Genomic DNA, 55,042 nt, shown 5'->3' with positions numbered 1-55,042 from the left:
GGCGGCGTCCTCACCGACTACGCCGGCTGGCGCTGGTGCATGTACATCAACATCCCCATCGCCCTGGCGGCGGCACTGGCCGCCCGGCACTTCGTCCGCGAGAGCCGCGCCGCCGGAGACCGCCACTACGACATCCCCGGCGCCGTCCTCGTGACCGGCGGCCTGGTCGCCCTCGTCTACGGCTTCGCCCGGGCCGCCGACGGCGACGGCTGGACGGCCCCCGCGACCCTGCTGCTCCTGGCCGCGGCCGTACTCCTTCTCGCCGCCTTCGCCGTTGTCGAAAGCCGGACGGCGCACCCCCTGCTGCCCCTGCGGGTGATCCTCGAACGCAACCGCGCCGGGGTGTTCCTGGGCAACCTCCTCCTCGGCGCCGGCATGTTCGGCATGAACCTCTTCATGACCTACTTCCTCCAGGTCAACCTCGGTTACTCGCCGCTGGCGGCCGGCTGCGCGTTCCTGCCGTTCAGCGTCGGCATCATCGCCACCACCACGCTGGCCGCGCCCCTCGTCACCCGCCTCGGCCCCAAGCCCCTGATGGTCGGCGGCACGGCGCTGGCCACGGCGGGCATGTTCTGGCTCACCCGCCTGGACACCGGCTCCGGCTACCTGGGCGAGATCCTGCCGACCCAGATCCTGGTCAGCGTGGGCGTGGGGCTGTTCTTCCTCGCCGGCCCCAACGTGGCCCTGTCCGCCGTCGACCCGCGCGACGCCGGAGTCGCCGGCGCCGCGCTGAGCACCAGTCAGCAGATCGGCGCGGCGCTGGGCCCGGCCCTCCTCAACACCCTCTACATCTCCGCCGTCAGCGGCTACCTCGCCGCCCGCACGACGGATACGGGCGCGGCCTCGCATGCCTTGCGGATGGCGGCGTTCCTGCACGGCTACCGCGTCGCGTTCATCGTCGCGGGCGCGCTCCTGGCCGCCGCGTTCCTCGTCCTCGTCGCCCTGGTGAAGACCTCCCGGGCGCCCGCCGCCGACGCGCGGCCCGCCGCCTGAATCCCAGCCACCACTCTTCGGCCGCGTTCGCCAACGCAGCCGCCATCCCACCAGAAGGAGCACCCCCATGTCGGATCTCTTCGAGCCGGTGACCGTCGGCAAGTGGACGCTGAACAACCGCGTCGCCATGGCCCCCATGACCCGCAACCGGGCCACCCCCGACGGCCTGCCCACCGACCTCATGGCCGCGTACTACGGGCAGCGCGCCACCGCCGGGCTGATCATCACCGAGGGCGTGCAGCCCAGCGCGGCGGGCCAGGGCTATATGAACTCGCCCGGCCTGCACACCCCCGCGCAGATCGAGGGCTGGCGCGCCGTCGCCGACGCCGTGCACCGCGGCGGGGGCCGCATCGTCGCGCAGCTCATGCACGCGGGGCGCATCTCGCACCCCGACAACAAGCACCAGGCCGAGACCGTCGCCCCCAGCGCGATCGCCGCACCGGGCGAGATGTTCACCGCCGCGGGCCGCCGGCCCCACCCCACCCCGCGCGCACTGCGCACCGAGGAGATCCCCTCCGTCGTCGAGGAGTACGCTCGGGCCGCGCGCGCCGCGATCGACGCCGGCCTCGACGGCGTCGAACTGCACGGGGCCAACGGCTACCTCCTCCACCAGTTCCTCGCCCCCTCCACCAACCACCGCACCGACGCCTACGGCGGCACCCCGCGGGCCCGCGCGCGGTTCGTCATCGAGGTCGCCCAGGGCGTGGCCGACGCCATCGGCAGCGAACGCGTCGGCATCCGCATCTCGCCCGCCATCAACCTCCATGGGGCCCTGGAAGACGACCCGGAGGACACCGCCGTCACCTACCGGACGCTCGTCGACGCGCTGTCCGCCATGGGCCTGGCCTATCTGCACACCATCGGCGCCCCCGAGACCCCGCTGCTGAAGGACCTCGCCGACCGCTTCGGGGGCTCCCGCATCGTCAGCAACGGCTGGGACCCCGTCACCGACGTGACCGCCGCGCGCGCCCTCGTCGAGAGCGGCCGGGCCGACCTCGTCGCCGTGGGCCGGGCCTTCATCGCCAACCCCGACCTCATGCACCGCTGGCGGACCGGGGCGGCGCTGAACGAGCCCGACGGCACCACCTTCTACGGCGGCGACCACCGCGGCTACACCGACTACCCGTCCCTGCCGGTGACCGCGGGCTGAGGCCCGTACCCCGCGCGTACGCCTTCGGGGCGCGGCGTACGCGCGGGGGCGGCGGGTCAGCGCATGAGGGCGCCGCCGTTGATGTCGTACGTCGCGCCGGTGATGAAGGAGTCCTCGGCGGAGAGGAACACGGCGAGGCGGGCGACGTCCTCCGGGGTGGCGATGCGGCCGAGCGGCACCTGGGCGGTCATCTCGGCGAGGGTCTCCGGGGAGACGGAGCGGACCATGGGCGTGTCGATCATCGCGGGCGCGACGGCGTTGACGGTGATGCCGTGGGAGGCCAGTTCGGCGGCGAAGACGCGGGTCAGCGAGATCAGGCCCGCCTTGGTCGTGCCGTAGGCGGCGCCGGTGGGCCGGGGCGCCTGGCCCGCGATGGAGGACATGTTGACGATGCGCCCGAACCCCCGCTCCCGCATGTCGGCGGCGACCATGCGCGTGAGGAAGAACGCGGCCCGCAGATTGACCGCGAACACGTCGTCCCACTCCTCGGGCGTGATGTCCCAGAGCGACTTGACCAGCGGCCGGGCCGCGTTGTTGACGAGTACGTCCACCGGGCCCCACGCGCTCGCGGCGCGGTAGCCGGCGGCCAGGGCGTCGAGGTCGCGCAGATCGGTGCGGATGGCGAGGACGCGGTCGCCGCTGGGGTCCAGTTCGGCGGCGAGGGCGCGGTTGCGCTCGTCGTCGACGTCGAGCGCCGCGACCCGCGCGCCCTCGTCGTAGTACGCGCGCACCAGGGCGGCCCCGAGCCCTTGGGCGGAACCGGTGATCAGGACGGTGCGTCCGGCGAGGCCGGTGGAGAGCATGGTGCGGGTCCTTTCGGGAGCTGCGGGAAGAAGGAGAGAGGGGAAGGGGAGCGGCCCTGCACGACCGGACCGCGCGGCGTCGGCCGCACGTGCGGTGCGGGTGACGGGCTCGTACCGGCAGCGGGTGAAGGACAGCGGCTTACGGGCGCGGGGCCCGACAACAGCGGCTCAGGGCCGCGGGGCCCGTCACCGCGTGCCGAAGAACAGCGGGCGGCCGAGCCTCGCCTCGACGCGCAGGTAGCGCCAGAGCCGGCTCTCGCCGACCGGCGTCTCGCGGACGATGCCGCAGACCTCGGAGGCGGTGGCCACGTCGGGCACGTCGGCGAGGATGTAGGAGGTCCAGGGCCAGCCGGGCGTCGCGCCGACCATCAGCTGGTCGTCGTCGAGGGTGCCGAGCACCGTGATGCCGAAGCGCTCGGCGAGCCGGTCGAAGGCGGGCGTGATCGCGGCGGCCACCGCGGCGCGTTCGTCGTCGCCGGCGTTGAAGAACTCCTGGGTGACGGCGATGCAGAAGAGCGTCCGCAGCGGCGTGCCGTCGCCGTCCTGCTCCGGTCCGCCGGTCGCGGGCGCTGGGGTGGGGGAGGCGTCGGTGGTGTCGTGCACGGCGGTCTTCCGTCTCTGTGGGGAGCGTTCCGCGGGAACGCTCTGGGGGAGTGGCTGCGTGCCGGCGGGGTGGCTGCGGGCAGGGGTGTGCCGCAGGGCACAGCGTTGCACCGCCGGAACATTTACAGGATCATCGAAATGACAATCCGTACGCTAACACCCAGTTTGAGAGATCTCTAAATGTCTCCCTCCGTGCGCACCCTGCCCGCGCCGCCCGCCGACTCGCCGCCGGCCGACGCCGACCAGCCGGACACCGCCGACCTGTGCCTCGGCGGGCTGCTCCAGGCGTTCAGCGAGCCCCTGCGGCAGCTGATCGTCCGGCGGCTGGCCGTGGAAGCGGAGGTGGGCTGCGGCGACATCGAGCTGCCGGTGACGCGGGCCACCGGCTCGTACCACTTCCGCATCCTGCGCCAGGCGGGCTGGACCCACACCCGGCGGATCGGGCGCGAGCGCTACATCTCCCTGCGGAGCGCGGACATCGAGGACCGCTTCCCCGGCCTGCTGCCGGCGCTGCTCCGGGCGGCGGAGGCGGATGAGGTGCGGAGGGACGGCAAGGCTCGCGGGTGAGGCGGGGCGGCCCCCGCGCGCGGTGCGCGTCCCGATCGGCCCGGGAGGGCGATGGCGGCGTGTTCGTCGCCTTGCCGCTCCATAGTGTCGCGATATAGCGTGAGTGCGCCGCTGGGTCCGTATCGCTGAGGAGACCGCCCATGCCCGATCACGACGCCGCCCCGGAGCCGCTCCGCAAGCCCGCCCGGCCCGCTGCCCCGGCCCCGGCTGCCCAGGCCCCCGCGGTCCGCGCCTCCGACCAGGAGCGCGACGCCGCCGCGGCGCTCCTCTCCGACGCGCTCGCCCTCGGCCGCATCTCCGCCGACGAGCACTCCGACCGGCTGGAGGCCGTCTACCAGGCCCGCACCCGAGCCGAACTCGTCCCGCTCACCGCGGACCTGCCCGCGCCCGAGCCTGGCCGGGCCCTCGCCGACCCCGTCGACGCCGAGCCCGTGACCGCCCTCTTCAGCAAGATCCGGCGCGGCGGCCAACTGCCCGTGCCTCCGCACTCCGTCGTACACGCCCGGTTCGGCGCGGTCGTCCTCGACCTGCGGCACGCCGTCTTCACCCGGCGCGAAGTCGTGATCGAGGCCAACTCCTTCTGCGGCAAGATCGAGATCCTGCTGCCCGACGAGGCGCAGGTCTACGACACCGGCACCGCGCTCTTCGGCAAGCGCTCCCTGCCCGGCAAGACCCCTAAGGGCGGCGCGGACGGCCCGGTGGTGCGGATCACCGGACGGTCCGTCTTCGGCCATGTGCGGCTCATGCGGAACTTCAAGTGGCCTTGGCGCGAGTGGCGTTGAGCCAGGCGTCCTCGGCCGCGTAGTCGAAGATCCCGCCGTCGGAGCCGGTCCCGGCCATCAGCGGGAACGCCTCCCGCCAGTCCCGGCCCGCCAGCTCCCCGGCCAGCCACTCCACCGTACGGGGCAGCGACTCGGCGTACCCCGTCACCGACCGGTAGCCGAGTTCGCGTTCGGCCGCGGACATGTCGAGCACCACGGGCCGCGCCACGCTCCACGGCGTCTCCCCGATGCCCGGCTCCGGGGGTGCCCCGTCGACCAGCACCACGTCGCTCTTCACGCCCGTCACCGCGTCGACCGCCGCCGAGATCTCCGCCACCGACAGCGCCTCGGGGTCGCCGGCGTTCAGCACCCGCGACCCGGGCCGGGCCGCCGCGAGCCGCACCAGCTCCGCGAGATTGTCGACATGAATGGTGTGGAAGCGGCTCTCGCCGCGCCAGGACAGCACCCGCACCGGACGCCCGTCCAGCGCCCGCTTCAGGAAATACAGCTCCCGCGGCAGTCGGCTGTGCGGGCCGTGGACGGCGCCCGCCCGCAGCAACGTCGTCGGCAACCGGTCGCCGGCCGCCAGCAACTCCCGCTCCAGCGCTACCTTCCGCGTCCCGTACGTCAGATCGCTCGGCGCGACCGTACGGTACGACTCGGGGATCGGCACCGGATAGGCGGGAAAGCCGTCCGGCTCGCCCTGTGTGTCGAAGCTCCGGCCCGTGTCGTCCTCGTACACCGCTCCGCTGGAGATCACCACGGCCGACCCGACGCGGTCCGCCAGCCCCAGCAGTTGCTTCGCGTGCCCCTGCCCGTATGCGACGCAGTCCAGCAGCACATCGCAGCCGTCCCCGAGGGCCGCCGCGAGTGCCGCGTCGTCCTCCCGGTCCACCGCCACCGCCCGTACGTCCTCGGGCCAGTTCGTGTCCCGGCCGGCGCTCCTCGACGCCGCCCGTACGTGCCACCCGTCCGCCGCGAGCGCGCCCACCGCGGCCCGTCCGATCTGCCCGGTCGCCCCGAGCACGAATACGCTTCCGTTCGCCATGGCCGGGACGGTACGGCCCCCGCGAGCGGCGCGCCCATCCCTTTACGCCGTGCGCTGATTCGCCGTCAGCGCAATGGGGTCAGCGCAAGGGGCGCCCGGAGCGCCGTGCCTGGTCGGCCTTCTTCGCCTCGGTCGCGTACTGGTCCACGTACTCCTGCCCGGAGAGTCGCAGGATCGCGTACATGATCTCGTCGGTCACGGCCCGCAGCGCCAGCCGCTCATCGCTCAGCCCCACGAACCGCGAGAAGTCCAGCGGCTCCCCGAACCGGATCGTCACCGGCCTGATCCGCGGCATCGACCGGCCCGGCGGCTGGATCTCGAACGTGCCGACCATCGCGCACGGCACCACCGGCACCCGCGCCCGCAGGGCCATCGCCGCGACGCCCGTACGCCCCTTGTACAGCCGCCCGTCGTGCGACCGCGTGCCCTCCGGATAGACCCCCAGCAGCCGGCCCTTGCGCAGCACCGCCAGCCCCGAGCGCAGCGCGCCCTGCGACGCCTTGCCGCCGGAGCGGTCCACCGGGATCTGTCCGGCCCCGCGGAAGAAGGCCGCCGTCAGCCGGCCCCGCAGCCCCCGGCCCGTGAAGTACTCCGACTTCGCGAGGAACGTGATTCTGCGCGGCAGGATCACCGGCATCAGGAAATGATCGGAGAACGACAGATGATTTCCCGCGACGATCGCCGCGCCGTCATCCGGAATATGGTCGATGCCCTCGATTCTCGGCCGGAACAACAGCCTGAGCGGTGGCCCCAGGAACACGTATTTGAGCAACTGATAGAACACGGCGGCCGCCTTCCCCCTCGTCCCGGTGCCGACGCACAGTAGTCCCGCGGCGGCCCGCGGGGGAGAGGCCGGACCGCACCGGTCGAGGACGGCGCGAGCACCGCGGACCGGCCCCGCCTCAGTTCCCCCGCGCCACCACCACCCCCACCGTCAGCAGCCCCAGCACCACCCAGGTGAACCACAGCCAGCCGTTGCTCCCCAGCGCCACGCTGTAGCCGGTCACCACGACCAGGCCGCCCACCGTCATTCCGGCCATCGTCCGTGCAGATCCGGGCATGTCCCGCACCTCCCTATGGCGGCCCGGCCGAAAACGCGAGGACCGCGGTCAGGGGACCATCGTCACCCCGCCGCGGTCCTCACCGCCAGACGGCTACTGTCCGCCGCGCGCCCGGAGCGTCGCGAGATACGCGTTGTACGCCGCGAGCTCCTGGTCGCCGTTGCGCGCCTCCATCCGGTCCGAGCGCCGCGCCTGCCGCTGCTCGGACTTGTACCACTGGAAGACCAGCGCGATCAGCACGACCACCGAGGGGATCTCGCTGAACGCCCACGCGATGCCGCCCGCCGCCATCTGGTCCGAGAGCGGATCGACGCCCAGCGAGGCCGCCGGATGCATATACGTGGAGATCATCGGCTCCGACGCCATCATCAGCGCGATACCGAAGAACGCGTGGAACGGCATCCCCGCGAACAGCTCCAGCATCCGCATCACATAACCCGGCCGGTGCGGCCCCGGGTCCACGCCCATGATCGGCCAGAAGAACACCAGGCCCACCGCGAGGAAGTGCACCATCATCGCGATGTGCCCCGCCCTGCTGCCCATCAGGAAGTCGAAGATCGGCGTGAAATACAGCGCGTAAAGGCTCGCGATGAACAGCGGAATCGTGAACACCGGGTGGGTGATGATCCGCATGTACCGGCTGTGCAACAGCGCCACCAGCAGTTCGCGCGGCCCCTTTCGGCCGCGCGCCGCCGTGGGCAGCGCCCGCAGCGCCAGCGTCACCGGCGCCCCCAGCAGGATCAGAATGGGGGAGAGCATGCTGATGACCATGTGCTGCACCATGTGCACGCTAAACATGACCATGCCGTAGTCGTTGAGCTTGGTGCACATCACCAGTGCCACCGTCAGCACGCCGATGACAAACGCGACCGTACGCCCCACCGGCCACGCGTCCCCGCGCCGCCGCAGCCGCACCACGGCCCAGCCGTAGAGCGCGAGCCCCAGCAAGCAGCCGACCATGAAGAAAGCGTCGCCGCTGAACTCCAGGCTCCGCCCCAGCGTGAACGGCGGCAGATCCATCATCATCATGCCGTGACCGCCGTGGTCCATCCGCTCTCTCCTACTTCGTACCAATGCGCCCGCACCAGACTAGAACCGCCCCCGGCCGGAGTTCCGGCCGGGGGCGGCTTTCGGCGCCGATCGCGTCCTAGGGGCAGGGGGAGCGGAAACGGCCGAAAAAGATCAGCTCAGAGCACGCACTCCGCCTCGCCGTACCGCTCGGCGGGCACCGTCTTGAGCGTCTCCACGGCCTCGGCCAGCGGCACCAGCGTGATGTCCGTGCCGCGCAGCGCCGTCATCATCCCGAACTCGCCCCGGTGCGCCGCCTCCACCGCGTGCCAGCCGAACCGGGTCGCGAGCACCCGGTCGTACGCGGTCGGCGTGCCGCCCCGCTGCACATGGCCCAGGATCACCGGGCGCGCCTCCTTCTCCAGGCGCTGCTCCAGCTCGATCGCCAGCTGCCGGGCGACGCCCGCGAAGCGCTCATGCCCGTACACGTCGGTGGAGCCGATGTCGAAGTCCATCGACCCCTCGCGCGGCTTCGCGCCCTCCGCGACCACCACGATCGCGAACTTCTTGCCCGCTTCGAAGCGCTTGCCGACCAGCGTGGTCAATTCGCCGATGTCGAACGGCCGCTCCGGCACCACGATGGCGTGCGCGCCCGCCGCCATGCCCGAATGCAGGGCGATCCAGCCGGTGTGCCGCCCCATCACCTCGACGATCAGCACCCGCTGATGCGACTCCGCCGTCGTCTTGAGCCGGTCGAGGGCCTCGGTCGCGACGCCGACCGCGGTGTCGAAGCCGAAGGTCACATCCGTCGACGCGATGTCGTTGTCGATGGTCTTGGGCACCCCGACGATGGGCAGCCCCGCGTCCGACAGCAGCCGCGCCGCCTTGAGCGTGCCCTCGCCGCCGATCGGGATGATCGCGTCCAGCCCCAGGTCCCGGACATGGCCGCGGGCCCGCTCGACCCCGTCGCGCAAGTGCGCGGGCTGCACCCGGGAAGAGCCGAGAATCGTTCCGCCACGGGCCAGGATGCCGCCCACCGCGTCCAGATCCAGCTTGCGGTAGTCGCATTCCAGCAGCCCCTTCCACCCGTCGTGGAAGCCGATGACCTCGTCACCGTGGTCGGCCACCGCGCGGTGCACGACGGACCGGATGACGGCGTTCAGGCCGGGGCAGTCGCCACCGGAAGTGAGCACACCAATTCGCATGGCACGAAAACCTTTGCAACAGGGCCGGATGACCGGACCCCGTCGTCCGGCTGGATCATCCCCGCCACCCTACAAGCGCGGGTGGCGGGGGAACCGATCCGTCCGTCATACGGGCCACTTGGCCACGCGGGGGCCATGCCGCGTTCATCACGCGGGGCGCGCCGCGCTGCTCACGCGGGCTGCGACGCCGCCGAGATCCGCTCGGCGCGCAGCGCCTCGTACCACTGCTCGTCCACCGGCGGCAGCGCGTTCACATCGAGCGCCAGCTTCAGCATCAGGTCCGCGATCAGCGGATTGCGGGCCAGCACCGGGCCGTGCATGTACGTGCCGAAGACGGTGTCGTTGAACGCGCCCTCGGTGCCGTCGCCCGAGCCGTTGCCGTTGCCGAACCGCACCCGCGCCAGCGGCCGCGCGGTGGGGCCCAGGTGCGTGACGCCCTGGTGGTTCTCGAAACCGGTCAGCGGCGGCAGCCCCAGCCGCTCGTCGATGTCGCCCAGCACATCGCCGACGCACCGGTCGCCCTCGCCGCGGGTGCTGACCACGTCCAGCAGCCCCAGGCCCTGCTCGCGCTGGCCGAGGTCGTTGATGAACTCATGGCCCAGGATCTGGTATCCGGCGCACACCGAGAAGACGATCGCGCCGTTGGCCACCGCCCGGTTCAGCCCGCCGTCCCGGCGCAGCCGCTCGGCCGCCAGCCGCTGCGGCCGGTCCTCGCCGCCGCCGATCAGATAGATGTCCCCGGAGGTCGGGATCTGCTGGTCGGAACGGACGTCCAGGCGCTGGACGTCCAGCCGGCGCTGGCGCGCACGCCGCTCCACCACCAGGGCGTTGCCCTGGTCCCCGTACGTGCTCAGCAGGTCGGGGTAGATCCACACCAGGCGCAGACTGCTCTGGCTCATGGGTTAAGGCTCCTTACGCGGGTGTCAGTTGCCGACGCGGCGGCGTACGTCCTGGAACGCGGTGTAGTTCGCGATGACCTCGATCCGGCCGGGCGGCGACATCCGCACTGCCTCGTCCACGTCCTCGCACACCCGGAAGTCCAGCCCCGCGACCTCCAGGCGCACCGCCAGGTCCAGCTTGCGGTCGCCGATGACGAGGATCGGGTGGCCCGCGAGGCGGGTGTAGTCCACGTCCCACAGCCAGGAGGTGTCCGTGCCGTCGGCGCCGCGCGCGTTGACGGCGAGGATCACCGGCGTGGGCGGCGGGTCGATCAGCGAGAACGTCTCCAGCCAGCCGGCCGGGTTCTTCGCCAGCAGCAGCCGCAGCTCCCGCTCCATGAAGGTGACCACGTCGTACCGCCCGGCGACCGCCTGGACCGAGTACATCCGCTCCAGCGCCACCTGCGGCGGCACCCCGAAGGCGGCGGCCACGGCCGCGGAGGTGGTGGCGTTCGCCTTGTTCGCCCGGCCCGGCAGCTGGAGGTGGATCGGCCACGCGCTGCCGTGCGGGTCCAGGACGTAGTCGCCGGAGAGCGCCCAGCTCGGAGTGGGACGCCGGAAGCCGCACTCGGCGCAGAACCAGTCGTCGCCGGGGCGCTGCATCACGCCGCCGCACGACGGGCACGACCAGGCGTCGTCCTTCCACTCCTGGCCGGCCGCCACCCACACCACGTTCGGCGAGGAGGAGGCCGCCCACACGATGAGCGGGTCGTCGGCGTTCGCGATCACCACGGCCTTGGTGCCGGCCAGGCCCTCGCGCCACTTCTCGGCGAGCATGCGGGTCTCCGCGGCCCGGTCGAGCTGGTCGCGGGAGAGGTTCAGCAGCGCGATGGCCTTGGGCCCCACATCGCGCGCGACCCCCGCCAGATACTTCTCGTCCACCTCGATCACGCCGTACCGCGCGTCGGACCCGCCGGCCAGCGCGGAGGTGATGCCCGCGGGCATGTTGGCGCCCAGCGCGTTCGAGACCACCACTCCGCTGGCCCGCAGCGCCTCGGCGATCAGCCGGGTCGTGGTCGTCTTGCCGTTGGTGGCCGACACCAGGACCACGTCCAAGTGCGTCGCCAGCCGGGCCAGCAGGTCGGGGTCGAGCCTGAGCGCCACCTTGCCGCCGATCACCGATCCGCTGCCGCGGCCCGCGGCCCGCGATACCGCCGCCGCGGCCTTGCCCGCCGTCACGGCCAGCTTGGCCCGCGGGGACAGCGGCTCCGTGTTCCCTGCCATCGTCCTAGCTCCTCCTTGCATCCGGCGCCGCGCCTGCCTCGTGGTCCGCCGGCGGAACGCCCCCTCCGCGCCGAATCGCCAGCCGGGAGGCATCGGTCAGGGATCAGCCTATCGAGATCCGACCGCAGGCCCGAACCTGCCGCCCGCGGACCGTACGCTTTGACGCATGCGAAACGGCACGATCCCCGGCGGTCGCGGACTCGTACGCCCGATGCGGCTGCTCGGGGACCCGGTCCTGCGGGCGCCCTGCGCCGCGGTCGAGGAGTACGGTCCGGACCTCGACACGCTCATCGAGGACATGTACGCGACCATGTACGCGGCCCGGGGCGTCGGGCTCGCGGCCAATCAGGTCGGCGTGCCGCTGCGGGTCTTCGTCTACGACTGCCCCGACGACGAGGACCGCCGCCACCTCGGCCACATCGTCAACCCCCGGCTCGTCGAGGCCGACGGCGTGCGGGTGCGCGGCCCGGAGGGCTGTCTCTCGCTCCCCGGCGTCGAGGCCGGCACGCCCCGCTTCGACCGCGCCGTCGTCGAGGGCACGACGAAGGACGGCGCGCCGGTCCGGGTGGTGGGCACGGGTTTCTTCGCCCGCTGCCTCCAGCATGAGAGCGACCACCTCGACGGGGGGCTGTTCACCGACCGGCTGACGGGGCTGCGCCTGCGCCGGGCGCTGCGGGCGGCCCGGCGGGCGCCGTGGTCGACGCCCGCCGTACCCGCCGCTTCCTGAGACCCGCGGCCGCCGTCAGAAGCCGGGGCCGTCCAGCCGGTCGCCGGCCGCGGCCAGCCGCCCCCACAGGAGGTCGGCGAGGTGCCGTACCAATTCGGCGCGGGGGAACGGCCGCTCGCGCAGCCACCAGTCGCCCGCCGCGTGCATCATGCCGACGATGCCGTGGCCCCAGGCCCGCGCCAGCTGGTCGCCGCCGGGGCCGAGGTCGACCCGCTCGGCGATCACCTGGGCCAGCTCCTCGCCGAGCCGCCGCAGCAGCGGCGCGGAGTGCCGGCCGACGTCGAACCCCTGCTCCGAGGGCTGCTCCTCGTCGGCGGGGTGCATCAGGAACCGGTACACCTGCGGCCGGGTCTCGATGGCCACCAGGTACGTGTCCAGGGTCGCCTCGACGCGGTCGCGGCGGGGGACGGGGGAGTCGAGGGCCGCGCGCAATCCGTCGAGCAGGGCGTCGGTGTGGCGCACGGCCAGCGCGCGGTAGAGCCCGCCCTTGTCGCCGAAGTGCCGGTACAGGATCGGTTTGGTGATCCCCGCCTCGGCCGCGATGGCGTTCATGGACGCCCCCGGCCCGTCCCGCATCACCACCCGGTCCGCGGCCTCCAGCAGCTCTTTGCGCCGCGCCTGCGCGGCTCGCTGCTGATCTTCGCGCTGACTGGTCTCCACCATGTGTGCCTCCCCGCCCCCGTGACTCTTGACGCATGCGCAACGTAACACCCGGTCCACTCAGCGGATCGGGGTGCCGTACCAGGTTGACAGCGCTTACTGGCGAGTAACACACTCATGTTACCGCTAGTAACAAATAGTTGGAGGGGTCATGGCCGAGTTCACCATGGAGCTGAATGAGGACCAGAGGGAGGTGCGCGACTGGATCCACGGCTTCGCCGCCGACGTGATGCGCCCGGCGGCGGCCGAATGGGACGAGCGCGAAGAGACCCCCTGGCCTGTCATCCAGGAAGCGGCCAAGATCGGCATCTACTCGCTCGACTTCTACGCCCAGCAGTTCTTCGACCCCACCGGCCTCGGCATCCCCATGGCCATGGAGGAGCTCTTCTGGGGCGACGCGGGCATCGGCCTGTCCATCGTCGGCACCGGCCTCGCCGCCGTCGGCGTCCTCGCCAACGGCACCGAGGAGCAGATCGGCACCTGGATCCCCCAGATGTACGGCGACGCCGACGACGTCAAGGTCGCCGCCTTCTGCTCCTCCGAGCCCGACGCCGGCTCCGACGTCGCCGCGATGCGCACCCGCGCCGTCTACGACGGGGCCAAGGACGAATGGGTGCTGAACGGCACCAAGACGTGGGCGACCAACGGCGGCATCGCGGGCGTCCACGTCGTCGTCGCCGTGGTCGACCCCGAGCTCGGCTCCAAGGGCCACGCCTCCTTCATCGTCCCGCCGGGCACCCCCGGACTCTCCCAGGGCCAGAAGTTCAAGAAGCACGGCATCCGGGCCTCGCACACCGCCGAGGTCGTCCTGGAGGACGTCCGCGTCCCGGGCCACTGCCTGCTCGGCGGCAAGGAAAAGCTCGACGAGCGCCTCGCCCGCGCCCGCGAACGCGCCAAGAACGGCGGCGAGCGCGTCAAGAACGCCGCCATGGCCACCTTCGAGGCGTCCCGCCCGGCCGTCGGCGCCATGGCGGTGGGCACCGCGCGCGCCGCCTACGAGGAAGCCCTCGAATACGCCAGGACCCGCTCCCAGTTCGGCCGCCCCATCATCGACAACCAGGGCGTGGCCTTCCAACTCGCCGACATGCGGACCCAGATCGACGCGGCCCGGCTGCTGGTCTGGCGCGCCTCCTGGATGGCCACCGCCGGCAAGCCCTTCACCTCCGCCGAGGGCTCCATGTCGAAGCTCTTCGCCAGCGAGACCGCCAAGAAGGTCACCGCCCAGGCCGTCCAGATCCTCGGCGGCAACGGCTTCACCCGCGAGTACCCGGTCGAGCGCATGCACCGGGACGCGGCCATCTACACCATCTTCGAGGGCACCAGCGAGATCCAGCGCCTGGTCATCGCCCGCACCGTGTCGGGCATGCCGATCCGCTGAGCACGCACCGCGGAACAGGCGCGCCCCGGCCGGTTCGGCCGGGGCGCGCCGCCGTCACCGGCGCAGCAGCTCCAGGACGGCCGCCGCCGACCACGAGAAGTTCGAGGAGTTGCGCCCCGCGCCCGTGAGCGGATGGTAGTTCTCGTGAATCGGCCCGTTGCCCAGCAGACCGCGGGCGTGGTGCAGGAGATGTTCCGTGGTGGCCCCCGCGTCCCGGTGGTAGCCGTACTCGCGCAGGCCGAGGATCGCGAAGTACGCCTGGTCCAGCCAGACCAGCCCGCGCCAGTAGCCGGTCGGGTCGAACTTCGGGTTGTTCCGCGCCACTGTCGGGAGCGGCATATGGGTGGCGAACTGCGCCGGGTCGACGAGCGCGGCCCGGACCGACGCCGCCTGCCGGCCCGTCGCGACGCCGGCCCACAGCGGGATGGCGCCCTCGATGCCCTTGCCCGCCGAGGTGAGCGGCCCGCGGCCGTCCGTGCCGTAGTCATGGAAGAAGCCGTCGGCCGGGTCGTACATGCGCTCCTGGATCCGGTGCTTCAGCCGGTCCGCCTGCCGGTGCCGGTCCGCCGACTCCGCGTGCCGTCCGAGGACGTTCGCCGCGCGGGCCAGGTAGCGCTTCTCCGCGTACAGATAGGCGTTGAGGTCCACGGACTCCTGCGCCAGCGAGTAGCCGACCGTACGCCCCCGGCGGTCGGTGTTGGTGTCCACGCCCGCGCCGTCGAAGCGGGGCGCGTTGTCCATCCCGCTCTCCCAGGCCGCGGCCAGCCTGCGCTCCTTGGTGCTGTCGTTGGCCGGGTCGACGGTGGCCCCGTACTCCGCCAGGCCGTTGTGGTCGTGGTCCCGGTTCCGGTACCACCACGCGTGATAGGCCGTCAGTTTCGGGTACATCCGGCGCAGGAACTCCCGGTCCCGGCCCCGCTCGTACACCTGCCAGACCGCCCAGGCGGCCAGCGGAGGCTTGGAGTTGCGCTCGTTCCAGTTCTGACCGCCGGTGCTGGCCTTGTTGTAGAACACCGCGTCCGGCACCATCCCGGCGTCCTGCGGGCGGTCCTCGGAGGCCGCGGTGATCTGGTAGTCGAACATCGACTCAATGGCGGAGGCGGCGAGCCGGGGCGCGAACAGCGCCGTCGAGGCAGCCTCCTTCCACGAGTCCCACGCCCAGAAGCCGCCCGCGAAGTCCTTGTTGGTGAGCGACGGCGTGATGCCGTCCGAGCGCAGCGCGCCGGCCGGGCTGCGCCAGTTGGTCACCAGGGTCTGCACCGCCTTGGCCGCCGTGCGGCGGCGGCCCGCGTCCACTCCGTGCAGGGCGCGCGACAGGTACTCCCGCCAGCGCTCGTCCCCGCGGAACGCGACCCGGTCCGGGTGCGCGAGCGCCTCCCGTACGGCCGGTTGGTCCTTGCGGCGCTCGGCCTCGGTGAATGTGTACGACTCGCTCCAGACGAACGACGCCGTCCTGCCCGGCCGTACGGTCACGGGCTCGCGCGCGACGGTGCGGTAGCCGTCGCCGTGGACCGAGGTGTGCACCGCTCCCGCGTGCGCGACCTCGAACCGGGCGGCGGTGGTGGTGAGGTAGTCCGTGTAGGAGCGGACCCGGGAGAAGCCGACCGCCACGCCCGTACGGGTCGCCCGGAGCCGGGGCGCGCTGCGGATCGGCTCTTCGGTGTGCCGCAGCAGCGTCCCCGACCAGGAGGCCCGCAGCGTGCGGGCCCGTCTGCCGGTGTTGTGGACCTTCGCTTCGACGAGCGCGGTGCGGTTGCTGGCGTAACGCAGCGTCAGGGTGATTTGGAGTCCGTCGACGCGGAACGACTGGAGGAGGAGCCCCGGCGCGGACTCCACGGTGGGGGAGCGGTCCTCGGAGAACGCGAGGGTGCGGTGCGACCGCGTGTCGAGGAGGTCGAACCGGGAGAACGAGCGGCTGAGGTACCAGGGGTACTCCTCCGCCATGTACAGCGGTCCGCTGAAGCCGCCGAGGGCGTCGTGGTCCGAGGGGGAGGGGAGGCCGTACGCGTGCCAGGCGCCCAGGTCCGCGAAGACGTTGAGCGGGTTGTCGCCCGGCGGCTCGGCGGCCGCCGGCAGTCCGCGCAGGTCCAGCAGGTCATGGAGGCCGTGCCGGAATTCTGCGGTCCGCGGCGTCCCGGCCGCTGCGGAGGGGGACTGCGTCGTCTGCTCGTTCTCCGCCGCGAGCGCCGGCGCGGCCGGCAGCAGTGCGGCCCCCAACGGTACGAGCGACGACGCGGCGAACCGCCTGCGGGATAGGTCCGACATGGGAATCCTCACGTGACGAGGGGGTCTGGCAGGGGAGACCCTAACTCCGGCGCGGCGTCACTTTAAGCCCTTGACTCTCATCGGTCTCTTGGTTCACTCCAGTGACATAAATGAGCATTCCGGACCTGCCCGTGTCGGCCGTCGTCGGCCTCCTCGTCGCATCGGTCCCATTGGCTCGATCGCCGCGACGCGTTTACCCAAATTCCATCTCGCGTCAGATGTGCGTATGCGGGCCGTTTCCGGTTCAACATTCCGCGGGGCTCTTTCGCACGGTTACGTGGGGAGGCCACACGTCGGCCGTTCGCCGTCAAGAGGATCTTTTGCGAACAAGACTCGAACAAGCCCCGGTTGCCGCGCGCCGCTGAACTGGGCGTACTGGCAGGGTGTCGCCTTTGTCCGCCGGGAGGCCGGTGGAGATCTTTTCGCTCCACGCCCAAGATCGGCGCAAAGACGTCTCTCATCAGGCGACTTTACTATAGTCATGTTGTCGCATGACCATTCCTTGGTTTAACTGTGGGTGAGGGGACGTCAGCGGCCCGTGCGGGCCCCGTGCGTGACGCCTCGTGACCGGCCGCCTGTGCTCGGCGGGCCGCAGCCGGTGGAACACATCGACGCGACCAACCGCTGGAGGGTTTCCATGGATTATCCGAATCAGCTTCGTGACGCCATCTCCCAAGAGGAGACCACGCCCCTGATCGGCGTTTTCGACATGTTCTCCGCCTCCGTGGCGGCCCAGCACTACGACGGCATGTTCGTCTCCGGATTCGGTTTCGCCGCGTCCCATTACGGGCTGCCGGACATCGGATTCATCGCGTGGCCCGACATCGTCGCGTTCGTCCAGCGGCTGCGGCTCGCCTTCCCCCGGCAGCACCTGCTCGTCGACATCGACGACGGCTACGTGGACCCGGAGACGGCCTGCCATGTCGTCCAGCACCTGGAGGCGATCGGCGCCTCCGGGGTGATCCTTGAGGACCAGCAGCGGCCCCGGCGCTGCGGCCATGTCGACGGCAAGCAGGTACTCCCGCTGGAGGCGTACCTGGAGAAGCTGGACATGGTCCTGGCCGCGCGCCGCGACCTGGTCGTCGTCGCCCGCACGGATGCCACGGAAGAGGGCGAGATCCTGCGCCGGGCCGAGGCGCTGGCCGCCACGGACGCGGACGTGATCCTCGTCGACGGGGTGCGCAGCGTCGACTGGATCCGCAAGGTCCGCGAGGTCATCGGGGACAAGCCGCTGCTGTTCAACCAGATCGCCGGCGGCAAGTCGCCGCGGCTCTCGCTGCCCGAGCTGAGCGAGCTCGGCGTCGATGTGGCGATCTACAGCACGCCGTGCCTGTTCGCGGCGCAGACCGCGATCGACCAGGCGCTCTCGGAGCTGAAGAAGGCCGAGGGGCGGCTGCCGCAGTTCACCGCGGAGAGCGTGGGGGTCGCCGAGTCGCTGGCTCTGCTGGAGCGGAACATCAGCAGGAACCACACCCCGGCCGGCGCCGCGCTCTGACCCGGCGCGGGCTCGTACAGCCCGCGGCCGACACGGAACGGGAGGCCCCGGTCAGCGCGACCGGGGCCTCCCCTCGCCCGTACGCGGTTCACCTGGTGAGCCGTCAGCCGTACGCGCCGAACCGCGCGCTCACGGCCGTACCGCTGCGAGCTCCGCAATTCCAGACCGTCCCCCTGTGGCCATCAGGAAGGAAGAGGGAACCCTCAGATGCTGCCGCTCTCATCCCGCAGGCTGCGCGCCCTGGCGCGCGGCCGTGTCGACTGGTACATCGTGGCCCTGCTCGCCACGGTCGGCCTGGCCGCGCTGCTGCCCGCCGACGGCGCGCCCGCCGAGGCCCTGGGCGTCGCCACCAAGGTCGCCGTGGGCCTGCTGTTCTTCCTCTACGGCGTCCGGCTCTCGCCGCGGGCGGCGCTGGGCGGGCTGAGCCACTGGCGGCTGCACCTGCCCATCCTGCTGTGCACCTTCGCGCTCTTCCCGCTGCTCGGGCTCGCACTGCGGCAGCTCCCCGAATCCGTGCTCAACGCGGAACAGGCCACCGGCATCCTCTTCCTGTGCCTGCTGCCCTCGACGGTGCAGTCCTCCGTCGCCCTCACCTCGATGGCGCGCGGCAACGTGGCCGCCGCGATCTGCTCGGCCTCCTTCTCCACCCTCCTCGGCGTCGTCCTCACCCCGCTGCTCGCCGCGCTGCTGCTGCGCGGCGGCTCCAGCGGCACCGTCCCCTTCTCCCTGGGGCAGGTCACCGACATCGTGGTGCAGTTGCTGCTGCCCTTCCTGGCCGGGCAGTTGGCGCGCCCGCTGCTCGTGGACCTCGTCACCCGGCACCGCATGCTGACGCTGGTGTGCGACCGCGGATCGATCCTGCTCGTCGTGTACGCCGCGTTCAGCAAGGGGATGACGGCCGGCATCTGGCAGCGGACCTCCGTGGGACGGCTGCTCGTCCTCCTCGCCCTGTGCGGGGCGCTGCTCGCGCTGATACTGACGGTCGCCGCGAAGGGGGCGCGCCTGCTGGGCTTCGACCGGGAGGACCAGGTGACCGCGGTCTTCTGCGCCTCGACCAAGAGCCTCGCCAGCGGCCTGCCGATCGCCACCGTGCTCTTCGCGGGCAGCGAAGTCGGCCTGGTGATACTGCCGTTGATGCTCTACCACACGATGCAGCTGATGGTCTGCACGGCCCTCGCCCGCCGGCTCGCACGCCGCGCCGCCGATCCGGCGGAACCGCGGGCGGTCCCGAGGAACACCGCCGCCCGTACGGATGTGGCGCCGGGCGCCTGACGCCCGTAAGGACGGGGCTCCAGGGGGCCCTGGAGCCGCCGCGGGCGGCTGGCAGCATATGGGTATGTCGACAGAACACGTGGTCACGTACCTGGAGATGACCGAGCGCGCCCAACTGCGCCCCGCACGGCCCGCCGAGGGGGTCGCCCTGGAGGAGACGCCGGCCGGCTCCGAGACGCTGGCCGCCACGCGGGAAGCGGTGGGCGCGCCGCACCACTGGTCCGGCAGCTGGCTGGACCGGCGCCGCGACGAGCGGATGCGGCACTGGCTGATACGGGTGGACGGCGAGGCCGCGGGCGTGCTGAGCGTGCGCGGGGAAACCGGCGGGAGCGTGGAGATAGACACGTTCGGCCTGGTGCCGCGGTATGTCGGGCAGGGGTACGGCGGGCACGCCCTGACGCTCGCCGTCCGGCAGGCCTGGGACCAGCGGCCGCTGGACGCGCCGGAGGTGCGCCGGGTCTGGCTGCACACCTCGACCCGCGACCATCCGCACGCGCTGCGCAACTACGAGCGCCGCGGCTTCCGGCGCTACGCCCGCGAACCGGAGACGCGCAAGCCGGACTGAACCGCGCCGCCGCCCCGGTTCGTAGCGCGGCGGGGCGGCCCGCACCCGGTACGGGCCGCCCCGCCATAGGCGGCTACTCGCGGGGCCCGACGACCTCCGTCCCGTCCGTGACGGTGATCGCCAGGGCCGGGCAGGAGTCGGCCACGTCCAGCGCGGTCTCCTGCGGCTCGATCTCCTCCTGGACGGCGCGGGCGCGCTCGCCCTCCAGCCGGAACAGCTCAGGCGCCGTCCCCGCGCAGATCCCCGAACCGATGCACACGCTCCGGTCCACGTCGACGTGCCAGGTCATCGCTCACCACCCCACCGGCATCGAGCGCGGCCCGCGCACCAGCATTTCCGTCTTCCACACGATGTCGCCCGTGATGCGCAGCCCGGGCAGCCGCAGGATCAGGGCCCGCAGCGCCTCCTGGAGTTCGAGCCGGGCCAGCGGCGCGCCCAGGCAGTGGTGCGCGCCGTGGCCGAACCCGAGGTGGCCGTTGCTCTCCCGCCGCACGTCGAGCTCGCCGGCCTCGGTGAAGCGCAGGGCGTCGCGGTTGGCCGCGCCGACGGCCACCACCACGGGCTCCCCGGCGCGCACCAGCGTGCCGCCCACCTCGATGTCCTCGGTGGCGTACCGGGCCTGGCTGGCGCCGACGCCCAGCGGCACGAAGCGCAGCAGCTCCTCGACGGCGGCCGGGATGAGGTCCGGGTCCTCGCGCAGCAGGGCGAGCTGCTCGGGGTGGTCGAGCAGGGTGCAGACGAAGTTGGGGATCTGGGAGGCGGTGGTCTCGTGCCCGGCCACCAGGATGCCGACGCAGAGGTCGACCAGCTCCAGCTCGGAGAGCCGGTCACCCACGTCGCGCGCCTCGATCAGGGAGGTCATCAGGTCGTCCGCGGGGTGGGCGCGGTGCTGCTCGATCAACCCCCGCATGTACTCGCGCAGTTCCTCCCGGCTGGCGTGGAACTCCTCGGCGGTCAGGGAGCTGGTGGACAGCGCGTTGTCGCTCCAGACCCGGAAGCGCGGGCGGTCCTCGGTGGGCACCCCGAGCATGCGGCAGATGACACCGACGGGGATCGGCAGCGCGTAGTCCTCGACGAGGTCGGCGGGCGGCCCGGCCGCGATCATGTCGTCGATCAGGCCCTCCGCGAGCGTGCGTATGTCCGGCCGCAACTTCTCGACCTTGTGCACCGTGAACGCCTTGGCCGAGAGTTTGCGGAGCCGGGTGTGGTCGGGCGGATCCATGCTGAGGATGCCGGAGTTGGTCTGGGCCTCGGACTGCCGGGGCTCGTCGTGGTGTGCGGCCTCGGCGCGGCTGAACCGGCGGTCGCCGAGTACGAGCCGGGCGTCGGCGTAGCGGGTCGCCAGCCACGCGGGATCGCCGTACGGCAAGCGGACCCGCAGCAGCCCTTCCCGGCTGCGGGCGTCCTCGTAGAGATCCGAGAGCGTCAGCGCGGTCGCTTCGTTGAACGGGTAAGCCGCGGGTTCGATGTCGGTGGCGGTCACCTGTGCCCCTTCCGTCTTCCGTTGTAAGCGTCTGCTTACATACGGTAGGTCCGGCGGAGCGGGCGGTCAACGGGGCGTCGGATCAAATTCGGGTTATGCTGACGGCCATTTCGGGGGAGGCTCGCGGGATGACCGAAGACCGGCCGGAGCGCAGGCGGGACGCCGAGGCGACCAGACGAGCCCTCATCGACGCGGCGACCGCGCTGTTCACCGAGCGGGGCTACGAACGCACCACCGTCCGCGACATCGCCGCCCGCGCGGGCTTCAACCAGGCCCTGCTCTTCCGCTACTTCGGCACCAAGAAGGCGCTGTTCAGCGAGGTGGTGGCCCGGCAGGGATGGCAGCAGGTGCGCGACACCCCGCCCGAACGGCTGCTGGAAGTCGCCCTGCGCGGCCTCCTCGACCCCGGCGACGGCCACCGCGACCGGACGCTGGAGGTGTATCTGCGCTCCACCGGCACCGGCGAGGCGCGCAGCGAGACGCGCCGCCTCCTCGGCCGGGAGTACACCAGCGTCCTGTCCACCCTCACCGACGCCGACGACGCCGAGCTGCGCTCCGACCTGATCCTCGCCTGGCTCCTCGGCATCGGGCTGACCCGCTCGGTGATCGGCAAGGACCCGATCGCGGGCGCCGACCCCGAGGACATCTGCCGCCTCATGCTCCACGCGTCCCGTACGCTCCTGGAGAAGCTGCCCGACGACAGCGCACCCTGACGGGCCGTCAGCGCCCGTCGGCTCAGGAAGGGGCGCCGACCACGGAGAACAGGGCGCCGTCCGGATCGCGCAGCCCCGCCACCCGGCCGTGCATGGACTCCCGCGGCTCGTCCATCAGCTCCCCGCCCAGCTTCTCGGCCCTGCGCACCGCCTCGTCGACGTCCGTCACCGGGAAGAAGACATGCCACCGCGGCCGGACGCGGGGATCCACCGCGGCCTCGGTGCCGCCCCCGTGCAGGGCCGCGACGCCGCGCCCGTCGACGTGCAGCACCACATGGTCGTACTCCCACCGCACCTCGTAGCGGGCCGGGTCCCGGTCGTCCCAGCCGAAGACATTGCCGTAGAAGATCGCCGCGTCGAAGGCGTCCCGCGTGCGCAGCTCCGTCCAGACGGAGGCCACCCCCGACCGCAGCCCGCTGCCCGCGCTGCCGGTCGCCTCCCAGATGCCGAACGCGGCCCCGGCCGGGTCGGCGACCAGCGCGATGCGGCCCGCCTCGAACTCCAGGGGGCCCACCGCCACCGTCCCGCCGCGCTCGCGGATCGACGCGGCGGTCTCATTCGCGTTCTCCGTGCCGAAATACGTCGTCCACGTCACCGGGTACTCCCAGTCGCGGGCCACCTCGCCCACGCCCGCGACCTCCGTGTCCCCGGCGAAGGCCCGCAGGTAGCGGCCCCACGGCTCGGGCCCCGTCACAAACCGCCAGCCGAGCAGCGGACCGTAGAAGTCCGCCGCGCCGTCGAGGCTCCGCGCCATCAGACTGACCCAGCACGGAGCGCCTGCCATACACCCAGCCGTCACACCGGACACCTCATATCTTTCCGCCTAAAAGGCGCATCCAGTCTATGCCCGCCCGCCCATGCGAGCTCAGGTGAAGCGGCCGAGACCGGCGAGGATTCTGTCCGGGTGCAGCGGCAGCTCACGGAACCGGACGCCCGTCGCGTGGTACACGGCGTTGCCGATCGCCGCCGCCGTCCCCACGATGCCGATCTCACCGATCCCCTTGCTGCCCATCGGGTTCAGCCGCCCGTCGTCCTCGTCGAGCCAGTGCGCCTCGATCTCCGGCAGGTCCGCGCAGGCGGGCACATGGTACGAAGCCAGATCGCGCTCGGCGAAGTCGCCGAAGACCGGATCCATCGTGCTCCCCTCCAGCAGCGCCATGCCCACCCCCATCGTCATCGCACCGATGAACTGACTGCGCGCCGTGCGGGAGTTGAGGATCCGCCCGGCGGCGAAGACCCCGAGCAGCCGGCGCACCCGCGTCTCACCGCTGTCGACATCGACCTGCACCTCGGCGAACTGTGCCCCGAAAGAGTGCTTCGCGTACGGGGACGCCGCCTCCTTCTCCAGCTCCTCCGCCGTGTCCGCCACGGCGACCAGCCCCGCCGCCGGCGGCTCGCCCCCGTGCTCGTCGAGCCGCGCCCGCAGCTCACGGCACGCCTTGTCCACCGCCCACCCCCAGGACGCCGTGCCGGACGAGCCCCCGGCCAGCGACGCGGCAGGCAGCGCGCTGCTCCCGATGTCGATGCCCACCCGGTCCAACGGCGCCCCGAGCGCGTCGGCCGCGACCTGCGCCAGAACCGTACGGGCCCCCGTACCGATGTCCGTGGCGTTGACGCGGACCCGGAAGAGGCCACCGGGCTCCGTCCGCGCCTCGGCCCGGGAGGCCATCATCAGCACCGGATACGTGGACGACGCGACGCCGCTCCCGATCAGCAGCCGCCCCTCCCGCCGGGACCGGGGGCGGGGATCGCGCTCGTACCAGCCGAACCGCCGCGCCCCGTCGTGCAGGGCGCCGACGAGATGCCGGCTGCTGAACGGCTTCCCGGTGTCCGGCTCCACGCCGGGCTCATTGCGGACCCGCAGCTCCACCGGGTCCAGCCCGGCCCGCTCGGCGAGCTCGTCCATGGCCGACTCCAGCGCGTACATGCCCGACGCCTCGCCCGGCGCCCGCATCCACGACGGGCTCGGCACGTCCAGCGCCGCGACCCGGTGCGCGGTGCGGCTGTTCGGCGAGGTATACATGACGCGGGCCGGGACCGCGGCCTGCTCCACGAACTCCTTGACGGTGGAGGTCTGCGTGACGACCTCCTGCGCGAGCGCGGTGATCACCCCGTCCTCGCCCGCCCCGAGCCGCACCCGCTGGATCGTCGGCGCGCGATGGCCCACGACCGCCGCCAACTGCGCGCGCGGCAACGCCAGCTTGACCGGGCGCCCGGTGTGCAGCGCCGCCATCACGGCCAGCACCACCTGGGGCCGCGGCGTGCCCTTGGCGCCGAAACCGCCCCCGACATGCTCCGAGACGACCGTGATCCGCTCCTCGGCCAGCCCGAACAGCCCGGCCAGCGTGCGCTGCACGGTCGTCGCGCCCTGACTGGAATCGTGCACCGCCAGCCGGCCGCCGTCCCACTCGGCCGTGGCGGCGTGCGGCTCCATGGGGTGGTTGTGCAGGCCGGACATCGTGTACGTGGCGTCGACGCGCACCGGAGCGGACCCGTACGAGGCGTCGAAGTCGCCCCGCACCCGGGTCCCCTCGGCCCCGCCGTTGGCCTCCTCGCACGCGTACAGCCCCGGATGGTCGGCGGTGAGCACGACGTCGTGGTCCCGCGTCTCATAGTCGACGCGGACGGCGGCGGCCATGGCGCGCGCCGCCTCCGGGGTGGCGGCGACGGCGAGGGCCACGTACCAGCCGCGGTGCGGCACCTGGTCGTCCTGGAGGACCCACAGGATCGGGTCGTCGCACTCGCCGAGGCGCGGCGCGTTCTCATGCGTGAGGACGGCGACGGCCCCGAGCTCGGCCAGCGCCTCCGCCACGTGCACCGCGGTCACCCTGCCGCAGGGCACGGCGGCGGGCACCGGCCAGGCGTACACGGCGCCCGCCGGGGTGTGCTCGGCCGCGTACCGGGCGGTGCCGGTGACCTTCTCCATGCCCTCCAGCCGGCCGACCGGCGCGCCGAGGGCCTGACCTGCGCTGTGCGTACGAACCATCCCAACGCTCCTCAACTGCCGGTGTACGGGCCGGGGGACCGGGGATCGGAGGCCGCCTCGCCGGCCAGCCCCGCGAGCACACGGACCGCCAGATTGCGGGCGAGCTCCACCTTGAACGCGTTGTCCCGCAGCGGCTCGGCCGCCGACAGCTCGGCGTCGGCCGCCCGGCCGAAGGACTCCTCCGTGGCCTCCGCGCCCAGCAGCGCCTCTTCGGCCGCGCGGGCGCGCCAGGGCTTGTGCGCCAGGCCGCCGAAGGCGAGCCGCGCGGAGCGGACCGTACCGCCTCGGACGTCGAGGGCGGCGGCCACGGAGACGAGCGCGAAGGCGTACGAGGCGCGGTCGCGGGCCTTGCGGTAGGCGGAGCGGCCCGGAGCGGGGGCGGGCAGCTCCACGGCGGTGATCAGTTCGCCGTGGCCGATCACGCTGTCCCGCTCGGGACGGTCGCCGGGCAGCCGGTGGAAGTCCGTCACGGGCACGGTCCGCTCGCCGTCGGGACCGCGCAGCCGGACGACGGCGTCCAGGGCGGCGAGGGCGACGGCCATGTCCGAGGGGTGCGTGGCGACGCAGTGCGCGGAGTGGCCGAGCACCGCCAGATCCCGGTGCACCCCCTCCCGCGCGGGACAGCCGGAGCCGGGCTCCCGCTTGTTGCACGGCTTGCCCACGTCCTGGAAGTAGAGGCAGCGCGTGCGCTGGAGCAGGTTTCCGCCGGTGGTCGCCGCGTTGCGGAGCTGGCCCGAGGCACCGGCCAGCAGGGCCTGCGACAGCGCCGGGTACCGGGCCCGGACGACGGGGTGCGCCGCGAGGTCGCTGTTGCGGACGTTCGCGCCGACCGACAGACCGCCGTCCGAGGTCGGCTCCACGCCGGTCAGCGGCAGCCCGGAGACGTCGACCAGCAGCCCCGGAGCCGCCACCCCGAGCTTCATCAGGTCGACCAGGTTCGTACCGCCCCCGAGGAAGCTGCCCGCGGGGTCGGCCGAGACAGCGGCGATGGCGGTGTCGACGTCGCTCGGACGTACATAGGAGAAGGACTTCACCCGGCCACGTCCTCGATGGCGGCGACGATATTGGTGTACGCGCCGCAACGGCACAGGTTGCCGCTCATGCGCTCCCGGATCTCTTCGGGGGTGAGCCGCACCGGCTCCGGGGCCGCTTCCGAGCCGCTGGGCGGCACGGGCGTCACATGCGAGGGGTGGCCGTCCGCCACCTCGGTCAGGACCCCGACGGCGGAGCAGATCTGGCCCGGTGTGCAGTAGCCGCACTGGAAGCCGTCGCGGTCGAGGAACGCCCGCTGCACCGGATGCGGATTCTCCCCGTCGGCCAGCCCCTCCACCGTGGTGATCTCCGCACCGTCACAGGAGACCGCCAGCTTGAGGCAGCTGTTGGTGTGCCGGCCCTCGATCAGCACCGTGCAGGCGCCGCACTGCCCGTGGTCGCAGCCCTTCTTCGAGCCGGTCAGCGCGAGGTGCTCGCGCAGCGCGTCGAGCACGGTCGTGCGGTTGTCCAGGGTCAACCGGTGCGGGACGCCATTGACATGGAGAGTGACCGCGGAGACGGCCGGGGGATGCTGCGCGGTGTGCGATACCACGTGCCACACCTTTCACTGGAAGCCCCCCTCGGCACCGTGGTCCGGTCCCCCACCTCAGGGCGGACCAAACGCGTCCGCCGCACTCTCCACTCCTTCGGCGCAGGCACTGCCGGGGCCGTCGCAAGGTGACGCGGTTCCCGGACCGGCCGAGAGCGCCGCCGAGGGCCGTGTTTAGGTGTGGTCATGGCTGAGATGACACCTTCTGACACAGGGGCGGACACGCCGCCCACAGCTCTGTCGGCTGCGCCGGGGTATCAGGTGCGGCGGTTGTATCAGGCGTATGTGGCGGCGTGGGTGCGGTTGGTGGATCCGGTGTTGACGGGTCCGCAGTTCGCGGTGTTGACGGCGGTGGGGGCGGCGCCTGGTGAGGATCAGTCGTCGATGGCGTCGGCGGTGGCGTTGGATACGTCGACGATGGCGGATGTGGCGCGGCGGTTGGAGGGACGGGGGTTGCTGGTGCGGCGTACGGCTCCGGACGACGGGCGTCGGAAGTTGCTGTTCTTGACGGAGGCGGGGGAGGGGGCGTTGGCGGAGGCGGACCGGCGGGCGCGGCTGCTGGACGAGCGGTTGCTGGGGCCGTACGGGCCGGGTGAGCGCGCGGCGCTGCTGGGGGAGCTGACGGCGCTGGCCGACCACTGGGAGTGCCTGACTCGGGACGCGTGATCGTCATTCCCGACCGCGGCCACTACGTACCGGAGGAGCGCCGGGCCGAACTCCTCGACTGCCCTCTCCCCTTCCTCTTCCGCTGCCCCCAGGGCTGTCGCAGGCGTCAGACGCCTTCCTTGACGAGGCTCACGCCCGCGACGGGCGCCCGGTGGGCGGGGACCCGCGCCTCCTCGGCCGCTGCCGCCCGTAGCGGCGGAGTCCGTTCGAGGAGCGCGGTGGCCCGGTCGCCGCGGAGGGCCGCCAGGGCCGCGGCGAGACCGACCACGGTGCCGAGCACGAGCCCGGCGGCGTACAGGGCCATGGCGGCGGCGGTGCCGTGGTTGCCGGTCAGCAGCGGCAGCAGCGACCAGCCGGCCTTGCCCTGGGCGACCGCGCCGACCGTGTAACCGAACTGGTTGAACGCGCCGAGGAACGCGCCGCCCGTCGCGCCGCCGAGGCAGCCCATCACATAGACGCGGCCGAGGGGGAGGGTGACGGTGTAGTACATGGGCTCGCCGACGCCGAGGAGCGCCGCCGGAGCGGTGGCGCGAATGGCGTGGCGCAGAGCGTTGCCGGGCCGGGCCCGCAGGTATACGGCGATGGCGGCGCCGACCTGTCCGGCGCCGGCCATGTCCATGATGGGCAGCAGGGCGGAGGAGCCGTGCTGCTGGATGAGGGTGCTGGTCACCCCGATCAGCGCCTGGTGCAGACCGGGTATGAAGACGCCGCCGAGGATCGCGCCGCCGACGGCGCCGTTGACGCCGAGCGCCCAGGAGGCGAGAGTCCCGGTCGCCGAGGCCGCCGCCCCGCCCAGCGGCATGAGGACGAGAACGGTGGTGAGCCCCCCGATCAGGACGGTGAGCAGCGGCGTGAACAGCTCGTCCACACTGCGTGGCACGACGCGCCGGAGCCGGCGTTCGAGCCAGGCGGTGACCAGCCCGATGGCGAGCGCGGTGAGCGGGCCGCCTTCGTTGTGGCTGGGGGAAACGTCGCCGATGAGCGGCAGGCTGTAGTGGATGGCCACCACCTTCGGATGCAGCATGACCGCCGCGGTGGCACCGCCCAGCACGGGCGTACCGCCGAGCGCACGGGCCGCGCTGTAGCCGACGAACACCGAGAGCACGGCGGTGAAGCCGTTGCTCAGCGGCAGCAGAACCGTGACGGTCCCGGCGGCCCACGGCAGATGCCCGGTGTGGACGAGATTCGCGAGCAGCCCGGTGAGCCCGGCGAGCAGCCCGCAGCCCGTGAGCGCGGGGATGAGCGGAATGAAGACGCCGCCGACGAGATCGAGGACACGACGCGGCAGCCGGGGCGCGCGGGCCGGTGCGGTGACGGTGCGGGAAGGGGACATACGGGCTCCGGCTGTCTCTGGCGACTCTTACGACACTGACGACCCAGCGGCCTACTTAGGTAAGCCTTGGCTTATGTCGAGCGAGGGTATCCCATATGCTGTATACACATCGCGGCCCCCTCCGCCCTGGCCTGCGTCGGAGCCGAGCGCGACGGGCGCCGGGAGGTCGTCCGGGCGAGTGTGGCGCGCTTCACGGGCGGGCCGCGGATTTTTTCGAAGCCGATTTGAACGCCTCTCGGCGCCGGTGCGTATTCCGTTCTGACCGGAAGGTATCCGGAGTCCTGATCGGGCGTCAGGAACGCCTATCGGGAGATTGCGACAGGGGGACGACATGGCTATGGGTATTTCCTCGCGAGGCCGGCACGGGCGGCGTGCGGTGACTTTGCTGGCGGCTGTGGGTATTGCCGCGGGACTGGGGTTCGGGCTTTCGCCGGCGGCCGGTGCGGCGGCGGTCGGGAATGGGCGGGTGGCGGCGAAGGTGACGGTTCAGGTGACGCAGAAGGGGAATTACACGGCGGCGATATGCGTCACCGACAACCTGGGCGGTACCTGCCAGACCGACGTGCGCAAGGGGCAGACGAAGACCTTCACCGTGGAGCCGGCGAAGGGGACGCCGGTCAATGTGCGAGTCGTCCCCAATGGCGGTGGATCCGCTGAGAAATCCGTCGTGTCGGACAAGACGAAGCTGAAGTTCGAGACCGCGGGGAGCAAGGCGAAGCCCACCGTGAAGCAGGTTTCCTGACCCGGAATCCGACTGAGCGCATCGACCGGTCCCGTCGCGTCGCGGCGGGGCTGTGTCGCGTGGGGGCGTTGTGGGTCTGTGGTGCGTATCAGCCGCGTTTCGGCGGCCTTCTGTACGGGCGTTAGCGCCGTGTTAGTGGATCGTGAGCGGGCGGATGGAGAGTGGAGACGCAAGCGTTCGGTCTGCCGTACTCCCGTAAGGGGCGTTCTCATGTCGTCTGCCACTCTCGTCGCTCGTCGTGCTCGTTGTGCCGCCGCGGTCTCGCTGGTCGCTGTCGCGGCGCTGTCGCTCTCCGCCTGCGGGGACGACAAGGCGGGCGCGGCGACCGGTTCGTCGTCCGCTGCCTCGGCCGGTGGTTCCGGGGCGGGCACCTCGTCCGAATCCGGCTCCGGCTCGGGCTCCGACGCGGCCGGTACGGCCGGCGGCGGCGGTCACGGCAAGGGAAGCGCGGCGGCCGCCGCGTCGAACCTGTCGCCCCAGTCCGCCTCGGACCGCTGCGAGGCCGCCGACATGTCACTGCGAGTGGGGACCGGGGACGTGGGGGCGGGCAACATCCACTACCCGCTGGTGTTCACGAACACGGGCAAGAAGGCCTGTTCGCTGGGCGGCTACCCCGGAGTGTCGCTGCTGGCGGGGGACGGCCAGACGGTGGGCTCGCCCGCGAAGCGCGAGGGCGGTGCCGGGGGCGTGGTGCGGCTGGCCCCGGGCGAGAGCGCGTACGCCGCGCTGCGGACGATCAACGACGGCCTCAAGGACAGCCCGTGCTGGAAGACGGGGAAGATCGTGAAGGCGTACGCGCCCGGTTCGAAGGACGCCATGACCGCGCGGACCTCGGGGCTGCGAGTGTGCGGCGACACCTTCACGGTCGGCGCCCTCCAGTCGGGCACCGGCCCTCAGTAATGAGGCACCGGCACCGCTGACGCGGTCAAGCCTCCTTATTCGTCGGCAGGTTGGGGCTCTGCCCTCTGGTCGTGGCCGCTGGGGCGAGCGAGGATGACTCGGACGCCCACCCGGCGGTTGCGCGGCGGCGGTACGTACGGATGTGCGTACCGCCGAAGGGCGTAGAGGCCCTGCGATGGAGGTGCGTCGAACGTGTTTCGCAGACCGTTACGCGGTGCGTTGTCGGCTGTAGGCGTGGTGATCTGGGCGGGTGCGGCGATGGCCGCACCCGCCCAGGCCGTTCCGCCCGCGCATGCCGCTTCCCCCGCTCCGTCCGTTTCCTCCGCTTCCCTCGTTTCCTCCGCTGTACGGGCCGACGCCTGCCGCCCGAACGCGGACGCCGCGGGGCTGGCCAGCCGCCCCATGAACGGCAGCTTGGTGTCGGTGCCGCGCGGCGACGGGCGAGTCGAGCAGTTCCAGTACTTCGCGGACGACTCGGTGACTCAGGGCACGCCCTGGTTCCTGTGGCACCGCGCTCAGGACGAGCCGGGCGGCGCCTACGGCGACTGGAAGCGCGTCAGTGCTGTGCCCGTCGGGCCGAAGATCTCGTACGTGAGCGCGGCCGAGGACGCCGATGGCCGGCTGGAGGTGTTCTTCCCCTCGTACGGCGTCTCTTGCCACACCGCGCAGGCCACCGCCGATGGGGAGGACTGGAGCGCGCCCGAGGACTTCGGCCTGAACCCGGCCCCGTACCACGGCGGCGTGGTGCTGTTCGCGACGCGCGACGGGCGGCTGCACGCCTTCGCGTCCAGCGTCGCCGCTGCGTCCTCGATGAACGTGCGGAGCCAAGGCGGCTCGTCCGGCGCCTGGGGGCCGGTGCGGTCCATGGGGAAGGTCCCCGAGGTCGATGTGGGGCTCGGCGCCCCGGGCAGTGTCACCGAACTCGCCGACGGCCGACTGAGGGTGAGCGCCCGCGAGTGGAACCGCGACCGGACCTGGCAGGCCACCGAGCATGCGCCCGGGGGCAGTTGGGGGCTGTGGCAGCTGTGCCCCGCGGCGGCCTGCGCCTGACGTCGCCGTCCCACAACGCCGTCGAGACGGTCCTGAACCGGTAGAAGCGGAGATATTCTCACACGATTGGGTGATACCGCCGATCGAGGAACGTAATTTATTCTCAAGGCGATTCAAAGGGCTTTTCCGTGAAGCCGTACGGGTCGCCTTTTCTTCTTCCTCCTTTTCTGGTCTTGCCGGTCTTTCTGGGATGCCGTGCGTTGCATTCCGTTCGGTCGCTCCGGAGCGGGGAATGGGTAAGGTTCCGTGCGGCTGCGCTCCATCTTGCTCGCCCGCATCCCCTGCCAAAAGGCGTGGGATATCCGAGAGGACAGCAATGGCAAACTTTGGGAAGCGTATCCGGAAGACTTGCGCGGCTGCGGCTACCGCCACGGTATTCGCCGGACTCGCGCTGGCAGTGGCTCCGGCCGCCGACGCGTCACCCGGACACGCGGCCCCGCGGGCCGTGCAGCGGATCAACGCCGTCTGCACCGTCAACGACAACGGGGTCAACTTCCGGGGCGGTCCCGGCACGGAGTATCCCGTCCTGGGGCAGGTGAACCGCGGACAGAAGCTGAATCTGCGCGGCAGGCAGGGGAATTGGGTGATGGGTGACCTGTGGGGCGGCCGCACCGGTGTCTGGATTCACACGGCTTACCTGAACTGCTGACCTGAACGGCCGGGGGCGCGGCTCGCTCCCGGCCTTCTCTGCCCCCCGCTTCTCCACCTCCCATTTCTCTACCTTCCCTTCAGCCGCCCCCGGTCGGTCACGGAACAACTGTGACCGACCGGGGGTGTGTTGTGCTGTCCGCTATCGGACGGCGCGCTGGAGTGGCCCACCCGCACCCCCGTGGCGGGTGGGCCGCCGTGATGCGGCCGACGGGCCCCAACCGGTACCCGGACCTCCGGTGGTTCGTTCGCGGTGAAAGGGACGCCCCAGGGGAGGGGACGGTTGACGCCCCGCCACCCGGTACGTGCTGCCGCCCTCCCAAGCCGCTCCCGGCCCCCGCCCACCCGTACCTCTGATGTAACGCACGCCCGGACCGTCACAACAAGGCCGCATTCGGGCGAAGTTCGCGATCCGGATGACTCGCGTGGCCCGCTCCCCGCGTGCCTTCCGCACCCCGCCCTCTGGCCACGCGCCGACGCCCTCTGGCGGGCCCGCGGCTTCCCGGCCATCGTGGGGCGACGGCGGCTCACCGCCCTCAAACGCCGCACGTGTACCCGCACCCGCACCCACGCCCGTACGGCTCCGCTCGTCCGTGCCACCGACCGTGACCAGCGTGATCAGAAGGAGGCAGCCATGGATGCCGCCCGACCCGCCCCCGAAGACCAGGACGCCCTCGTACTGCGGCTGAGCGAGCACGCTCTGGCCTATCTCCACTCCGCGACACTGCGGGCCGCGGCCCGCCTCGGCGTGGCCGACCGCCTCGTCGACGGCCCGCGCACCCCCGACCAGCTCGCCGCCCTGACCGGCGCCGACGCCGGCCATCTGCGCCGCGCCTTGCGCCTGTTGGCGACCCGTGATGTCTTCCACGAGGACGAGACGGGCGCCTTCGGACTGACGCCGCTGGCCCAGTTACTGCGCTCGGACGTGCCGTCGTCCATGCGGGAAGCGGTCGGCATGCTGTCGGACGAGACGTTCTGGCGCCCCGCCGGCCGGCTGGAGGAGACCGTACGCGCCGGGCACACCGTCTTCGACGACATCTTCGGCGCCCCCTTCTTCGACTACCTCGCCGGGGCCGAGGAACTGGGCGCCGCCTTCGACACGGGCATGGCCGCCCTCTCCGACGGCGAGAACACCGCCATCGCCGCCGCCTGTCCCCTCCCCGCCACCGGTGTGGTCGCCGATGTCGGCGGCGGCCGTGGCGGGCTGCTGCGCGAGGTGCTGCTGCGCGGCCGGAAGCTGACCGGCGTCCTGTACGACCAGGAGACGGTGGTGCGTGAGCACGCGCTGGAGGGGCCGGAGCTGGCCGGGCGCTGGCGGGTGGAGAGCGGCGACTTCTTCACGTCCGTACCGGCCGCGGCCGACGTCTACCTCGTCAAACGCGTCCTGCACGACTGGCACGACGACGACTGCCTGCGCATCCTGCGCGCCTGCCGCGCCGCGATGACCGAGGGCAGCCGGCTGCTGGTGATCGACGCCGTAATCCCACGGGACAACGCGCCGCACCACGGCAAGACCCTCGACGTGCTGATGATGGCGTCACTGAGCGGCCGGGAGCGCGGCGCGGACGACTTCCGGCGGCTGCTGACGGACGCGGGACTGACGATGGTCCGCGTCCATCCCACCGCCTCGTCCCTGTCGGTGGTGGAGGCGGCGGTGCCGAAGGGCGCTTGAGAGGCCTGCATCGCAGGGGTCGGCAGCGCAGGGGCCGACCGTCGTCCGGGCGGGCGCCTCACTGGGCGGCGACGGCCTCGATCTCCACCAGCATGTCCGGATCCGAGAGCGCGCTGACCCCGGCGAGCAGGCTGGCGGGCCCGCAGCCGCGGTTTTCGAGTTCGGTGGTGAGAGCGTCGTAGTTCGCGGTCATGGCCGGCAGGTCGACGGTGAAGACGCGGATCTGGACGATATCGGAGAAGCTGAACCCCGCCTCGTCCAGCGTCTCGCCGAGGCGTTGGCAGGTCAGTGCGATCTGGCCGCGAATGTCGCCGCGGTGGGCGATTCGGCCCTGCTCGTCGCGGGCCTCGTGGCCGGACAGCACCAGCCAGCGGCGGGGCTCCTCCACGACCACCGCCCGGTGGTACGCGAGGTGCCCGCCGATCATCCGCGGCCCGATGTCGTGGCGCTCCATGGTCTTCTCCTCCGGACGGACGGCTGACGGTCGGCTTCCCCCTCGCGATCATGGTCTCACCGGTCCGTCCCCGCAATTCGTCGCCCCCGTCCGGAGCGGGCCGCCCCTCCCGCGACAAGAGCCGTAGGGGAAGGGCAGCCGAGTGTTCTCCTGTGCCTTCGATCTATGACCTATTTCCTACGGTCTACGGGGCACGGCCTATTTCTTATGGCTCCGTTGAGAATGTCTTGACCATCTTCGCCGAAATCCACTCGCCGGAGGTCATGCCGGTCTTGGGCGGGCATTCGTAGTCCGGGGGCGCGATAGCGGCGATCGGTTCGACGGGAGCGTCATGGTTGGGCTGTTGGAAGAAGGGGATGGACAGGCGCGAGGACCGGGTTCCTTGTCCCGGGTTCAGTACGCGGTGCATGGTCGAAACCCACCGCCCGCCGGTCCACAGGGCCATCAGGTCGCCGATGTTGACGACGAAGCTGCCCGGAATGGCCGGCACGTCACGCCATTCGCCGGTCTCTCCGGAACCCTGGAGGACCTGGAGACCGCCGAGGCCGTCCTCCTGGTGGAGGATCGTCAGACTGCCCCAGTCGGTATGCGCGCCGCGCCGTAGCTGCCCCGGCAGGGGAGGCGTGAGCTGCGGGTAGTAGTAGTTGGCGATGAGCGCCGACGTGTGGTTGTCGAACTTGTCGTCCCAGAACCCTTCGGGCAGCCCGAGCGCCAGCGCGAACAACCGCATGATGTCGCTCGCGAGTTCCGCCATGGCGCCCGTGTACTCGTGCCACGTGTCCTGGAAACCGGCGGGTGCGTCGGGCCAGATGTTCGCCATCTTCCACGGAGCCTCGTAGTCGCCGAGCCGGGCGCGTTCGTCCTCGCTCAGTTCTCCCGTCACATGGGACGCGAAGACCTCGCACAGGTCGGGAGGCGTCTGCTGATCCTGGCTCAGGGCGGTCGTTCCTCCGAAGCGCCGGAATCCGGCGACGCCGGGCCGGTTCGCCACCAGATCCTTCTCTGTGTCCGGCAATTCGAAGAACGCGTTCGTCGTCGCGTGCATGCGGGCGATGAGTTCCGGCGGTACGCCATGGCCCACGATGGTGAAGAATCCGGAGCTCTCGCACGCCGCGCCGATCGCGTCGGCTATGAGCTCGCGCCCGTGCGCACTTCCCCTGGCGGACAGATCGATGACCGGCACGAAACCTTCGACTACGGCGGCATTTCCTTGAATGTGGCCCAATGTCTTTTCCCTTCCGATGGGAATTCCTTCGAGGGCGCTATGAGCGATGAGACCGAGGCGGAAGAGGCGGCGTGGAACACCGGCTCTTCCCCCTCGTCGGCCTTCATGTCTTCAAGTATTCCGTTGAATCCGCCCCGGAGACTTTTCGCCGCCTACGTCCGAGGGCGCGCGGCCGGTACGCGCAGAACCCTCAAGCCGCGGTCGAACCGGTCGAACCACCGCGGCCTCGGCCACCGCGTCGCCCGGCCGGAGCCGGCCGTGCACCCAGGGGCCCGGGGCCGGTCAGCGGTGCCCGTTTCAGGCAGCGAGTTCCGGTTCGCCCAGGCCCTCCGCCGGGGCGTCCCGCACCGTGTGCATCCGCTGCGAGAACGTGGCGCGCCCGGCCTCGTCTCACCGGGCGACTTCCCGGCCGCCCCCTGCCGCGCCTCACATGCCCGACACGCCTGATACGCCTGACACGCCTTCCACGTCGACGACCTTCCCCGGATTGAGGATGCCGTGCGGATCCAGCGCGCTCTTGACGGCGTGGTGCAGGGCCAGCACCTCCGGGCCCAGTTCGCGGTCCATGCCGCGCCGTTTGAGCAGCCCGACACCGTGTTCGCCGGTGACCGTGCCGCCCAGCGCCAGAGCGTCGTCGAGGATCGCCTCGAAGGCCCGCTGCGCGCGGGCCCGCGCCTCGTCGTCGCCGGGCGGCGTGATGATCAGAGGGTGCAGGTTGCCGTCCCCGGCGTGCGCGATGTTGGCGATCAGCAGGTCGTGCGCGGCGGCGGTCCGGTCGATACGGGCCAGCATCTCCGGCACCTTGGCCCGGGGCACGCAGACGTCCTCGGTGAGTACCGGGCCCAGCCGTTCCAGCGCCGGATAGGCCAGGCGGCGGGCGTCGAACAGGGCGTCGGCCTCCTGCTGGTCGGTCGAGACCGCGGCCCAGCTCGCCCCGGCCGCGCGGAAGCAGTCGACCATCAGGTCCGCCTCGGCGTCCCCGGCCGCCCCTGGTGTGTCCAGCCGTCCCAGCAGCACCGTGTCGGCCTCGGCGGAGAGCCCCATGTTCTTCCAGGCGTCGACGGCGGCCAGGCAGTGCCGGTCGACGAGTTCCAGCGCCGAGGGCGCCACCCCCGCGGCGGCCACGGCGGCGACCGCCTCGCCCGCCGCGACGGCCGAGTCGAAATGGCCCACCACCGTACGCTCGGGCGGTCGCTGCGCCCGTAGCCGCACCGTCACCTCGGTGATCACGCCGAGGGTCCCCTCCGAGCCGACGAGCAGCGAGCACAGGTCGTAACCGGCCACGCCCTTGGCGGTGCGCCGCCCCAGTCTGACCACCTCGCCGCCGCCGGTGACCACCTCCAGCCCCAGCACGTAGTCCCGGGTGACGCCGTACTTGACGCAGCACATCCCGCCCGCGTTGGTGGCGACGTTGCCGCCTATGGTCGACCACGGGGAACTGGCCGGGTCCGGCGGGTACCACAGCCCGTGCTCGGCGCAGGCCCGGCGCAGATCGTCGTTGACGACGCCGGGCTGCACCACGGCCAGCCGCTCGCCCGCGTCGATCTCCAGCACCCGGTCCATGGCCTCGAAGGACACCACGACGGAGCCGTCCAGGGCGTTCGCCCCGCCGGACAGCCCGGTGCCCGCCCCGCGCGGAACCAGCGGCACCCGGTGTTCCAGGCACCACCGCACCAGGGTGCGGACCTCGGCGGTGGACCGGGGCCGGACCACGGCGACCGGCTGCCCGTACGGGGCCCACTCCGCCTCGTCGTGCCGGTAGCCGTCCATGGTCTCCGGCCCCGTCAGGACCCGGCCCTCGGGCAGCGCTTCGGTCAGTGCCCGGGCGAGGTCGGCGACCGCGCCGGGCCCGCTGCCGATGGGATGAGTGTGCTGGTCCATGCGCCGTCCTCCGCGAATGCGTGCCGTGCTGTACGGCTCTCAACATCATCAGGCGCGGCGCCGCACGGCATAGGGGGCATCTCACAATTTCCGTGGTCCAGTGGCGGCGGCCACTGCCGCGGACCCGCGCGTTCGGCCGGTGGAAGCCGTACGCCGCCGGACCCGTCGCCCTGTTGCCCTGTCCCACTCGGCGAGGGGCGGCAGCGGGTCAGGCCGGCGCGCCGCCCGTCCGGGACAGCTCGGCCGAGAGTTCCGCGGCGGCGGCGCGTACGGCGTCCGCGACCGTGTCGAGCCGCTCGGCGGTACGGGGAGTGGGGCCCGCCACCGCCAGGCACGCGATGAGCCGGCCGCCCGCGAACACCCCGGCCGCGGTGGCGCTGACGTCGGGCAGGGTCTCCCCGCGGTTGAAGGCGACGCCCCCGGCGGCGACGGCCGCCAGCTCCTCGCGGACCTGCGCGCGGTGGTGCTCGTCCGGCACGTGGGTCCGCAGATAGGCGTTGCGGCGCGCCGTGTCGCGGTGGGCCAGGGCCACCTTGCCGGTGCTGGTCGGATACAGCGGGCGCCGGGTGCGCAGGGGAGCGGAGTAGCGGATCACCTGGGTGGATTCGAGGACCTGGACGTAGACGATCGAGTCGCCGACGGGTTCGCCGAGCATCACCGTCTCGTCGAACTCCCGCAGCAGCCGCTCCATCGCCGGGCGGGCGAGGTCGGCCAGGGCGGTCCGGGGCGCGGCGAGCAGGGCCCCGGCGGCCGGGCCGAGCACGTAGCCGCTGTCCCGCTCGGTGAGGTAGCCGGTGGCCACCAGCCCTTGCACGAGGCCGTGGACGGACGACTTCGGGGCGTCCAGTACGGCGCAGAGCGCGGCCAGCCGGATGCCGTCCGAGGCGGCGGCCGTCTCCAGGATGGTGGTCACCCGCGTGACGGTCCGGTGTTCCTTGGGCGCCTGTTCTTTGGGCGCCTGTTCTTTGGGCGTCAGTTCCTTGGTCGTCCGCTCTGTGGGCGTCCGCTCGTCGAGCGTCCGCTGCTTGGGCGTCGATGCCGGCGGGCCCGCGGCCGGCGCCCCTGGTGCGTTCCCGTCGCCGTTGTGACCTGCCACGTCGCCTCCGTGCTCATGCGCGCCGCTGCCCGGCCGCCATCGTCGGCGGTCATTGTCGCAGCCCGCGCCGGGCTGTCCCATCCCTTGACAGGGGGCACACCCGTACCTAGGTTCGTCCCTACTTACGAACTCGCGTTCTTATATAGGAACGATAGGAACGGCACGAGTGATCGGAGCGGCAGATGGATTTCGAACTCACCGAGCAGCAGCGGGACATCCAGGCCGGCGTCCGCGACCTGGCCCGGAGCTTCCCGCCCGAGTACTGGGCCGAGCGCGACCACCGCGGCGAGTTCCCCTGGAAGTTCTACGACGCCTTCGCCGCCGCCGGCTGGCTGGGCATCGCCGTCCCCGAGGAGTACGGCGGCGGCGGGCTCGGCGTGCTGGAGGCGGCGCTGCTGCTGGAGGAGGTGGCCGCCTCCGGCGCCGGCATGAACGGGTGCAGCACGATGCACCTGACGATCTTCGGACTCAACGTCCTGGCCCGGCACGGCGGCGAGGAACTGCGCCGCGCGGTGCTGCCGCACGCCGCCACCGGCGAACTGCACGTCTGCTTCGGGGTGACCGAACCGGACGCCGGGACCGACACCACCCGGATCTCCACCGTCGCCCGGCGCGACGGCGAGGACTACGTGATCGACGGCCGCAAGATATGGATCACCAAGGCCGGGGACGCGCAGAAGATGATCCTGCTCGCCCGTACGACCCCTCGCGACGAGGTGACCCGGCCCACCCAGGGGCTGTCGGTCTTCCTCGCCGACGTCGACCGCCGGGCCATGGACATCCGGCCGATCCCGAAGATGGGCCGCAACGCGGTGGCCTCCAACGAGATCTTCATCGACGGGCTCCGGGTGCCCGCGTCGGCCCGGATCGGCGAGGAGGGCGAAGGGTTCCGCTATCTGCTGGACGGCCTCAACCCGGAGCGCATCCTGCTCGCCCACGAGGCGCTGGGGCTCGGCCGAGCCGCCCTGGACGCCGCGACCCGCTACGCGAAGGAACGCGTCGTCTTCGACCGCCCCATCGGACAGAACCAGGGCATCGCCTTCCCGCTGGCCGAGGCCCTCACCCGGCTGGACGCCGCCCGCCTGATGGCCCGTCAGGCAGCCTGGCGCTACGACCGGGGGCTGACCTGCGGGCGCGAGGCGAACATGGCCAAGTGGCTCTGTGCGGACGCCGGTTTCCAGGCTGCGGACCGGGCGGTGCAGACGCTGGGCGGCATGGGGTACGCGCAGGAGTACCACGTGGAGCGCTACTTCCGGGAGTCCCGGCTGCTGCGGCTGGCGCCGGTCAGCCAGGAGATGGTACTCAACTACGTCTCGCAGCATGTGATGGGGCTGCCGCGCTCGTATTGATCCGCAGCTGTACTGGACCGCCCGTATCTGACGCGCCCCTCCCTGACCCGCCCGTACCTGACCCGCCCCTCCCTGACCTGCTCGTACTGATCCGACTGTGCCGGCCCCGTGCACAGATCGCCTCGTGCGGCTGCTGCCCGCGGCGGCAGGCCCCGCTCGTACCGCCAAGCTCGTACGGAACCGCCCTCGCCTCGCCCCGCCTCTGGAGGAACCATGCGCGCACTCGACGGCGTCACCATCGTCAGCCTGGAGCAGGCGGTGGCCGCCCCGATCGCCACCCGCCATCTCGCCGACCTCGGGGCCCGCGTCATCAAGATCGAACGGCCCGACGGCGGCGACTTCGCCCGCGGCTACGACGAGGCGGTGCGCGGCATTTCCTCGCACTTCGTCTGGCTCAACCGGGGCAAGGAGTCGGTCGCCCTGGACCTCAAGAGCGCGCGGGGCCGCGAGGCGCTGGGCGCCCTGCTGGCGCACGCCGACGTGTTCGTCCAGAACCTCGCACCCGGCGCCGCCGACCGGCTGGGCTTCGGGTCGGCCGCCCTGCGCGCCGCCCACCCCCGCCTGGTGGTCGTGGAGATGTCCGGCTACGGCAGCAGCGGCCCGCTGCGCGCCAAACGCGCGTACGACCTGCTCGTACAGGGCGAGACGGGCCTCGCCTCGGTGACCGGCACCGCGGGCGAGGCGGTGAAGACCGGCATCCCGGTGGCCGACATCGGGGCCGGCCTCTACGCCTTCTCCGCGGTCCTGGCGGCCCTGCTGCGCCGGGAGCGCGGCGGAGGCGGCGCGTGCGTGGAGGTGTCGATGTTCGACGCGATCGCCGAATGGATGGGGCACCCGCTCTACACCACCCTGCACACCGGGGCGCAGCCGCCGCGCGCCGCGCTGGGCCACCCCGCGATCGTCCCCTACGACGCGTACCCGACGGCGGACGGTACGGACGTACTGATCGGCGTGCAGAACGACCGGCAGTGGCGCGCCCTGGCCGCCGAGGTGCTCGGCCGCCCCGACCTGGCGGAGCACCCGGACTACGCCACCAACGTCGCGCGCTGCCGCCACCGCCCGGCCGTGGACGCCCTCATCGGCGAGGTGACCGCCCGGCTGACCGTGGCGGAGCTCGTACGGGCCCTCGACGACGCGGGCATCGGCAACGCCCGGCTGAACTCCGTGCACGGCCTGGCCGACCACCCCCAGCTGGCGGCCCGCGACCGGTGGCGCACGGTGGAGACCCCGGTCGGCCCCGTCGAGGCCGTGCTCCCGGCGATCACCTTCACCGACACGGAGGCGCGGATGGACGCCGTGCCGGCTCTGGGCGAGCACACCGAGGCGGTACTGGCCGAGTTCGGCATCGGCGCGGACGAAGCGCCGGTGTACGAAGCGCCGGTGTACACAGCGGCGTCGGCGGACGAGGCGTCGGTGCACACAGCGTCGGCGGACGAGGCGCCGGCGGAAGGGCGTTCGGCCGCAGCGAAATCGCCCGCAGAGGATTCCGCGGCAGAGGATTCGGAGGAAGAGGTTTCGGGGCGGTGAGCCCGATTCCGGTTATGGCGTCGTAGGCGCTTGACGACGCTCAGTAGTCAGCCTAGGTTGACGGCCGTGGATGAAGTGGACGGAGTGGATGAAGCAGAGGTGAACCGGCTCGTGGCCGCCGCGGCATCCGGCGGGATCCGGGAGGGGCTGGCCGCCGTGCGCCTGCTGCGCCGGCTCGTCGAGGAGATGGAGGCCCAGCAGGTGGACCGGGCCCGTGCGCTGGGCTGGGCCTGGGGCGACATCGCCGAACCGCTCGGCGTGTCCCGCCAGTCCGCCCACAAGAAGCACGCCCGGCGGCGGCGCCCGGCGGCGTGAGGAGACCGGCTCCGGCCCGCCGCGGTCTCTTCCAGGGCGTCGGCATACGACAACCTGACGCGTTTCCGCCGCCGTCCCACCCGGACACCATCCCGCCTCGACCGCCCCCTGGCACCCTTCGGCCATGCCCAACGCAGGGATCAGACACCGCGTGGCCGCCCGACTTCTGCGTCCCCTGTGGCGTCCTCTGTGGGACGGCCTGGTCGCCTTCGGCACGCTGCACGCGACCGGCCAACTGCCCCCGCCCGTACGGCCCGAGGCGCATCCCCTGGCCGGTCCGCCGCCGGGCCACCCCGAGCGGCTACGGGCCGACGTGCCGCTGACCGCCCAGGAACGCCGCCTCGCGGGCAGTCTCCCGCCGCTGACCTGGCCCGACGAGGTCTGAGGGACGGACCCAGGGCGTGAGACACGCGATGCGCCCCCGTTCAGGTGTCGGACACCTGAACGGGGGCGCGCATCACACGCCGAGCGGCACCTGTCCTCTACGGGCCGCCGAAGCGATCCGGTACCGGCGGGGCCGGAGCCCGAACTCGGGTCAGCAGGACTGTACGGAGCTGATCTCGCTGGCGATGCCGGGGTCGAGATCGATGGCCGCGCCGTCGGGGATGAGCTGGGCCTGGTTCCCGTACCCGGCGTCCCGGTACAGGCACCAGTTGCCGCCGGAGATGTTCTTCACCGAGTACACGTGGTCGTTGAGGTTGCCGGCCACGCCGCCGAGGTCGTAGACGCCCTCCGAGAGCGACAGGTGACTCCCGCCGCCCTGCGCGTCGTGGTAGATGCAGAACTCCGACGAGTCGCACGGCCACTGGGACGGGTCCGCGCTGGCCGTGCCCGGCGCCGCGAACATCGCGGCGGCCCCGGCGAGCGCCGCCGCGACGACGGCGATACGGCTGCGGCTGCGGTTGTTGCGGATGCTCATGGTGTTTCTTCCCTTCTGATGAGGGAGCCTTTCTCCCCGTTACCGGCGGCGCGTGGATCGTTCCCTGTCGCGCCACCCGCATAAGCATCGTTACACCGCAGAAGCCGCAAGGGAGCCTCAGAGGTCTCAGGTCGGTCAGGCATCCACATCCGTGCGGGAGTTGGTAGCGGGCGCCCGCCAGGGAGCCGGATATCCGGATGAGGGGCCCGGTCCGATGGAACCGGAAGAGGGCCCCGTTACCAGCGGACGGGCAGGTTGCGCAGCCCGCGCAGCAGGCTCGGACGCCACTCGGGAGCGTCGGCCGTCTCGTCGAGGGCGAGGTCGGGGAAGCGGCTGAGGAGCGCGGGCAGGGCGATGGCCGTTTCGAGGCGGGCGAGGGGCGCGCCGAGGCAGTGGTGGATGCCGTGGCTGAACGCGATCTGCGCGCGGTTGACGGCGGGGTCGCGGTGGATGTCGAAGCGGTCCGGGTCGGCGAACCGGTCGGGGTCGCGGTTGGCGGCGGCGAGCCCGAGAACGACGCGTTCGCCCTGGTCGAGGGCGGTACCGGCCAGCGTCATGGGTTCGGCGTTGTAGCGGTAGGCGGCGATCTGCGCGGGGGGCTCGTAGCGCAGGGCCTCCTCGACCGTGCCGTCCACGAGGGCGGGGTCGGCGCGCAGCGCGGCGAGCTGGTCGGGGTGGCGCAGGAGGTGGTGGACGGCGCTGGATATGAGATTGGCGGTGGTCTCGTGCCCGGCGACGAGCAACAGGAAGGCCATGCCGAGGAGTTCCTCGGGGGTGAGGTGGTCGTCCTGGTCGTGGGTGCGTACGAGCGCGTGCAGCAGGTCGCCGTCCTCGTCCGGGGCCTGGCGGCGCTTGTCCTCGATGAGGCCGGTGAGGTAACCGGTCATGGCGACCGCCGCGGCGCCGGCCTTCTCCGCGTCGGCGACGGCGACGATGTCGCTGGACCAGCCGCGGAAGGCGGCGCGGTCGGCGGCCGGGACGCCGAGGAGCTCGCTGATGACGGTGATGGGCAGCGGGAAGGCGTAGTCGTTCACGAGATCCGCGCGGTCGGCCCGGTCGGCGGTCATGTCGTCGAGGAGCTCGGCGCAGATGTGCTCGATGCGCGGACGCAGGTGCGCGATGCGGCGGGCGGTGAACTCGCGGGCGACGAGGGTGCGGAGCCGGGTGTGGTCGGGCGGGTCGGTCTGGAGCATGTTGAGGCCGATCGCGTAGCCGCCGTCGTCGTCGAACTCGGCCGAGTGCCGGATGTCGTTGCGCAGCCGCGGGTCGGCGAGGGCGGTGCGTACGGCGTCGTACCCGAGGACCAGCCGGACCGTCTCGCCGCCGGGCATCTTCACCCGGTGCACCGGGCCCTGCGCGCGCAGGGCCCGGTAGGCGGGGTGGGGGTCGGTGAGGAAACCGGGAAAGGCCGTGGTCAGTTCGGTGATGGGCTCGATACGCATGCTGGCTCCCAAACATTTGGGGACTGGTCCCCGTTTACGTTCGGCGAGCGTACCAAGAAGCGGGGAGCGCTCCACGCTTGAGGGGGGCGGGGCGTGGGGCGGGGGTACCGGAGGTACGCCTGGGCGCGCTCTGATTCCGCGAGGGCAGATCCCGCAGGAAGCGCGGGACGGGCCCGCAGGCCCTCGCGCGAGGTTCACCAGCTGATCCCGGCCGCCACCGGCAAGTGGTCGCTGCCGGTGGCCGGCAGCACCCACGAGCTCTTCGGCCGCACGCCCCGGACCAGGATCTGATCGATCCGCGCCACCGGGAACTCCGCCGGCCAGCTGAAGCCGAACCCGCCCCCGGCCATGTCCTGGGCCGAACGCAGCCGCGAGGCGATGCCGGCCAGCGCGCGGTCGTCCATGGTGCCGTTCATGTCGCCGAGCAGCACCACCCGCGCGTTCCGCTCGGCGGCGACGGCCTCGGCGAGCGCCTTCGCGTTGCGGTCCCGGCTGTCCGTCCAGAACCCGTTCCCGGGAAACAGGCGTACGGAGCCCAGGTGGGCCACATACACCGCCAGCGGACCCCGGTCCGTGGCCACCGTGGCGCGCAGCGCCCGCGTGCCGGCCACCCTGGCGCCGACCGGCTTGGTGGCCGCCAGCGGTCCGTAGTCCATTTGGGTGTCGACCGGCCGGATGCCCGACAGCGGCGACTTGCTCCACAGCCCGACCGTGCCCTGCACTGTGTGGTACGGATACGCCCTCGCCAGAGCCTTCTCGTACACCGGCTTCGCCTGCGCGGTGATCTCCTCCAGGGCCAGCAGACCGGCGCCGGAGGCGGCCAGGTCGCGGGCCGTACCGGCCGGGTCGGGGTTGGCGGCGTCGACGTTGTGGCTGACCACGGTGAGGTCGCTGCCCGGGTGCGCCTTGTCGGTGAGCAGCCCGCCGAAGAGGTCCAGCCACACCACGACCGGCAGCAGCAGCGCGACCGCCGCGGAGGCCGAGCGGCGCCACAGCGCCCCGGCCAGCAGCAATGGGACGAACAGGCCGAACCACGGAAGGAAGGTCTCCACCAGGCTGCCGAGACCCCAGCGGCCCGTCAGCCGCGCGTGCAGCAGCATGAGCAGGCCCAGCAGCAGCGCCGACGCCGCGAGCACCAGGCCGCGCTTCCACGGCCCTGACCGGGAGCCGGAGGGGGCCGAGCGGGATGGGGCCGAGCCGGATGGGGCGCCCCCTGCTCCGGCGAAGCCGAGAGTCCGGAAGAGGACCGCCCGGCGGATGACCGCGCGTCGGCCGCCGGAGCCGGAGCCGGAGCCGGAGTCGGAGTCGGAGCCGGAGTCCCGACGGCCCGCCGCGCGCCGTTCGGTCTCCGGCGTGTCCGCCCGAACCATGGCCTGTCCCCGATTTCGTTCTTGTTCTCGTTCTCGTTCTTCGACGGTCACGGCCGCATCCTCGGGTCCCGGGTGGGGTCGGCGTACATCCGCGGGCAGCCGTGTGTGCTCGCCTCGGGGCGCAGTTCGTAGTGCCAGGGTTCGTTGCGGTAGATCTGGCACAGCCCGTACTCGGCGCCGTGCCGGGAGAGCCACTCCGTGGCACGGGAGTGTCCGACGTCGACCGCGTCCCCCGACACGTGAGGAGACGTCGCCGCGGTGGCCACCCATCGGGCCGCCTCGTCTTCGGACCCGTACTTCGCGACTGCCTCGCGCAGAAGCTGATTCTGGTATTCCGGGGACCGCCAGCCACTGTTGACGTAGAACCCGTCGCCCCCGGCCGCTGCCGCGGCCCGGCGGAGAGCCTTGAGCAGCCCCGGATCGAGGTTGGCCACAGCGGGCACCCGGTCGTCGAAGACGGTCACGTCGTCGGGGACGACGCCGTCGGCTTCGCCGGGCACACCACGGTGCTCACCGCGTGGCGCACGCTGTGCTGCGGCTGAGGAGGACAAGGCGGACAGAGAGGCCGAGGTGGACGACGACTTCAGCGTGTGGAATCCGAGGGCCGCGGCGGTCACCGCTGTGACGAATGCCAGGCCGATCGCTACGAGCCACCGAATGCGGCGGTTCCTCGTCCGTGCTGATAGCGGGGTTCGATGCATACCGCCAGCCAAGGCGGCGCCGCGTTGCCGGCACGTATCCGGATTTCGATACGCCGGCGATATGCGCCGACTCGTAGTCTCGATGACATGCGCGTGCTGATCGTCGAGGACGAACCCTTCATGGCGGAAGCCATCCGCGACGGCCTGCGCCTGGAGGCGATCGCGGCCGACATCGCGGGCGACGGCAGCACCGCTCTGGAACTGCTGAGCGTCAACGCCTACGACATCGCCGTCCTCGACCGCGACATCCCCGGACCCTCCGGTGACGAGATCGCCAAGGGCATCGTCGCCTCCGGCAGCGGCATGCCGATCCTCATGCTCACCGCGGCCGACCGGCTCGACGACAAGGCATCCGGGTTCGAGCTCGGCGCCGACGACTACCTCACGAAACCCTTCGAACTCCAAGAGCTCGTGCTCCGGCTCAGAGCGCTCGACCGCAGGCGCGCCCACAACAGGCCGCCCGTGCGGGAGATCGCGGGTCTGCGCCTCGATCCGTTCCGCAGAGAGGTCTACCGGGACGGTCGTTACGTCGCACTGACCAGGAAGCAGTTCGCCGTGCTCGAAGTCCTCGTCTCCGCCGAAGGCGGTGTCGTCAGCGCCGAGGAACTCCTGGAGCGGGCGTGGGACGAGAACGCCGATCCGTTCACCAACGCCGTGCGCATCACGGTCTCGGCCCTGCGCAAACGGCTCGGCGAACCCTGGATCATCGCCACCGTGCCGGGCGTCGGCTACCGCATCGACGTGCACTCGGACGCGCGATCAGACGTGCAGTCGGGCGCGCAGCCGTACGCGCAGCCGGACGTGAAATCAGACGAGCAATCAGACGAGCAACCAGATGTGCGACCGGACGCGAGATCAGACATCGAACAGCCAAGGACCGGATCAGACATCGCGCGACCAGGGGCCGAACGCCGGGGAGGAGAGCGTGGATAGGGCGCCAGGTGTGAGCGTGCGCGTCAAACTCACCCTCAGCTACGCCGCGTTCCTCATGGTCGCGGGCGGCTTGCTGCTCGCCGCCGTATGGGTGTTCCTCCTCCAGTACGTACCCGACGACTGGAACCGCCGACTCCTCCACGAGAATCCCAACCGCCAACTCCTCCTGCACACCTTCGTCCCGGCGGCGGCCGTGGTGATGGTGTTCCTGCTGCTGTTCGGCCTCCTCGGGGGATGGCTCCTCGCCGGCCGCATGCTCGCCCCCCTCGCCCGCATCACGGACGCCACGCGCACGGCCACGTACGGATCGCTCTCCCACCGCATCCGGCTGCCGGGCCGCAAGGACGAGTTCCGCGAACTCGCCGACGCCTTCGACGCGATGCTCGCGCGGCTCGAAGCGCACGTCGCCGAACAGCGGCGGTTCGCGGCCAACGCCTCGCACGAGCTGCGCACCCCGCTGGCGATCTCGAAGACCCTTCTCGACGTGGCCCGCGCCGACCCCGGCCACGACACCGGCGATGTCATCGACCGCCTCCACGCCGTCAACACCCGGGCGATCGACCTCACCGAGGCGCTGCTCCTGCTGAGCCGCGCCGGCCGGCGGTCCTTTCCCCGAGAACCCGTCGACCTGTCCCTCCTGGCCGAAGAAGCCACCGAAACGCTCCTTCCCCTCGCGGGGAAGCGCGGCGTCACCATCGAGACCGGAGGTGACCTCGCCCCCACGATCGGATCGCAAGCGCTCCTGCTGCAGCTGACCACGAACCTCGTGCACAACGCGATCGTCCACAATCTGCCGGAGCAGGGCGCCGTGTGGGTCGATACCGCGGTCCGTTCCCGGGCCGTGCTGCTCACGGTCGAGAACACCGGCGAGCAGGTCGCCCCGCACCGGGCCGCGACACTCACCGAACCGTTCCAGCGCGGCACCGAGCGCGTGCACAGCACCGGCCACACGGGCGTCGGCCTCGGGCTGGCCATCGTCGAGACCATCACCCAGGCGCACGACGGCGTCCTCACCCTCACTCCGCGCTCCGCCGGCGGGCTCCGGGTCACCGTGGAACTGCCCGCGCCAGCCCCGGACGCCGACAGCCGGCAGGTGAGGAACCAGATCCGCGATTCCGGCGCCTGAGAAAAAAGACGCCGGCGGCCTCCGTGTCGGAGACCGCCGGTCGATGCGGCGTTCAGGCAGGCCCTGGGAGACGGCGGTGTGCCGTGCCCGCGCGGCGCGACCCATATGTACCGCGAGGCGGCCGTCAGCTCAGGACTGAGGACGGCTACCGTGGTTGGCGCCGTTCTTGCGGCGGGCCTTCTTCTTGCGGCGTCGCTTCGAGGACATGCCGCCTCCTTTCAGGGTTGGTTTCAGCCAGTTTTCACCCTTTCATATCGATATCCGTCGCGTCGATTCGACAAGGGCCGCCCCGCCCGGTCCGCCCGCGCGGCAGGGCCCACGGAGAGGTCAGGGCCGCCACACCACGGCGTGGTGCGTACCCGGCAGATACGTGTAAAGAGGGGTACGGATAGATACCCCCGCGATGGTGCCGCCCGAGTTGACGAACAGCGCCGAGCTGTACGGATCGGAGGGCGCGCTCCCCAGGTCGATGGCGGTGCCGTCGGGGGCCCAGCGCATGCCGCGCTTGTTCTCACGGCTCGGATTGCCGTCCCAGGCGTCCCCGACGACGGTGCCTGCGTCGTTGACCTGGGCGCCGGTGCCGTGGCCGCTCAGGCCGCCCGGCAGGGCCAGCGGGGCCGCCGTGCCGTCCGGGGCCCAGCGCACAGCGGTCTGCCGGACCGATATGTCGAGGCGCCGGGAGCCGGCCATGATGCCCTGGGCGCTGATCGACGTGGCGCCGGCGTTCAGCCCCAAGTCCGTTACGGAGCCGTCGGCGCCCCACTTGACGGCGTGCGGCTCGCTCCGGCCCGCCGGGTGGGCCTTGAAGGCCTGACCGATGACGGTGCCCGAATCGTTGATGCCGACCGCGACGCCGGCGTCATGCTGCGGCCACGTCGCGCGGACGAGAGCGCCGAGGTCGGTGGCGACGCCGGTGGAACTCCACTTCACCGCGTGCCGCGCCGAGAGGCCGCCGTTCCAGGAGTACCCGACGACCTCGCCCGCGCTGTTCATGCCCGTGGGTGCGCTGTGGGTGTCGCCGGGCAGGGCGGGCAGGGGGAGGAGCGTGCCGTCCGGTTCCCACACCACGCCGTGGCCTTCGTCGGGCGAGGCTTCGCCGGTCCAGGAGGACCCCGCGACGGCGCCCGCGTCGTTGAGGGCGGCGGGCCGCGAAGCCGTGTCGCCGGGCAGGGGCGCGAGCGGCGTGACGTCGCCGTCGCCGTCCCAGCGCACCGCGTGCCCCTGCCGCGCGGACTGCGAGGTCCCCGCGGACCAGGAGTACCCCGCGGTCGTGCCGGCGGCGTTGATCTCGGTGGCCCTGCCGTACAGGTCGCCGGGCGCGGGCGGCAGCGCGGTGATGCTGTTGTCGGGGGCCCAACGCACCGCGCGATCCCGGTAGTTGGCCGGGTAGATGCCATCGGGGGGCGTCGAGTACCCCGAGATGGCGCCCTCCGCGTTCAGCCCTGTCGGTTCGCTGTACCAGTCGCCGGGCAGGAACGGCAGCGCTGTGAGCGCGGGTGCGGGCGGCGGGTCGGCGACGGCTGACGGCGCCGCCGTCACGAGCAGGGAGGTGGCCGCGAGGAAGACGGCGGCGGTGACGCCGCGCGTGCGGCGGCGGTGGCGCGCTCCGTACGGAACGTGGGGTGGCGTGGAATCGCCGGGTCTCGATAATTCGTCGTCCCGGCCGGCCATACGTGTGATCACGGTTTCTCCAGGGGGAGATGTGAAGGGGGAGAGCGACCGGGCGATAGTAAGGGCGAGGGGATTGTTCCGCGCATGTCTCGCTCGTGATCGTTAGTTGCTGTTGCTGTTGCTGTTGCTGTTGCTGTTGCTGCCGCTGTTGCTGCCGCTGTTGCTGCCGCTGCCGCTGCCGTCGCCATCGCCGGTCCCATGCGGCAAGCCACTGCCCCGCCCCGCGGCCGCTTTCTGCGCGCAGTCGGGCGAAAACCTTTTGCATCATTACCCTCTCCCGACAAAAATCACCTTTGATGACGAACGAACTCGAACAGGCCCGTCAGCTCCTCGACGCCGGGGACATTCCGGGGACCGTACGGGCCCTGCGCCCCCTCGCCGAAACGGCCCCGCTCCGCGACCTCGCCGAAGTAGTGCGGCGGTTGTCCTCGGCGGCAGGCTTCGACGACCTCGCGAAGGCGGCGAAGCGCCTGGCGAAGAAGCCCGAAAACCCGCAGGCGCTCTACGACTTCGGCTACGGGTGCGTCGAACGCGGCGTGTCCTTCCTGGCCGTCCCCGCCCTGCGCCAGGCGCTGCGGCACGTCCCCGAGTCGAGCGCTCTGCGCGTCGAACTGGTCTCGGCCCTGGAGCGCGACCACCGCCACACGGAAGCGGTCGCCGTCCTCACGGAGCACGAAGCCGAACTGCGCCCCTGGCCCGAGGGCTACCTCCTGGTCTTCAACTCCCTGCTGGCCGGCGACCTTTCCCGAGCCCGCGACGCCGCTGCCCGGCTCCCGGCCCCCGACGACGACCAGTGGGAATGGGCCCACGACCGAGTGCGGAGCATGCTGCGCCGGGCCGCACTCGCGGCGACGGCAGGCCCGCTCGACGGCAGGGACCTGCGCGGCTGGCACTACACCCTGACCGGCGGCTACCTGGGCGCCCTCTCGCCGTACGGCTTCGCGGCGGGCATGACCGGCCGCTACGCCTACCTCCAGGACACCGTCGAGCAGTGCCGCGCCGGCCTCGACCGGCTGGCCTCGGCCCTCGACACCACCGGTCTGAAGCCGCGCACGGTCTCCCTGCTGCCGGGCCGGGCCCACCACATCCTGGGCCTCGCCGCCGCCGAGGTGCTCGGCCTGCCCGCCGAGCCGTACGCGCCCGGCCGTACGGACACGGTCGTCGTCGCCTACGACCTCGGCGCCCTCGACGACGAGGTGGCCGTCACCCTCCGCGAGCGCGTGGACGGGCAGGTCCTCTACGAACACGCGACCCGCTGGACGGACCCGCCGCTCGCCAACGCCGACATGAGCGCTCTGCTCTGCCAGTTCGTCGTCGAGCCCTGGGGGCCGAAGCTGCGGCACGGTGAGAACGGTACGGAGGAAGTGCCCGCCGACACCCGGTCGGAAGCGGAGCTGGCGGCCGAGATCGTACGAGCCGATCCGGCCCCCGATCCGGGGGACGGGGAGACGCCTCCCGATCCCGATGAGGCGTTCGCCGCGTTCGTGGCGGTTACGGCGGACGGCTGGCTGACCGGTACCCGCATCCGGCTCGGCTCGCCCGGACCCGTCGGCAGTTCGCGCTTCGACTGAGCGGCGCGGTCGAGCGCTCCTCCCGAACGCCCGAATATCCGGATGATCCGTCTGATATCTGAATTGACAGATCTCGGCGGTACGGGCTCCAGGAACGGCCGTGGCCCCGGTACACGTCACCGGGGCCACGGCCGCGTTCACCCGAGCGGTGGGCAGGGGCTCAGCAGGTGACGACCTTGCCGTACGAGCCGCGGCCCCAGTGCCATTGCCACTGCTCACCGTTCTGGTACGTCAGGCACCGCGAGTCGGGGCCCCAGTCGATGACGACCTTCAGGTGCATCGCCCGGCCGCAATTGTTCGTGACCTTCACGTACTTCTTGTGCTTGATGACGTCCCGCTTGACGCAGGACGGGGCGGTGCCCGCGATTTTGGTGGCGGAGGACTCACGGGCCGTGCCGGCAGCGGCGGTATACGCGGCGGCGGTGGCGGCGGGAGCGAGGGCCAGGCCGTTGCCCAGCAGGAACGCGGCCATCAGGCCGACGGCGGCGGGCTTGCGGAACTTCACAGTGCGGAATTCCCTTCCTCGGTGATCCCGGGCGGTCCGTGCGTCGCGAGGACGGCCCGAGGCCGGCCCCGACGAACCGGCGCAGGCAAGGTTCGCCGACGCTCGGCGCCTTCGCGCCGGAACGCCTGTCAAGAGACACGATGGGATGACAGCGCCCGCGGTCTCACGGCCGATGCCGGGCCGGGGTGAGTTCCAAGAGCTGGAATTCCACGGTCATGTGCAGCTCGCGCACCTCGGAGCGGAGGGTGGAGAGCGTGAGCCCGTACGTATCGCACAACTGCCGGAGAAGCTCGTGGTTGCCGACGTCGCTGAAACCGAGCAGGAGCCGGCCGTCGGGTGCCAGATGGGCCGGTGCCTCGGCGAGGAAGCGCCGGTGCGCGGCGTATCCGGGATCGAAGAACGCGTGGTGGAGCATGGTGTCGAGGGAGAAGTCTGCGGGGGGCTCCACGTAGTTGGAGTTCCAGAAGATGACGTCGAACACCACGTCCGGCGGCAGCGCGTCGAACAGGTCGCTGTGCAGGACGGTGACCCGGTCGGACACGTCGTGACGGCACGCGTTGGCGCGGGTGTTCTCGACGGCGGCGGGGTTGATGTCCAGGGCGACGACGCGGCGGCAGCCCTGCAACGCCGCCCAGACGGCCGTGACTCCGGTGCCGGAGCCCACCTCCAGGAAGGCGCCGTCGGGCGGATAGGGGAGCCAGGTGGTGAACATGGCCGTAACCGGGGTGAACTCGGGGGAGAAGACGCCGGGGAAGACGTCCCATTTCTTGCGCAGGGCGGTGAAGGTGTGGGGCTCGCGCGTGGTGTGCTCCTGATGGCGGCGCAGCAGTTCGCGGCTGCGCTCCATCCCCGGGTCGTCGCTCACCCGCGCTCTCGCCGTCCGCCGCCGGGGGTGTCCGGTCCGGCCGGCGTTTCGACCGGCGCCCCGGCTTGTGCTCCGGACGGAGTTTCGGCTGGTGCCCCGGCGGCCGATTCGACCGGCGCGTCGGCCCGTGCCCCGGCGGGCGTTTCCACCAGCGCGAGGACGCGGGCCGGGCTGCCGGAGCCGCCGACGAGGGGCAGCGGCGCGGCCAGCACCATCGAACCCGTGATGGGGAGGCGGTCCAGGTTGCGGAGCTGCGTGAGCCCGTATTTCCCCGCGCCGAGAAGGTGCCAGTGGCAGGGGAACGGCCGGTCGGCGAAGGACGCGGCCGCTCCCGCGTCGATGCCGACGGTCTCCACGCCGATGCCCAGTACTGACGTCTCCTCGGCCAGCCAGCGGGCGCATTCGGGGCCGATGCCGGGGCTGTGGCCTGCGTTGAGGAACCGGTGGGGGTCGTCAGCGCGGGCGTCCCAGCCCGTTCGGAAGAGCAGCCAGCCGTGCTCGGGCAGCGGGCCGTGCCGTTCGATCCAGCCGTCGAGGTCTTCGCGGGTGAGCAGGTAGTCGGGGTCCGCGGCGGCCTGGGCGCGGAAGTCGAGTACGGCCGCGGGCCCCAGCAGCCGGGCCGGCGGCACGGACGCGACGTCGTCGAGATCGCGACCGGAGAGCCAGTGGACGGGGGCGTCGAAGTGGGTGCCGGTGTGTTCGGAGAGCCGGATGTTGTTCCAGTAGAACTCCGGCCCGTTCGCGTCGTACCGGCTGATCAGCTCCCTTTCGAACGGCCGCGCCTGGCCCAGTTCGGGCGGCAGCTCGATGACGGGGGTGTGCTCGCTCAGCGGGGTGGTGAGGTCGACGATCTCCACCGCACCGTTCAGGAGCGCCGATGCCAGGGGGTCCAGCATGCCCATGTTCATGCCTTCCAGTCAGGTTGCTGAGTCATGCCCCGGATGCCGGGATGGTGCACCTGCCGGGCCACATGGTCGATACATCGACCGCGGTGCGCCCGTAGGCCGCCGGGCGCGCCCCGAACAGCGGCGATCTTGCTCACAACGCCGGGCGCGGCCGGTTGGACGGCGGATATCCGGGCACCCGCACCTGCGCACCCCCGAAAAGGTGTGAACAGCAGATATCGCAGCGACTCATGACACAAGCCCCCGATGGACCACATAGGGCCGTTTGTACTACTTTAGGTCCGTCAGTGATCCCGACCGTGAGGAGTCTCCCGTGGGTGACAGCAGCGCCATGGACAAGATCAAGGGCAAGGCCAAGGAAGCCGTCGGAAACGCCACCGGCAACGAGCGCATGAAGTCCGAAGGCAAGACCGACCAGGCCAAGGGCAAGGCCAAGGGCGCGGTCGACGAGGTGAAGGACCGCGCCGACGGCGTGAAGGACTCGTTGAGCGGCGAACGCGACGACTCCTGAACAACGGATGAACGGACGAGGGGCGCTGCCGCACGGCAGCGCCCCTCGTCCGCGACTCACCCCATGTAAGGCACAAAAGCCGCTCGATCAGCGGCGCGCTCTATCAGCAGCGCTTGGAGACGTAACCCTTCTTACCGGCGGGAGACACATCCCGGTCGCGCAGGTTGACGGACAGCTTCTTGCCCCAGGCCTTGCACGCCTCCGTGAAATCCTTCTGCTTGTACTCGATGGCGAAGACCCTGCCGTTGTAGGCGGAGAGGAAGGACGGGCACTCCTTGTAGTGCGCGCATTCCTCGGCGACGGCGAAGTCGAAGCCGATCTCGCCGCGCTTGTCGAGGAGATCGGTGGTGTTCTTCTGGGCGATGGCCAGGCCCTTGTCGTGCGCCCGGTGGGCCAGAAGCTTGGCGAAAGCCGCGGCGTCCTCAACGCTGAGCAGGTCGTCGGAGCGCTCGTAGGAGTCGAGGTTGTCGGGTTCCACGGCGTCGAAGCCGGAGTCGGCGCAGCCGTCGATCCAGGGGCCGACGATGTCGAGGAGGTCCTGGCGCTTCTCAGGGGTGGAGATATCGAGGAGCGGTTCTTCCCAGGGGCCGTCCACGACCAGTTCTCCGTCGGAGTCGCGCAGGAGAAGGTCGTCGTGGTTGTCCTTCCACCAGTCGATCGCGTCGCCGGGTTGAGTCTGGTACGCGTTGACGTAGCAGACGTTGTACAGACCGGCGGCCGGTTTGGCCGTACGGTCACGGGAAACCGCCCGCACGCCGTCCGGCGGCGTGTACGGTCCGCCGATCTGGTAGTCGAAGGAGGCGTTGGCCTGCGGCAGGCGGATTCCGTCGCCGCTGGACTCCGTGGACACGCTCTTCTCGGCGGCCTTCGAGGGCTCGTCGGGAGCGGGCTTGGACGCGCCGATGGAGCAGCCGGTGATGAGCGCCAGGGACAGAGCCAGGGTTCCGGTGGACCGGATGGACATGGGAAGCACGTGCTCAGCTTTCCACAATGATCGTTCAGATTCGAACATAAGCTGTGTGATCTCGACTTCGCGGCGGTGTCCCTCCGGCTCCGCCGCCACGCACTCCGGGGCCCGCGATCGTTGCCGGGCGACGCCGAACTTGCCGGTCAGGGGCGCTCCTCTGGGTGGTTCCGGGCCCGCTCGGCGGACCCGGAACGCGGCTGTCTAGCCAGGG

The 55,042-nt window shown here is 71.7% G+C and carries 56 protein-coding genes and 1 pseudogene (2 of these 57 cut by a window edge); 24 read left to right on the top strand and 33 right to left on the bottom strand.

Features of this window, described 5'->3' with window-relative positions; all coding sequences use genetic code 11:
* Both AB0I22_RS21225 and AB0I22_RS21220 read left to right on the top strand, forming a co-directional pair.
* Positions 1-993: the 3' portion of an MFS transporter gene (locus tag AB0I22_RS21225; RefSeq protein WP_363132383.1), read on the top strand. The gene continues 591 nt to the left of window position 1, outside the view; the window shows 993 of its 1,584 coding nt (coding positions 592-1,584); the start codon falls outside the window, past its left edge; the stop codon is at positions 991-993.
* A 67-nt stretch (positions 994-1,060) separates the two neighbouring features.
* Complete coding sequence (locus tag AB0I22_RS21220; RefSeq protein ID WP_363132382.1) at positions 1,061-2,143, top strand: alkene reductase; 1,083 nt, start codon at positions 1,061-1,063, stop codon at positions 2,141-2,143.
* Between the two features lie 56 nt (positions 2,144-2,199).
* On the opposite strand, the gene AB0I22_RS21215 is transcribed toward AB0I22_RS21220, so the two are convergent.
* Together AB0I22_RS21215 and AB0I22_RS21210 are read right to left on the bottom strand one after the other, a co-directional pair.
* Complete coding sequence (locus tag AB0I22_RS21215; RefSeq protein WP_363132381.1) at positions 2,200-2,946, bottom strand: SDR family NAD(P)-dependent oxidoreductase; 747 nt, start codon at positions 2,944-2,946, stop codon at positions 2,200-2,202.
* Positions 2,947-3,132: 186 nt separating this feature from the next.
* The gene (locus tag AB0I22_RS21210) at positions 3,133-3,549 is read right to left on the bottom strand and encodes a hypothetical protein (RefSeq protein ID WP_363132380.1); all 417 of its coding nucleotides are present in this window, start codon (positions 3,547-3,549) and stop codon (positions 3,133-3,135) included.
* 180 nt (positions 3,550-3,729) lie between these two features.
* Between AB0I22_RS21210 and AB0I22_RS21205 the strand changes: the two genes are divergently transcribed.
* Both AB0I22_RS21205 and AB0I22_RS21200 read left to right on the top strand, forming a co-directional pair.
* A complete protein-coding gene (locus AB0I22_RS21205) occupies positions 3,730-4,116 on the top strand; it encodes a helix-turn-helix domain-containing protein (RefSeq protein WP_363132379.1) in 387 nt (128 codons plus the stop codon).
* Positions 4,117-4,256: 140 nt separating this feature from the next.
* Positions 4,257-4,898, top strand: coding sequence for a DUF1707 domain-containing protein (locus AB0I22_RS21200; protein WP_363132378.1), 642 nt, complete (start codon positions 4,257-4,259; stop codon positions 4,896-4,898).
* Here AB0I22_RS21200 and AB0I22_RS21195 read toward each other — a convergent pair.
* The 7 genes from AB0I22_RS21195 to AB0I22_RS21165 form a co-directional block, all read right to left on the bottom strand.
* Positions 4,870-5,925: an NAD(P)-dependent oxidoreductase gene (locus AB0I22_RS21195; protein ID WP_363132377.1), complete on the bottom strand. Its 1,056-nt coding sequence runs from the start codon at positions 5,923-5,925 to the stop codon at positions 4,870-4,872. The two genes, AB0I22_RS21200 and AB0I22_RS21195, sit on opposite strands and share 29 nt — an antisense overlap.
* Positions 5,926-6,004: 79 nt before the next feature.
* Complete coding sequence (locus AB0I22_RS21190) at positions 6,005-6,709, bottom strand: lysophospholipid acyltransferase family protein (RefSeq protein ID WP_363132376.1); 705 nt, start codon at positions 6,707-6,709, stop codon at positions 6,005-6,007.
* Between the two features lie 118 nt (positions 6,710-6,827).
* Positions 6,828-6,986, bottom strand: a complete 159-nt coding sequence (locus AB0I22_RS21185; protein ID WP_363132375.1) for a hypothetical protein — start codon at positions 6,984-6,986, stop codon at positions 6,828-6,830.
* Positions 6,987-7,079: 93 nt separating this feature from the next.
* Entirely contained in the window at positions 7,080-8,036 is a 957-nt protein-coding gene (locus AB0I22_RS21180; RefSeq protein WP_363132374.1) for a cytochrome c oxidase assembly protein, read from the bottom strand.
* Between the two features lie 137 nt (positions 8,037-8,173).
* Positions 8,174-9,199: a 6-phosphofructokinase gene (locus AB0I22_RS21175; RefSeq protein ID WP_363132373.1), complete on the bottom strand. Its 1,026-nt coding sequence runs from the start codon at positions 9,197-9,199 to the stop codon at positions 8,174-8,176.
* Positions 9,200-9,369: 170 nt separating this feature from the next.
* A complete protein-coding gene (locus tag AB0I22_RS21170; protein ID WP_363132372.1) occupies positions 9,370-10,098 on the bottom strand; it encodes a glutamine amidotransferase in 729 nt (242 codons plus the stop codon).
* Positions 10,099-10,122: 24 nt separating this feature from the next.
* Positions 10,123-11,361 (bottom strand): MurT ligase domain-containing protein, encoded by a 1,239-nt coding sequence (locus AB0I22_RS21165; RefSeq protein ID WP_363132371.1) that lies wholly within the window; start codon positions 11,359-11,361, stop codon positions 10,123-10,125.
* Between the two features lie 166 nt (positions 11,362-11,527).
* Between AB0I22_RS21165 and def the strand changes: the two genes are divergently transcribed.
* Entirely contained in the window at positions 11,528-12,088 is a 561-nt protein-coding gene (gene def / locus AB0I22_RS21160; RefSeq protein ID WP_363132370.1) for a peptide deformylase, read from the top strand.
* 15 nt (positions 12,089-12,103) lie between these two features.
* Here def and AB0I22_RS21155 read toward each other — a convergent pair whose 3' ends face one another.
* The gene (locus AB0I22_RS21155; protein ID WP_363132416.1) at positions 12,104-12,748 is read right to left on the bottom strand and encodes a TetR family transcriptional regulator; all 645 of its coding nucleotides are present in this window, start codon (positions 12,746-12,748) and stop codon (positions 12,104-12,106) included.
* Positions 12,749-12,899: 151 nt separating this feature from the next.
* On the opposite strand from AB0I22_RS21155, the gene AB0I22_RS21150 reads away from it, so the two are divergent.
* The gene (locus AB0I22_RS21150; protein ID WP_363132369.1) at positions 12,900-14,126 is read left to right on the top strand and encodes an acyl-CoA dehydrogenase family protein; all 1,227 of its coding nucleotides are present in this window, start codon (positions 12,900-12,902) and stop codon (positions 14,124-14,126) included.
* Between the two features lie 54 nt (positions 14,127-14,180).
* On the opposite strand, the gene AB0I22_RS21145 is transcribed toward AB0I22_RS21150, so the two are convergent.
* On the bottom strand, positions 14,181-16,391 hold the full coding sequence (locus AB0I22_RS21145; RefSeq protein WP_363132368.1) for a trehalase family glycosidase: 2,211 nt from the start codon (positions 16,389-16,391) through the stop codon (positions 14,181-14,183).
* A 637-nt stretch (positions 16,392-17,028) separates the two neighbouring features.
* Here AB0I22_RS21145 and AB0I22_RS21140 point away from each other — a divergent pair.
* The 3 genes from AB0I22_RS21140 (at position 17,029) to AB0I22_RS21130 (ending at position 19,723) form a co-directional block, all read left to right on the top strand.
* Complete coding sequence (locus tag AB0I22_RS21140) at positions 17,029-17,886, top strand: isocitrate lyase/PEP mutase family protein (RefSeq protein WP_363132367.1); 858 nt, start codon at positions 17,029-17,031, stop codon at positions 17,884-17,886.
* A 207-nt stretch (positions 17,887-18,093) separates the two neighbouring features.
* Positions 18,094-19,158 (top strand): bile acid:sodium symporter family protein, encoded by a 1,065-nt coding sequence (locus tag AB0I22_RS21135; RefSeq protein WP_363132366.1) that lies wholly within the window; start codon positions 18,094-18,096, stop codon positions 19,156-19,158.
* Between the two features lie 64 nt (positions 19,159-19,222).
* A complete protein-coding gene (locus AB0I22_RS21130; RefSeq protein WP_363132365.1) occupies positions 19,223-19,723 on the top strand; it encodes a GNAT family N-acetyltransferase in 501 nt (166 codons plus the stop codon).
* A 73-nt stretch (positions 19,724-19,796) separates the two neighbouring features.
* Here AB0I22_RS21130 and AB0I22_RS21125 read toward each other — a convergent pair whose 3' ends face one another.
* Positions 19,797-20,012: a ferredoxin gene (locus tag AB0I22_RS21125; protein ID WP_363132364.1), complete on the bottom strand. Its 216-nt coding sequence runs from the start codon at positions 20,010-20,012 to the stop codon at positions 19,797-19,799.
* Between the two features lie 3 nt (positions 20,013-20,015).
* A complete protein-coding gene (locus AB0I22_RS21120; RefSeq protein ID WP_363132363.1) occupies positions 20,016-21,206 on the bottom strand; it encodes a cytochrome P450 in 1,191 nt (396 codons plus the stop codon).
* A 128-nt stretch (positions 21,207-21,334) separates the two neighbouring features.
* On the opposite strand from AB0I22_RS21120, the gene AB0I22_RS21115 reads away from it, so the two are divergent.
* Complete coding sequence (locus tag AB0I22_RS21115) at positions 21,335-21,919, top strand: TetR family transcriptional regulator (RefSeq protein WP_363132362.1); 585 nt, start codon at positions 21,335-21,337, stop codon at positions 21,917-21,919.
* A gap of 22 nt (positions 21,920-21,941) precedes the next feature.
* Here the strand turns inward: AB0I22_RS21115 and AB0I22_RS21110 are convergent, their stop codons facing one another.
* The 4 genes from AB0I22_RS21110 to AB0I22_RS21095 all read right to left on the bottom strand — a co-directional run bounded on the left by AB0I22_RS21110 (position 21,942) and on the right by AB0I22_RS21095 (position 26,490).
* Positions 21,942-22,703: a VOC family protein gene (locus AB0I22_RS21110; protein WP_363132361.1), complete on the bottom strand. Its 762-nt coding sequence runs from the start codon at positions 22,701-22,703 to the stop codon at positions 21,942-21,944.
* 81 nt (positions 22,704-22,784) lie between these two features.
* Complete coding sequence (locus AB0I22_RS21105; protein ID WP_363132360.1) at positions 22,785-24,905, bottom strand: xanthine dehydrogenase family protein molybdopterin-binding subunit; 2,121 nt, start codon at positions 24,903-24,905, stop codon at positions 22,785-22,787.
* Between the two features lie 11 nt (positions 24,906-24,916).
* The gene (locus tag AB0I22_RS21100; protein ID WP_363132359.1) at positions 24,917-25,939 is read right to left on the bottom strand and encodes a xanthine dehydrogenase family protein subunit M; all 1,023 of its coding nucleotides are present in this window, start codon (positions 25,937-25,939) and stop codon (positions 24,917-24,919) included.
* A complete protein-coding gene (locus AB0I22_RS21095) occupies positions 25,936-26,490 on the bottom strand; it encodes a 2Fe-2S iron-sulfur cluster-binding protein (RefSeq protein WP_363132358.1) in 555 nt (184 codons plus the stop codon). Before AB0I22_RS21095 ends, AB0I22_RS21100 begins: the two co-directional genes overlap by 4 nt.
* Before the next feature lie 183 nt (positions 26,491-26,673).
* Here AB0I22_RS21095 and AB0I22_RS21090 point away from each other — a divergent pair, with 183 nt between their 5' ends.
* Complete coding sequence (locus AB0I22_RS21090) at positions 26,674-27,153, top strand: MarR family winged helix-turn-helix transcriptional regulator (RefSeq protein WP_363132357.1); 480 nt, start codon at positions 26,674-26,676, stop codon at positions 27,151-27,153.
* A 106-nt stretch (positions 27,154-27,259) separates the two neighbouring features.
* On the opposite strand, the gene AB0I22_RS21085 is transcribed toward AB0I22_RS21090, so the two are convergent.
* Entirely contained in the window at positions 27,260-28,486 is a 1,227-nt protein-coding gene (locus AB0I22_RS21085) for a PTS transporter subunit EIIC (RefSeq protein WP_363132356.1), read from the bottom strand.
* A 331-nt stretch (positions 28,487-28,817) separates the two neighbouring features.
* Between AB0I22_RS21085 and AB0I22_RS21080 the strand changes: the two genes are divergently transcribed.
* The 5 genes from AB0I22_RS21080 (at position 28,818) to AB0I22_RS21060 (ending at position 33,498) form a co-directional block, all read left to right on the top strand.
* The gene (locus tag AB0I22_RS21080) at positions 28,818-29,228 is read left to right on the top strand and encodes a hypothetical protein (protein ID WP_363132355.1); all 411 of its coding nucleotides are present in this window, start codon (positions 28,818-28,820) and stop codon (positions 29,226-29,228) included.
* 210 nt (positions 29,229-29,438) lie between these two features.
* Positions 29,439-30,128, top strand: coding sequence for a DUF4232 domain-containing protein (locus AB0I22_RS21075; protein WP_363132354.1), 690 nt, complete (start codon positions 29,439-29,441; stop codon positions 30,126-30,128).
* A gap of 234 nt (positions 30,129-30,362) precedes the next feature.
* Positions 30,363-31,178 (top strand): hypothetical protein, encoded by an 816-nt coding sequence (locus tag AB0I22_RS21070; RefSeq protein WP_363132353.1) that lies wholly within the window; start codon positions 30,363-30,365, stop codon positions 31,176-31,178.
* A 445-nt stretch (positions 31,179-31,623) separates the two neighbouring features.
* Entirely contained in the window at positions 31,624-31,827 is a 204-nt protein-coding gene (locus tag AB0I22_RS21065; RefSeq protein ID WP_363132352.1) for an SH3 domain-containing protein, read from the top strand.
* A gap of 633 nt (positions 31,828-32,460) precedes the next feature.
* Positions 32,461-33,498 (top strand): methyltransferase, encoded by a 1,038-nt coding sequence (locus tag AB0I22_RS21060; RefSeq protein WP_363132351.1) that lies wholly within the window; start codon positions 32,461-32,463, stop codon positions 33,496-33,498.
* Positions 33,499-33,556: 58 nt separating this feature from the next.
* Here AB0I22_RS21060 and AB0I22_RS21055 read toward each other — a convergent pair whose 3' ends face one another.
* The 5 genes from AB0I22_RS21055 to AB0I22_RS21035 all read right to left on the bottom strand — a co-directional run bounded on the left by AB0I22_RS21055 (position 33,557) and on the right by AB0I22_RS21035 (position 38,154).
* Positions 33,557-33,952 (bottom strand): Rid family hydrolase, encoded by a 396-nt coding sequence (locus AB0I22_RS21055; RefSeq protein WP_363132350.1) that lies wholly within the window; start codon positions 33,950-33,952, stop codon positions 33,557-33,559.
* A 205-nt stretch (positions 33,953-34,157) separates the two neighbouring features.
* The gene (locus AB0I22_RS21050) at positions 34,158-35,135 is read right to left on the bottom strand and encodes a 2-oxoglutarate and iron-dependent oxygenase domain-containing protein (protein ID WP_363132349.1); all 978 of its coding nucleotides are present in this window, start codon (positions 35,133-35,135) and stop codon (positions 34,158-34,160) included.
* A gap of 11 nt (positions 35,136-35,146) precedes the next feature.
* Positions 35,147-35,284 (bottom strand): hypothetical protein, encoded by a 138-nt coding sequence (locus AB0I22_RS21045; protein WP_363132348.1) that lies wholly within the window; start codon positions 35,282-35,284, stop codon positions 35,147-35,149.
* 319 nt (positions 35,285-35,603) lie between these two features.
* Positions 35,604-36,947, bottom strand: a complete 1,344-nt coding sequence (locus AB0I22_RS21040) for an FAD-linked oxidase C-terminal domain-containing protein (protein ID WP_363132415.1) — start codon at positions 36,945-36,947, stop codon at positions 35,604-35,606.
* Between the two features lie 319 nt (positions 36,948-37,266).
* The gene (locus AB0I22_RS21035; protein ID WP_363132347.1) at positions 37,267-38,154 is read right to left on the bottom strand and encodes an IclR family transcriptional regulator C-terminal domain-containing protein; all 888 of its coding nucleotides are present in this window, start codon (positions 38,152-38,154) and stop codon (positions 37,267-37,269) included.
* 182 nt (positions 38,155-38,336) lie between these two features.
* Here AB0I22_RS21035 and AB0I22_RS21030 point away from each other — a divergent pair, with 182 nt between their 5' ends.
* The 4 genes from AB0I22_RS21030 to AB0I22_RS21015 all read left to right on the top strand — a co-directional run bounded on the left by AB0I22_RS21030 (position 38,337) and on the right by AB0I22_RS21015 (position 41,730).
* Positions 38,337-39,503 carry an acyl-CoA dehydrogenase family protein gene (locus AB0I22_RS21030; protein WP_363132346.1) on the top strand — a complete coding sequence of 389 codons (1,167 nt, stop codon included), beginning with the start codon at positions 38,337-38,339 and terminating at the stop codon, positions 39,501-39,503.
* Between the two features lie 213 nt (positions 39,504-39,716).
* Positions 39,717-41,030 (top strand): CaiB/BaiF CoA-transferase family protein, encoded by a 1,314-nt coding sequence (locus AB0I22_RS21025; protein ID WP_363132345.1) that lies wholly within the window; start codon positions 39,717-39,719, stop codon positions 41,028-41,030.
* A 99-nt stretch (positions 41,031-41,129) separates the two neighbouring features.
* Positions 41,130-41,345: a hypothetical protein gene (locus tag AB0I22_RS21020; RefSeq protein WP_363132414.1), complete on the top strand. Its 216-nt coding sequence runs from the start codon at positions 41,130-41,132 to the stop codon at positions 41,343-41,345.
* A 124-nt stretch (positions 41,346-41,469) separates the two neighbouring features.
* Positions 41,470-41,730 carry a DUF6059 family protein gene (locus AB0I22_RS21015; protein WP_363132344.1) on the top strand — a complete coding sequence of 87 codons (261 nt, stop codon included), beginning with the start codon at positions 41,470-41,472 and terminating at the stop codon, positions 41,728-41,730.
* A gap of 150 nt (positions 41,731-41,880) precedes the next feature.
* Here AB0I22_RS21015 and AB0I22_RS21010 read toward each other — a convergent pair whose 3' ends face one another.
* The 4 genes from AB0I22_RS21010 to AB0I22_RS20995 form a co-directional block, all read right to left on the bottom strand.
* The gene (locus tag AB0I22_RS21010) at positions 41,881-42,264 is read right to left on the bottom strand and encodes a peptidase inhibitor family I36 protein (protein WP_363132343.1); all 384 of its coding nucleotides are present in this window, start codon (positions 42,262-42,264) and stop codon (positions 41,881-41,883) included.
* A gap of 236 nt (positions 42,265-42,500) precedes the next feature.
* Positions 42,501-43,706, bottom strand: a complete 1,206-nt coding sequence (locus AB0I22_RS21005) for a cytochrome P450 (RefSeq protein ID WP_363132342.1) — start codon at positions 43,704-43,706, stop codon at positions 42,501-42,503.
* Between the two features lie 194 nt (positions 43,707-43,900).
* Complete coding sequence (locus AB0I22_RS21000) at positions 43,901-45,076, bottom strand: endonuclease/exonuclease/phosphatase family protein (protein WP_363132341.1); 1,176 nt, start codon at positions 45,074-45,076, stop codon at positions 43,901-43,903.
* Positions 45,077-45,123: 47 nt separating this feature from the next.
* Positions 45,124-45,777 carry a D-alanyl-D-alanine carboxypeptidase family protein gene (locus AB0I22_RS20995; protein WP_363132340.1) on the bottom strand — a complete coding sequence of 218 codons (654 nt, stop codon included), beginning with the start codon at positions 45,775-45,777 and terminating at the stop codon, positions 45,124-45,126.
* A gap of 87 nt (positions 45,778-45,864) precedes the next feature.
* Between AB0I22_RS20995 and AB0I22_RS20990 the strand changes: the two genes are divergently transcribed.
* Positions 45,865-46,710, top strand: a complete 846-nt coding sequence (locus tag AB0I22_RS20990; RefSeq protein ID WP_363132339.1) for a response regulator transcription factor — start codon at positions 45,865-45,867, stop codon at positions 46,708-46,710.
* A gap of 10 nt (positions 46,711-46,720) precedes the next feature.
* On the top strand, positions 46,721-47,836 hold the full coding sequence (locus tag AB0I22_RS20985; RefSeq protein WP_363132338.1) for a HAMP domain-containing sensor histidine kinase: 1,116 nt from the start codon (positions 46,721-46,723) through the stop codon (positions 47,834-47,836).
* Between the two features lie 327 nt (positions 47,837-48,163).
* On the opposite strand, the gene AB0I22_RS20980 is transcribed toward AB0I22_RS20985, so the two are convergent.
* Positions 48,164-49,519, bottom strand: a complete 1,356-nt coding sequence (locus AB0I22_RS20980) for a hypothetical protein (RefSeq protein WP_363132337.1) — start codon at positions 49,517-49,519, stop codon at positions 48,164-48,166.
* 284 nt (positions 49,520-49,803) lie between these two features.
* Here AB0I22_RS20980 and AB0I22_RS20975 point away from each other — a divergent pair, with 284 nt between their 5' ends.
* Positions 49,804-51,078 (top strand): hypothetical protein, encoded by a 1,275-nt coding sequence (locus tag AB0I22_RS20975; protein WP_363132336.1) that lies wholly within the window; start codon positions 49,804-49,806, stop codon positions 51,076-51,078.
* Positions 51,079-51,238: 160 nt separating this feature from the next.
* Here AB0I22_RS20975 and AB0I22_RS20970 read toward each other — a convergent pair whose 3' ends face one another.
* The 3 genes and pseudogenes from AB0I22_RS20970 to AB0I22_RS20960 all read right to left on the bottom strand — a co-directional run.
* Positions 51,239-51,583 (bottom strand): hypothetical protein, encoded by a 345-nt coding sequence (locus AB0I22_RS20970; protein ID WP_363132335.1) that lies wholly within the window; start codon positions 51,581-51,583, stop codon positions 51,239-51,241.
* A gap of 163 nt (positions 51,584-51,746) precedes the next feature.
* On the bottom strand, positions 51,747-52,448 hold the full coding sequence (locus AB0I22_RS20965) for a methyltransferase (protein ID WP_363132334.1): 702 nt from the start codon (positions 52,446-52,448) through the stop codon (positions 51,747-51,749).
* Positions 52,449-52,576: 128 nt separating this feature from the next.
* A pseudogene (locus AB0I22_RS20960) lies at positions 52,577-53,350 on the bottom strand (cyclase family protein); the annotation flags it as partial.
* A 316-nt stretch (positions 53,351-53,666) separates the two neighbouring features.
* Between AB0I22_RS20960 and AB0I22_RS20955 the strand changes: the two are divergent.
* Positions 53,667-53,864 carry a CsbD family protein gene (locus AB0I22_RS20955; protein ID WP_363132333.1) on the top strand — a complete coding sequence of 66 codons (198 nt, stop codon included), beginning with the start codon at positions 53,667-53,669 and terminating at the stop codon, positions 53,862-53,864.
* Positions 53,865-53,967: 103 nt separating this feature from the next.
* Here AB0I22_RS20955 and AB0I22_RS20950 read toward each other — a convergent pair whose 3' ends face one another.
* Both AB0I22_RS20950 and AB0I22_RS20945 read right to left on the bottom strand, forming a co-directional pair.
* Positions 53,968-54,828: an endo alpha-1,4 polygalactosaminidase gene (locus tag AB0I22_RS20950; protein WP_363132332.1), complete on the bottom strand. Its 861-nt coding sequence runs from the start codon at positions 54,826-54,828 to the stop codon at positions 53,968-53,970.
* A 204-nt stretch (positions 54,829-55,032) separates the two neighbouring features.
* Positions 55,033-55,042 carry the 3' end of an MFS transporter gene (locus AB0I22_RS20945; protein ID WP_363132331.1) on the bottom strand. The gene runs 1,439 nt beyond the window's last position, so only the last 10 of its 1,449 coding nucleotides appear in the window; its start codon lies beyond the right edge, outside the window; its stop codon occupies positions 55,033-55,035.

The organism is Streptomyces sp. NPDC050610 (genome assembly GCF_040654875.1).
GTDB lineage: Bacteria > Actinomycetota > Actinomycetes > Streptomycetales > Streptomycetaceae > Streptomyces.
The sequence above is the reverse complement of the archived record's forward strand: the minus strand, read 5'-3'. Positions and strand labels throughout refer to the sequence as shown.

Coding starts and splice junctions, on each gene's coding strand:
- AB0I22_RS21130 (WP_363132365.1), top strand. CDS start 19,223: ATGTCGACAGAACACGTGGTCACGTACCTGGAGATGACCGAGCGCGCC.
- AB0I22_RS21105 (WP_363132360.1), bottom strand. CDS start 24,905: ATGGTTCGTACGCACAGCGCAGGTCAGGCCCTCGGCGCGCCGGTCGGC.
- AB0I22_RS21005 (WP_363132342.1), bottom strand. CDS start 43,706: ATGCGTATCGAGCCCATCACCGAACTGACCACGGCCTTTCCCGGTTTC.
- AB0I22_RS20990 (WP_363132339.1), top strand. CDS start 45,865: ATGCGCGTGCTGATCGTCGAGGACGAACCCTTCATGGCGGAAGCCATC.
- AB0I22_RS21090 (WP_363132357.1), top strand. CDS start 26,674: ATGGCTGAGATGACACCTTCTGACACAGGGGCGGACACGCCGCCCACA.
- AB0I22_RS21220 (WP_363132382.1), top strand. CDS start 1,061: ATGTCGGATCTCTTCGAGCCGGTGACCGTCGGCAAGTGGACGCTGAAC.
- AB0I22_RS21165 (WP_363132371.1), bottom strand. CDS start 11,361: ATGGCAGGGAACACGGAGCCGCTGTCCCCGCGGGCCAAGCTGGCCGTG.
- AB0I22_RS21200 (WP_363132378.1), top strand. CDS start 4,257: ATGCCCGATCACGACGCCGCCCCGGAGCCGCTCCGCAAGCCCGCCCGG.
- AB0I22_RS21145 (WP_363132368.1), bottom strand. CDS start 16,391: ATGTCGGACCTATCCCGCAGGCGGTTCGCCGCGTCGTCGCTCGTACCG.
- AB0I22_RS21040 (WP_363132415.1), bottom strand. CDS start 36,947: ATGGACGGCTACCGGCACGACGAGGCGGAGTGGGCCCCGTACGGGCAG.
- AB0I22_RS21115 (WP_363132362.1), top strand. CDS start 21,335: ATGACCGAAGACCGGCCGGAGCGCAGGCGGGACGCCGAGGCGACCAGA.
- AB0I22_RS21110 (WP_363132361.1), bottom strand. CDS start 22,703: ATGGCAGGCGCTCCGTGCTGGGTCAGTCTGATGGCGCGGAGCCTCGAC.
- AB0I22_RS20950 (WP_363132332.1), bottom strand. CDS start 54,828: ATGTCCATCCGGTCCACCGGAACCCTGGCTCTGTCCCTGGCGCTCATC.
- AB0I22_RS21030 (WP_363132346.1), top strand. CDS start 38,337: ATGGATTTCGAACTCACCGAGCAGCAGCGGGACATCCAGGCCGGCGTC.
- AB0I22_RS21195 (WP_363132377.1), bottom strand. CDS start 5,925: ATGGCGAACGGAAGCGTATTCGTGCTCGGGGCGACCGGGCAGATCGGA.
- AB0I22_RS21150 (WP_363132369.1), top strand. CDS start 12,900: ATGGCCGAGTTCACCATGGAGCTGAATGAGGACCAGAGGGAGGTGCGC.
- AB0I22_RS21140 (WP_363132367.1), top strand. CDS start 17,029: ATGGATTATCCGAATCAGCTTCGTGACGCCATCTCCCAAGAGGAGACC.
- AB0I22_RS21010 (WP_363132343.1), bottom strand. CDS start 42,264: ATGAGCATCCGCAACAACCGCAGCCGCAGCCGTATCGCCGTCGTCGCG.
- AB0I22_RS21170 (WP_363132372.1), bottom strand. CDS start 10,098: ATGAGCCAGAGCAGTCTGCGCCTGGTGTGGATCTACCCCGACCTGCTG.
- AB0I22_RS21015 (WP_363132344.1), top strand. CDS start 41,470: ATGCCCAACGCAGGGATCAGACACCGCGTGGCCGCCCGACTTCTGCGT.
- AB0I22_RS21175 (WP_363132373.1), bottom strand. CDS start 9,199: ATGCGAATTGGTGTGCTCACTTCCGGTGGCGACTGCCCCGGCCTGAAC.
- AB0I22_RS21215 (WP_363132381.1), bottom strand. CDS start 2,946: ATGCTCTCCACCGGCCTCGCCGGACGCACCGTCCTGATCACCGGTTCC.
- AB0I22_RS21185 (WP_363132375.1), bottom strand. CDS start 6,986: ATGCCCGGATCTGCACGGACGATGGCCGGAATGACGGTGGGCGGCCTG.
- AB0I22_RS21205 (WP_363132379.1), top strand. CDS start 3,730: ATGTCTCCCTCCGTGCGCACCCTGCCCGCGCCGCCCGCCGACTCGCCG.
- AB0I22_RS21060 (WP_363132351.1), top strand. CDS start 32,461: ATGGATGCCGCCCGACCCGCCCCCGAAGACCAGGACGCCCTCGTACTG.
- AB0I22_RS20995 (WP_363132340.1), bottom strand. CDS start 45,777: ATGCATCGAACCCCGCTATCAGCACGGACGAGGAACCGCCGCATTCGG.
- AB0I22_RS21080 (WP_363132355.1), top strand. CDS start 28,818: ATGGCTATGGGTATTTCCTCGCGAGGCCGGCACGGGCGGCGTGCGGTG.
- AB0I22_RS21025 (WP_363132345.1), top strand. CDS start 39,717: ATGCGCGCACTCGACGGCGTCACCATCGTCAGCCTGGAGCAGGCGGTG.
- AB0I22_RS21000 (WP_363132341.1), bottom strand. CDS start 45,076: ATGGTTCGGGCGGACACGCCGGAGACCGAACGGCGCGCGGCGGGCCGT.
- def (WP_363132370.1), top strand. CDS start 11,528: ATGCGAAACGGCACGATCCCCGGCGGTCGCGGACTCGTACGCCCGATG.
- AB0I22_RS21055 (WP_363132350.1), bottom strand. CDS start 33,952: ATGGAGCGCCACGACATCGGGCCGCGGATGATCGGCGGGCACCTCGCG.
- AB0I22_RS21135 (WP_363132366.1), top strand. CDS start 18,094: ATGCTGCCGCTCTCATCCCGCAGGCTGCGCGCCCTGGCGCGCGGCCGT.
- AB0I22_RS20975 (WP_363132336.1), top strand. CDS start 49,804: ATGACGAACGAACTCGAACAGGCCCGTCAGCTCCTCGACGCCGGGGAC.
- AB0I22_RS21085 (WP_363132356.1), bottom strand. CDS start 28,486: ATGTCCCCTTCCCGCACCGTCACCGCACCGGCCCGCGCGCCCCGGCTG.
- AB0I22_RS21125 (WP_363132364.1), bottom strand. CDS start 20,012: ATGACCTGGCACGTCGACGTGGACCGGAGCGTGTGCATCGGTTCGGGG.
- AB0I22_RS21045 (WP_363132348.1), bottom strand. CDS start 35,284: ATGAAGGCCGACGAGGGGGAAGAGCCGGTGTTCCACGCCGCCTCTTCC.
- AB0I22_RS21180 (WP_363132374.1), bottom strand. CDS start 8,036: ATGGACCACGGCGGTCACGGCATGATGATGATGGATCTGCCGCCGTTC.
- AB0I22_RS21075 (WP_363132354.1), top strand. CDS start 29,439: ATGTCGTCTGCCACTCTCGTCGCTCGTCGTGCTCGTTGTGCCGCCGCG.